We start from the raw sequence: 57671 nt of genomic DNA on the forward strand, positions 1-57671 counted from the left end.
ACTGAATTAGAAAAATTATTTACTCCGAGCTCCGCATTATTTTTAAATGTTGTACAGCTCTATCCACACCCAGAACTTTTGTTAATTCATTCGAAGACCGTGATTAGAAATCGTTTAAAAGCCAATACACGAAAAAATCTATCACTAACGCGTGCAGAAACAAAAGCCATTGCGTTAATAGCAGCCGCGAAAAATAGTTATCCAGCGATTCAGTCTACGTATGTTCGATGTGATCAAGTACGAGACTACGCAGCCCGTATAGCAGATTTACAAGACAAGAAAGATTTACTTGTGAAACAAATGGTTGAATTGTCACAAGGGCGAAAAGAATATCTAATACTCCGTTCTATTCCGGGTATTGGTGATTCAACAGCGGGTAGACTAATTGGAGAATTAGGTGATATTCGTCGTTTTCAAAATGCGAAACAACTAAACGTCTATGTCGGAATTGACATTATGCGATACCAGTCTGGGAACACACAATACCGCGATCGAATTAATAAACGAGGAAACAAGCATTTACGAAAGATTTTATATTTCATGGTGTGTGCCATGTTAATGGCGAAGGGAAAGCCAAATCATTTTGTGGATTATTATTATAAATTAAAAAAGCAACCTCAGAGAAAACCTCATAAGGTCGCGATCATCGCCTGCATCAATAAGTTTCTGAAAGTGACATTTCAGTTACTGACGCGTGGCATTCTTTACGATTATGAGTCCGTACTACCAGCTCAGAAATCGTAATACCTATTCTTAAACTATATCACAACGACCTTTCGAAAAAAATAAAAAGTCGCAAGGTCTTTCCAGCTTGTACTTTTGTCTAGCGTTAGACCAACAACGAGAATAATGTACTATCGTTATTGACTTCCATATATTCAAAACCGTTTGATTGGAAGCGTTCAATGAGTGATGCGTAATCATGCGGACGTTTTAATTCGATGCCAACAAGTGCAGGCCCACTCTCTTTATTGTTCTTCTTCGTATATTCAAAGGTCGTGATGTCATCTTCAGGCCCTAATACTTCTGTTAGAAATTGACGTAATGCCCCTGCTCGTTGAGGGAAGCTGACGATAAAGTAGTAGAGTAATCCTTCATGAATTAACGACTTTTCTTTAATTTCTTGCATACGACTAATATCATTATTTCCGCCACTAATAATGCATACAACTGATTTTCCTTTGATGTCATCTTTATAAAAATCAAGCGCAGCAACCGATAATGCGCCAGCAGGCTCAGCCACAACTGCTAATTTATTATATAGCTCTAAAATATGTGTACATACTTTTCCTTCAGGCACTGCCACGATATCGTCCATAAATTGTTGGCAAATCTGATAGGTGAACTGACCAACACACTGAACAGCCGCACCGTCTACAAACTTATCAATTTTCGGCAAGTGAACAGGGTTCGCCTCTTTAAAAGCAGCCTTCATGCTCGCAGCTCCAGCAGGTTCTACACCGATGACTTTTGTAGTTGGTGAGAGATTCTTAATATAAGTAGACACCCCAGCCATTAAGCCACCGCCACCAATACTCCCGAAAATATAATCAATTGGACGTTCAATATCATTCATAATCTCAACGGCAACGGTGCCTTGTCCAGCGATAATGTCAACATCATCGAATGGGTGAATGAAGATATGGTTCTCTGTTTCTGAAAAAGCTTGTGCGCTTTTCGCAGAGTCGTCAAATGTATCGCCAGATAAAATAACCTCGACAAATTCGCGGCCAAACATTTTCACCTGGTTAATTTTCTGTTTTGGAGTCGTTGTCGGCATGAAAATATGCCCGAAGATGCCTAATTGCGCACAGGCGTAAGCAACACCTTGTGCATGATTCCCTGCACTCGCACAGACCACACCGAATTCGCGTGCTTCTTCTTCGATGGATTTAATCTTATAGTACGCACCGCGTAATTTGAACGAGCGAACATGTTGTAAGTCTTCTCGTTTTAAATAGACGGTAGCTCCATATTTTTCGGATAGATAATCATTTTTTTGTAGTGGTGTGTGTACGACGACATCCTTTAAAAATTGATGGGCGATCAACACATTTTCCACTGTGACGGTTTTTGCTTCTGATACAGTCATATTATTTTTCCTCCTAATGTCTAAAATATATTGTTTCATTGTAACATAAGAAAGTCTAAAATAATCAGTCAATTCAAAAGATTTAGCTTATTTCAAAAATGTAAGCGTTTTTATTTTAAACAAAGAAAAAACAAGAAATGTTACAATAGAAGAAGTGAATAAAAAAGGAGAATGACGAATGAACTTTTTCGAACGTATGAAGCAGCTGACAGGCGTCAGTCTCAATAATGTACAAAAACAAGCAGTGCGCTTTCATGAAGGGCCACTATTATTATTAGCATCACCTGGATCCGGTAAAACGACTACTTTGAATATGAAAATTGGTTATTTAATGCTCGTTAAAAAAGTGCCAGCCAAGCGTATTTTAGCGATTACGTTTAGTAAAGCATCGGCACGTGATATGGAAGAACGCTTTGAGCAATTTTTCGGACGTTTGACGAATGAGCGCGTAGCTTTTTCAACGATTCATAGTTTCGCTTATAAGGTTGTACGCGAATATTTTTATAAACATCAAATAGACTATACATTAATTGAAGGAAATGTGAGTGAAAACTTGCATAAGAAAGTCATCTTGCGGAATCTATTTTCAGAACAGGTCAAACAAGCACCGACTGAAGATGAGATGGATGAATTAGTGACATATATTAGTTTTGTGAAAAATCGTATGGTGGCGACAGATGAGGCACTTAAAAAAGTAAACTGCTCCATCGGTAGCGCCGCGAAAATCTTTCGAGCATATGAAGATTTTAAAAAGCAAAACGCTAAGCATGTCTTACTCGATTTTGATGATATGCTAACGTATTGCCTCGATATTTTACAGCGAGATGAAGAAATTCGCACGAAGTATCAACATTTATATGAATATGTTCTAACAGATGAATCACAAGATAATTCGGTCGTACAACATGAGATTGTAACGATTTTAGCTGCTCCGCAAAATAATTTATGTGTTGTCGCAGATGATGACCAATCCATTTTCATGTGGCGCGGTGCAGATGTAACGAAGCTCTTATCTTTCCAACAGACGTATCCGAACGGGAAAGTTTTAACGATGGCTCAAAATTATCGTTCGACACCTGAAATTGTAGATACAGCGAATACATTCATAAAACGAAATCGCAATCGCTATGATAAGAAGATGTTTACGGAGAACCCAAAAGGTGAACCGATTATAATTCATAATATGCGACGTTATGATTTACAACTCAACTATGTCGTACAGGAAATTCAAAAATCACCAAATCCAAAAGAAGTAGTCGTTCTCTATCGAAATAATGCATCTGCCATTCGTCTCATTGATTTACTTGAGAAAAAAGACATTCCATTTTATATGAAAGATGTCGACGTAAAATTCTTTAAGCATTGGATTGTAGAAGATATTTTAAACTTTATGCGCCTTTCGTATAATGATCGTCGCGCAGATATTTTAGAGAAAATTTATACGAAAATGAATGCGTATATTAAAAAAGCACAGATGCAAGTATTACTAAGAGATGGCGAAGATACTTCTTGTTTTGACCGCTTACAAAAAAATACTCATGCGCCGTATCAAGAACAAGCTTTAAGAAAAGCGAAAAAGAATATTCAGAGGCTGAATACACTCCCGCCAGATGAAGCGATTCAGCTTATTAGACGCGATTTAGGATATGATAAAACGCTGAAAAATCGTGCAGAGCATTTAGGTTTTAATGAAGAAAATCTATTGAGTATCGTTAGTCAGCTAGAGCATATTGCTGAAGGACTGCCAACACTTGAAGCATTCGCAAAACGATTAAAAGAATTAGAAGAAATTATGAAAACATCTCGTTTTAATAAAAATGAAAATGTCGCTACGCTATCAACGATGCATAGCTCAAAAGGACTCGAATTTGATACTGTCTACATGCTAGATTTAGTAGATGGTGTCATTCCGTCGAAAGATGATGTGAAGGCTTATAAAGCAGGCGACGTTGAAAAGATGGAAGAAGCTGTTCGATTATTCTATGTAGGTATGACACGTGCTAGAAAACATTTGGAATTACTTACGTATAATCAGAAAGACGAAGAAACAACACGTCCTTCAGCTTTCTTAGAAGATGTTAAAAAAATTCTTCTTGGTGAAGAAGTAGGCGAATTACAATTGAGTGATGTTGTGGAGAAAAGTGAGAATAAACGTCCAAAAGAAATCATCACGAATAAAAAGTTTCAAAAGAAGGTGGTACGTGAACTACCAAAAGATGCGATTCAACAACAGCAAGATTTACAACGTGGCTTAAAAGTTTTGCATCAAGTCTACGATTTAGGTTATATAAAAAAAGTGACGGACGATGAAATCGAGATTGTATTCGATCATTATGGTTCTAAAAAGTTCATGGTGGACTATTGTTTAACGAATGGCATGCTTCGTTTCGCAGAAGGTGTATCACAAACATAAATAAAAAGCCGAAATGACGCTATATGGCGCAATTTCGGCTTTTTTATTTTTCAGTTCATCGCGTCGTAAATGTTTTTCTAATTCTTGTTCTTTTTTCGATTTGGAACGAATTTGGATGCGAAAGAAGATGCTAACGTTGGTGAGTTCAATTAATGTGGTTGACCAGACAATAGGATCTCCAACCTTTACTTCCAGCGCTACTAAATCCAAAGAGTAATAAGGCAAAACCAGTTGTTGAGAGTAACATACGACCAATATCTAAAAGTGAGGCAATGCGACATTTAATAACGTCTGATTGAGTGTAGAGAAAAAACAGCCGACAATCATCACGAACACAATCAGACGCTTTGTTTTTTCAGGGATTTCTTGTTGTATAGGCGTCTCCTTTTCATCCACTCATCATCTGTACTTATATACCCAAAGTACACATATAAAAAAGAAGTTCAACAAAAAAATGTCAAAGTTCCTTTAAATCAATTAAAATGTTTCTTCAAAATCTTTATTCCAGCGATAATTGTAGAATGATTCATCTGTGAACCAATTACTCTCCTCTGTATCGCCTTCTTCTTGGCGTTTTGCTTCTTCTTGAAGCATCCAGCCTGTTTGCGAATTATGTGCTTTCATCGCGTTCATTTTTTGTTCTTTTACATCACGAATATCATTGACGATATCAGGCTCACCTAATTCATCTAATGTATTATTCGCAAATGCTACACCATATAAACGTGGACGTTGTTTTTCATCCATACGACGCACTGCACGTACAACTGCACGAGCAGTAGCTTCGTGGTCAGGGTGTACCGCATAGTTCGGATAGAACGTAATGATAAGCGATGGATTGACTTCGTTAATTAAAGAAGTCATCATTTGTACCATTTTTTCATCATCTTCAAATTCAACAGTTTTATCACGTAATCCCATCATACGTAAATCTTGAATGCCAATCGCTTCCGCCGCTTTTTTCAATTCTTCACGACGAATCTCTGGTAGACTCTCACGTGTTGCAAAAGGTGGGTTCCCTAAATTACGTCCCATCTCACCTAATGTTAAGCAAGCATACGTAATCGGTACACCTGCATTAGCATATTGAGCTAATGTACCTGAAACACCGAATGCTTCATCATCAGGATGTGGGAATACAACTAAAATATGACGTTCTTCTTGTGCTAACATGTATTCTTCCTCCTTAATAAGTAAACGGTGTTTCACTAATTTCAAGTGCAACCGCTAATTTTCCATCATAGTCATGACCAGCCATTAATAAGCGACCTTTGTCATCTAATTCAAAATGTGTAATCCCCTGTGCATAAATCCAACCGCCGTTTGCAAGTTTTAAACCAACGCGATGCGGTACATCAGGTGTGATTTTTCCAAGTTCATATTGAACGAGTACATTACGAATGAATGCACCTGCATTGAATACTTTTTCATCAAAATGGTTTGCATAAGCGCCATTTGTCGTTTCTAGGTGGATGTAAACGTCTTTATGCGCAAATGAATCAATCAATTGCTGCAGGCGTTCTAAGTTTACTGTTTCCATTATTTTTTCGCTTCCTCTCAAAAAAACATCTACTATTCATTATAATGCTGTTTTTCGAGAAATGCGATTCGTTTGCTTACTTAAATTGAACGACGTAAGCTGATGAAATTTAAAATATAGAAAATGAATGCAGAGAGTAGGAAAACGAGTAAAACAATATAAATCGCTTTAAAACCAAGTCCTTTATACATAATGCTATTCAGTGCATCAGCAGTATAGTAGAGTGGCATCACTTTCCCGACGTTTTGTAACGCGTAAAAAGAGAAATATAAAAAAGCATCGGAACCTTTTAGTTATAGAGAAAAAATTAAAAAGAAAGATGAAATTTCGTATTATTCACCAACCAAAAATAAAAAAGGAAAAACTACGGTCATTATGTGGCATTATCAAGGCGTGATTGATCCGACACTACTTTATCGCACATTTTCAAGAGATTACAAAAGTGATGTGTATATTATGGATTATTTAACAATTCCCGTTTTTAAAGTAGGTAAAAAAAGATTAGGCGTTTATTTAGAGGGCAATAGCGTATCACTTTATTTAGCAGAAAATAAGGAGACGTGGGATGAGTTTGTTGATAGGACATCAAGTTAAAAATCTCAAGCAAAAAGAGGAATGCCATGTTAGCACAATTCCTCTTTGTTTTAAAATCTATTAATTTGATGAAACAGGTGCTAATTCTTTCATTGTAACTGTTGGCGCACCGTAAATATTTTTCGCTGCGTGAAGTACAGGGCCTACGAACTGGTTTAATTTCCAACCATGTTGAATACCTGCTGCAACGAACTCTTTCGCTTCAAGAACAGCTTCTTTTACAGCAAGTCCTTTTGCAAGGTTCGCTGTAACAGAAGCAGCAAATGTACAACCCGCACCGTGATTATAGTTGGTATCTACTTTCGCTGTTTCAAGTAGGTAGTGCGTTGAACCATCATAGAATAAGTCGAATGCTTGTTCATGGTCAATACCGCGACCACCTTTAATCACAACGTTCTTTGCACCAAGCGCATGAATTTTTTCAGCAGCCACTTGCATTTCTTCAATTGATTTTGGCGTTTTCACACCAGCTAATTGACCGGCTTCAAATAAGTTTGGTGTCGTTACTTTTGCTAACGGTAATAAATATTGAATCATTGCGTCTACGTTCCCAGGATTCAATACTTCATCTTCACCTTTACACACCATAACTGGATCGATGACTACATTTTCAACACCTGAAGCTTTAATCGCTTCACCTGAAACTTGAATCACTTCTTCAGTTGATAACATACCTGTTTTTAATGCATCCACACCTGTTGAAAAAGTTGTTTTTAATTGTGCTTGTAACACATCTGTTGGTAAAGTGTACACCCCATGTGACCAATTATTATCTGGATCCATTGTAGCGATGACTGTTACAGCCGCTAAACCATATGTGCCATGTGCTTCAAAAGCTTTTAAATCTGCTTCTAAACCTGCGCCACCTGAAGCGTCCGAACCAGCAATTGTTAATGTTTTGCGTAAAGACATGAAAATCTCTCCCTTTGTATAAATGTCATAGTTTCATTGTAAAATGGGACTGGCTCGAATAAAATAGTCAAAAATGAAGTTTTTTATAAGGTCAGTTTTGTAAAAAGGAGGAAAATACATGAAAAAAAAGCTAAAATGGTCACTTTTCGCTATACTATTACTCGTTATTGTCATTATCGCAACCGTTCTCATCACAAAATATGTATCGAATCATACGAATAAGCAGACTGAAGACGCAGTTGTTGAAAAAATTACAGAATTGAATGAGTTAGCAACAGCAGAAGCTTATTTAAAAGTTATTGTGGAACGTGAAAATAATGCCTTATTCGGTGAAGAAATTGGTTTAGATATCCCCGGAACAAAGCAAAAATTATTAGTAGTCATGCCAGGAACTGTACGTGCAGGTGTTGATTTGAGTAAAATAACAAAAGAAGACGTACAAGTAGATGAGGAGAAAAAGACAATTCAAGTTACGGCGCCAGAACCACAGATTCAGGGGAAAGCAACGTTAGATTTAGAAAAAGTACAGGTTTTCTCAACGAATGGTCTATTTCGAGATGAAGCAACGGTGAAAGATGGTTATAGTCTAGCGAATGATGCGCAAAAATTAATGATCAAAGAAGCAGAAACAGCTGGATTACTGAAACATGCAAAAACAAATGCAGAACAAGCCATTCGTAATCTTTTCTCAGCACTCAATTATAATACAACAGTTGAATTTAAGGAGTAGAGCATATATGAACTTACCAAATGATTGGCAACCTATTATGCAAGCAGAAATGGTGAAACCTTATTTTGCTGATTTAATGCAGTTTGTAGAACAAGCTTATGAAAAAACACAAGTTTTCCCACCAAAAGATGAGATTTGGACAGCTTTTGAAAAAACACCCTTTCACGATGTAAAAGTCGTTATCTTAGGTCAAGATCCGTATCACGATGATGGGCAGGCACACGGATTAAGTTTTTCAGTTAAATCAGGTGTGAAAATTCCACCAAGTTTACGTAATATGTATAAAGAATTAGCAGACGATTTAGATGTTTCAGAGCCAACAACAGGTAATTTGAATTGTTGGGCAGAACAAGGTATTTTATTATTAAATACGGTATTAACAGTAGAAGCTCATAAGGCACATTCGCATAAAAATAAAGGGTGGGAGCAGTTTACAGATGCAGTCATTCAACGATTAAATGAGCGTGCAGAACCGATGATTTTTGTACTTTGGGGCAAACCAGCGCAACAAAAGAAAAAATTCATTGATACAACAAAACATATTGTAATTGAAGGAGCGCATCCAAGTCCATTGAGTGCCTATCGTGGATTTTTTGGTAGTAAGCCATTTTCACAAATTAACCACCAATTAATTGCGTGGGGGCATGATCCAATTCAATTTAATTGTCAAAATGATGAACAACTACAATTTGAGCTTGAAAATGAACACACATGAAAATGAATATGATAAAGTGAAAGAGAAAGGTGGTCATACGGAATGAAACCTAACTGCTTTTCTTGTCGCCATTTCATCGTGACATGGGACCCAGCAAGTCCACGTGGTTGTCGTGCATACGGATTTAAGACACGTGAGCTACCCATCGCAGTCGTTAAAAGATCATCAGGCATGGACTGTCTGAAATTTGAAGAGAAACAGCGAGGAACAAACAGATGATTTCATATGATGCCATTATTAAAGAATTACAAAAGCAAATCGCACAAGCACAACAGGCAGCTTCAACATCAGAAAAAAGAGAAGCCTTTTCGGCAATGCGTGCTTTATGTGATGTCGCATTGCAAACGAACGAACCGTCAGTTCAACCAACTTCCTTTACAGCGCCATCACAACCAACACCGCCTGTTCCAACACAAGCGAATAAATTACACGAACCCGATGCCAATGGGGATTCGCTTTTTGATTTTTAAAAGGAGAGAAACACTGTGAAAAAATTTATTATTACAGGTGCTATTATGGCATTCTTATCAGTCGCACTTGGTGCATTCGGTGCACATGCACTTGAAGATTTCTTAGAAGCAAAAGACTATACAAGTGTATGGGAAAAAGCCGTAACATATCAAATGTCGCATGCACTAGGATTAATTGCGATTGGTATTCTAATGGCTCCAAGTATTTTAGGACCTGTTAAAGAGTTAAATTGGGCAGGTAACTTACTAACAATCGGTATTATTCTATTCTCTGGTAGTTTATATGTACTCGCACTATCAGGAATTAAAGTCATTGGTGCGATTACACCAATTGGTGGTGTAAGCTTCCTAGTAGGTTGGATTTTTGTCATTCTTGCCGCTAAAAAATTCGCAAAATAAATATTTGAAATCTCGCCATCTATTGCATGGCGAGATTTTTTGATGAAAGGGACAAATCCGCGCGCGAAAGGGAATCTTGGCATTTGAAAGGGACAAAACCACGCGCGAAAGGGAAACGGCGCATTTGAAAGGGACAAATCCACGCGCGAAAGGGAATCTTGGCATTTGAAAGGGACAAATCCGCGCGCGAAAGGGAATCCCCGCCGTTGAAAGGGACAAATCCACGCGCGAAAGGGAATCCCCGCCGTCGAAAGGGACAAATCCACGCGCGAAAGGGAATCTTGGCATTTGAAAGGGACAAAACCGCGCGCGAAAGGGAATTGGCGCCGTTGAAAGGGACAAATCCACGCGCGAAAGGGAATCTTGGCATTTGAAAGGGACAAATCCGCGCGCGAAAGGGAATCTTGGCATTTGAAAGGGACAAAACCGTGCGCGAAAGGGAATCGCGCCTGTTGAAAGGGACAAATCCGCGCGCGAAAGGGAATCGCGCCTGTTGAAAGGGACAAAACCGCGCGCGAAAGGGAATCGGCGCCGTTGAAAGGGACAAAACCGCGCGCGAAAGGGAATCGGCGCATTTGAAAGGGACAAAACCGCGCGCGAAAGGGAATCGGCGCCGTTGAAAGGGACAAATCCGCGCGCGAAAGGGAATCGGCGCATTTGAAAGGGACAAATCCGCGCGCGAAAGGGAATCGGCGCCGTTGAAAGGGACAAATCCGCGCGCGAAAGGGAATCGGCGCATTTGAAAGGGACAAAACCGCGCGCGAAAGGGATCGCCGCCATTGAAAGGGACAAATCCGCGCGCGAAAGGGAATCGGCGCATTTGAAAGGGACAAATCCGCGCGCGAAAGGGAATCGGCGCATTTGAAGTGTTAGGCGTGGAAATTTAAGGGTATAATGAACAAAAGAAACTCGTTGAGAGTGAAGAAAGAAGTGATTTTGTGCGATTTGTTTTTGATTTGGAGGGAACCATTTCTTTTCATGATGAAAAAGTGAGTGATTATTTAACGGATATGCTAGCTTTTTTATGTGAAAGAGGGCATGAGCCGATTTTTGTTTCATCTAAATCGATTCGCCATATGCTGACCTTACTCGACAAACAATTTCACAATAGTAAAATGGTTGGTGGCAATGGAGCTATCATTTGCTATCGTGGAAACATTGAGCAAATTGTTGCATTCTCAACATCCATGTTCTCCAAGTTAAAAGAGTTAATTCAATTATTTGATGCGACTTATCTGGTTGAGAGTGATTGGGACTATGCATATACAGGCGGCGCATATCATCGCGTTGTGAACGATGTAGACCCTTATAAATTAGCGGAAAATCATCATTTGGAAGATTTATCAACTGTATGGAAAATTACGATTCTCAGTGCATCAAATCGAAAAGAGATAATTGAAAAACTGCGCAAATTAAATGTGGCAGTACATTTGATTGATGATGGGGAAATGATTGAAATTACACCCCTTGGATTGAGCAAATGGAATGCACTCCGCACATTAGGAATTCAAAAGCGAAATTACATTGCTTTTGGGAAAGATGAAGAAGATGTGAACGTCTTTGATTTTGCGCAATATACAATTTTAATCGGAAATAATCCTGCTCTTGTAGCTTTTGCGGATGAGCAATTAATTGTAGATGATCGAATTGAAATGAAAATTGTCGAATCGTGCAAGCGATTGAGTGAACGATTTAAATTAACGTAAACAAAAAATCGCGCTGCGGCGCGATTTTTTTATGTTGCGAACTAAACTGCTAACATTTTGCGTAGTTTATCTGCATCTAAAATATTACCAACGAAGAATGAGCCGAAGTCAGCGTAACGTGCTGATACTTCATCAAAACGCATCTCGTAAATTAATTTTTTGAATTGTAGTACGTCATCTGCAAATAGTGTAACGCCCCATTCATGATCATCGAAACCGATTGAACCTGAGATGATTTGTTTTACTTTTCCAGCATAGCTACGTCCGATTAAACCATGAGAACGCATCATTTCTTGACGTTCATTCATTTCAAGCATGTACCAGTTTGCGCCTTTTTGACGACGTTTATCCATTGGATAGAAACAAACATGATCCATACGAGGTAGCTCAGGGTATAGACGAGCACGTACATGTGGATTTTGGTATGGATCTTCAGCAGGAGCATCGCTATCTGCATTCTTTTTACCAGCTAGGTAATTTGATAATTCTACAACCGATACATATGAATATGTAGGAACTGTAAAATCAGCAATCGCTAATTTATTGAAATCTGTTTCAATTTCGTTTAGTTCTTCCATTGTTTCACGTAATGTCATAATCATGAAGTCGGCTTTTTGACCAACAATCGAGTAGAAAGCATGTGCGCCTGTTTTTGCGACATCTGCTTCATTTAATTTTTCTAAATATGCGATGAATTCTTCAACTGCTTCTGTGCGCTCTTTCTCAGAAACTAATTTCCAAGAAGCCCAGTCCATTGAACGGAATTCGTGTAATACGTACCAACCATCAAGCGTTTGTGCTGCTTCAATCATGTTAAAACACTCCTTCTAAGGCTTATTCAAACGTATTATACCATTTTTAAACTGAATATTCGTCCTACTTTACTTGCGTTCACGAATTCGACATGCAGAAAAATGAAAAAATAGATTTTTGCGAAAACCACTTTTCACTCCTTTTTCGTCGTTTTTCAATCTATGTTAAACTGTAAGAAAAAAAGATGTAGGAGTTACGTATATGAAAGATTATTTAACGCAACCTGTTTGGCGTTTATGGGATCAATCAACAAGTGGCTTAACACAATCACCACTTGAATCATTTGCGGCGGATGATACGCTCTGTCACCTAGTTGGGCAAGGAATGAGTGCTCCGACGATTCGTACATGGGTACATGATGCTTCCGTTGTTCTCGGTATTCAAGATCATCGACTTCCGTTTGTACAAGCTGGAATGGATTTGTTAGAGGAAAAAGGATATAAACCGATTGTGCGAAATTCTGGTGGACTGGCAGTTGTACTTGATCCAGGTGTTCTTAATATTTCGATTGTGCTATCAGAAGAAAACGAAAAAATCGATATTAATACAGCTTACGAAGTGATGGTGTCGCTTATTCGGGCGTTATTCCCACAAGCAGCCGAACGTATCGAAGCATATGAAATTGTCGGTTCATATTGTCCGGGTACATATGATTTGAGTATTGACGGTAAAAAGTTTGCAGGTATTTCACAACGTCGTTTACGTCAAGGAATTGCGGTGCAAATTTATTTATCAATTGAAGGAAGTGGCTCAGAGCGCGCAAAACTTATTCGTTCATTTTACGAAGTCGCTTTACAACATGAACCAACAAAATTTCAATATCCAGAAGTGAAACCAGAAGTCATGGCTTCCTTATCTGAATTATTAGAGGAAGAATTAACAGTTTCACAAACTGTTCAAAATCTACAGCAACTACTTTATGAAAAGTCGGAACAACTGTTAATGGGTGGCTTACAAGCCGAAGAATTAGAACATTATCAATTCTATTTACAGCGCGTATTTGAGCGTAATCAGAAGATGTTGGCAAGAAATGACGGTTGATTCTTTTGTGAAAAGTCGATACACTTAGCGATAGTGAAATTTTGAAATAAGAAGGGACTGTCGGCACTATGGCAAACGAATTTCGAGTTTGTGACGAATGTCAAGCAGTGAATCTCAAGACATTAATTCCGAAGTTGAAAGCAATCGATCCTGATGCAGAAATCGATATCAAATGCCATTCTTATTGTGGTCCTGGTTTACGAAAAACTTTTACCTTTGTTAATAATCGTCCATGCGCTGCACATACGGAAGATGAGTTAATTCCAAAGGTAATCAAAAAGTTAAAATCACAAAAAAGATTACCAGAAGGTTTTGTAGAACCAGAAGACATGAAAGAATCATAAATTGCGTGTTTAATGCACGAAGGATAGAAAAAGGAGAAATCGCGCTTTATGTGATTTCTCCTTTTCTCTCGAAATAGTTGGTGTTCGTTTTCAAATTCGATACAATAAAGGAAAGAAATGTTGGAGGTGTAAAATGGCATACGCAACACAAAAGTTAGCAGAAGAAAAAGTATTTAAAGACCCTGTTCATCGCTACATACATGTGCAAGACCAAGTGATTTGGGATTTAATCGCAACGAAAGAATTTCAACGCTTACGCCGTATTCGACAACTCGGTACGACGTATTTAGTATTCCACGGGGCAGAACATAGTCGTTTTAGTCATTCTCTCGGTGTTTACGAAATCGTTCGTCGCATGGTCGATGATGTTTTTGCGAACCGTCCGGAATGGAACAAAAGAGAACGTCTTGTAGCTCTTTGTGCAGGTTTACTACACGATTTAGGTCATGGTCCTTTTTCGCATGCTTTTGAACATGTTTTCGATTTAGATCATGAATATTTTACACGTGCCATCATTTTAGGGAATACAGAAGTTAATGAAGTGCTTCGTCGCGTCTCAAAAGACTTTCCAAAGAAAGTATCTGAAGTGATTGAAAAAACCTATCACAATAAACAAGTGGTAAGTCTTATTTCAAGTCAAATTGATGCAGACCGCATGGATTACTTACAGCGCGATGCGTACTTTACAGGTGTGAGTTACGGTCATTTTGATATGGAACGCATTTTACGTGTCATGCGACCTCAACCCGATCAAATTGTGATCAAATCAACAGGTATGCATGCAATTGAAGACTATATTATGAGTCGTTATCAGATGTATTGGCAAGTGTACTTCCATCCAGTATCACGCAGTGCAGAAGTCATTTTGAGAAAGACATTGGAACGTGCAAAAGAATTATATCACGCAGGCTATACATTTAAGCATGACATCGCGCACTTCCATAGCTTTTTTGAAAATGATGTCCAATTAGATGCCTATATTGCGATGGATGAAAGTATTATTTTAGCTTACTTCCAGTTTTGGATGAGTGAAGAAGATGCAATTTTAAGCGACTTAAGTCAACGCTTTTTAAATCGAAAATTATTTAAATTCGTAGAAGTCGATCCATCAAAAGATTGGGAAAAGCTCATTCGCTTGGAAAAGCTATTTGACCAAGCAGGAATTGATCCAAACTATTATTTAGTGATGGACTCGTCATCTGACTTACCTTACGACTTCTATCGTCCGGGTGAAGAAGGAGAACGACTACCGATTTATCTTCAAATGCCAAACAAAGAATTAAGTGAATTATCACGTTCATCGGATATTGTCGATGCAATCTCAGGTAAACGTCGAACAGATCATAAATTATATTATCCAAAAGATTTACTACACGAAGAACATCCATTACATGAACAAATTATTGAAATCATGCACGCTTAGAAAGGAGACTCCTATTGCTACAAGATCACGCGAAAATCGTACAGTTTGTGTCGCTTGCTGGGGAAGTTACGGGGAGAAAGAAGTTACAAAAGATGATTTTTATTGCGAAGAAGATGGATTTCGCATTTCAAGAAAAGTATAACTTCCATATTTATGGACCGTATTCAGAAGAATTAACGGTGCGTATGGAGGAATTATGTAACTTAGGTTTTATGACGGAGAGAAAAGAAGATAAGGGATCTTATGTGCAGTATTGTTATGCACCGACAGAAAAAGGTCGTGAGTTTGCAACGATTGTAGAAACACATGATACACGCCTAGCCGAAATCGTTCAGCAAATGAATGGTAAAAGTTCGCGCTTTTTAGAGTTGGTTGCGACACTACTTTATTTTGATGATTTACAACCAGAAGAACAAATTGAAAAGGTGAATGTGGTCAAAGCAAAGTTGCATTTTACAATAGAAGAATTTGAGGCTGCCTTCCAGTTTATTCAACAACTGCAATCATAAATAATTGATTTTAATAAATTGAATATGCTATATTTTAGATAGATTCTTGAACGAAAGGAATGAGGATGGCCGATGAAGTAATCTTATTTTTTACACGCGAAGTGAAAGAAACTTTGTATAAAAAATAGGATTAGTCTGTCCATATTCCATTTATTTTATAAAAATAACCCGTTTTTTCGGTATGTTTTTTAGACTAATCCTTCCAAAAATTTTTGGAGGGATTTTTTAATAGAAGAATATAAAAGGTCCCTCTGTAGTAGGAGGAATTTAGCATGACTGAATTATGTAAATGTCACAATCTTTCATATGAAGAAATTTTGACGGATATGAATGTATCTGTAAAAGTAGGCGCTCGTATAGGAATTACAGGAATTAATGGAGCAGGAAAGTCTACATTGTTAAAGTTATTAGCCAACCAAATTCAGCCAACAACTGGACACATTGAGTGGTTTCGAAAAGCGTCTACTTTTTTGGTAGAGCAAGAAAAGGAAGATTTCAATCGAGAGATTCCAAGAGGGCTAACAGCTATATGGCAAGTCCCAGAACGTCCCTACGCATTATTAAGTGGTGGTGAAAAATTAAAAATCCGTTTAGCAGAAGCTTTTGCTGAAAAACCACAATTATTACTACTAGATGAACCGACAAATCATTTAGATCAAGAAGCACTCCAATTTTTAAAGAAACAATTAAAAAAATATCGAGGAACAGTTATTTTTGTATCACATAACCGTACTTTTTTAAATGAAGTAGCTACAGAAATTTGGCATATTGAAGACAAAAAAGTAATAGCTTATAAGGGGAATTACGAGGCTTATCGTACACAATATGAAGCGCATCGACTACATCAACAAAGAGAATATGAAAAACAGCAACAAGAAATCGTACGCATCGAACAACAGATGTCGAAGATTACATCATGGAGTGAACAGGCACATGCTGATTCGACGAAACACGAATTCGCTAAAGAATTTTACCGAGTAAAAGCGAAAAGAATGGATGCGCAAGTAAAGTCCAAACAAAAAAGATTAGAAAAAGAATTACGTAAACATCAATTAGACCAACTTAAAAAAGAACATCAAGTTCATTTCGAATTTCAAAGTACACATTCAACAGGTAAACATTTAATCGAATTAAAACATGTTTTTAAAACATTTGATAAGAAGGTTATTTTAGAAGATGTGAACTTAACGATTAATTACGGAGAACGTATTGCGTTGAGTGGTAAAAATGGTGCTGGAAAAACAACATTTTTACAAATGTTACTTGGAAAAGAGCATTATGAAGGTGAAATCTGGCTTTCACCTGCTGCCAAGATAGGCTATCTCACACAACAAGTATTCGATCTTCCTGAGGAAAGTACACCAAGTGAACTATTTGAGCAAACGACATTTGAACAACGTGGTTTAGTTCAAACATTAATGATTCATCTTGGATTTACAAATGAACAATGGAATGAACCAATTGCATTGATGAGCATGGGCGAACGAGTGAAATGCAAATTAATGCAACTCGTTTTAGATGAAAACAATGTACTCATCTTGGATGAACCGACGAACCATCTTGATTTAGAATCGCGTGAACAACTGGAAAAAGTACTAGAGGAGTACGATGGAACGTTAATCGTTGTTTCGCATGATTCGTATTTTGTTGAAAAAATAACAACACGCAAGTTAATCATCGAAAATCAACGGATGGTGACACCAACAGTTGTCATAGAAACACCTGTAGAAAAAGAACGTATGCAGCTGGAAACACGACTACAAGAAGTTCTTGGTAAGTTAAGCTTTCTAACGCCAAAAGATGCACAATATGAAGTGCTAGACGAAGAATTTAATGAAATAACAAAACGATTGCAACAATTGAGGTAAATAAAAAGAGGCTCTAGTAAGAATACTAAAGTCTCTTTCCGATTATTCACACTATTTATCAGATGCGCGTACGCCGCCTGTTGCATAATGTTCTTTCTTCATTTCTTCGATGATGATTGATACGTTCTCTTTTGGTGCATTCACTGTTTCTGAAACAGCTGTTGTTACCTGTTCTACTAGGTTACGTTTTTGCTCGTCTGTACGACCTTCAATCATTTTAATTGTTACGATAGGCATAAATCATTCTCCTTCGGTATAATATAGTGTATATTCGTAATGATAACAGAACGGAGGCAGATAGCGAATGGAAAATGAAAAAAAAGAAACGAAAAAAATGGAATTTACGATTATTAAAAATAATCCAACGGACGGCCATAAAGGATTTGGCATTGGTTCGCTTTCATTAGAGAATGTATCACCACTATTTATTGATGTACAAGAAAAGACAGCAGAAGTGGATATCGGTGGTATGCACGCACGAAGCGCAGTTGAGCGTGGTGTAAAATTTACAACGAATCGTGAAGATTCAGAGGGTGGTAAACCATACTGGCTTGTATGGATAACAATTGACCAAAAACCAGAAGGTGGCTACTATGCAGGTGTAACAGCTTGTGAAATGGTTGTAAACAAAGAAAAACGTCGCGGCTATAAAATTTTAGCTGACCACGTAAATAAAATGGATAAGTCGATGAAACGTCATATTATTGTCGATCATATGGACGAAGAATCCAAACGTGTTTTACATGATTATTTAAAAGGATTTGATGAAGGTATGTGGAGTCGTTCAGAGCCTGCATTACATGAAGCATTACCATTTAAAAACTAATTAAATGAACAATATGTGAATAATCACATATGGCAAAATAACATGGTTGTATATCCATTCGAAAGGAAGTACACTTGATGTAAGGCTTGTTTTTGCAAGCTAAGACATTGAATGAGATTGCAGTGAGCAGGATGAGGCAGATGAACCCAAAACCCAAGCCATTTGCTTCATCATACTTAAGCGATTTCAAATGAATAGGGCTTTCGTGATTATGGAACTAACGGACTCCGTATGAACGAAGCCCTTTTCTTTTATTGAGGAGGATTTTATGGCAGCACCTAAAAAAGGGAAAATTCCGAATCCGATTACAGGAGCCATTTTTTTTATTGTGGTTCTCGTTGTTTTATTTAAAACGCAAGGTGAACTTGAATTATGGCAAGGCATTTTATTAATCATTGTGCTAACGGTTGTATATGTATTACTAACGATGCTATTTCCTAAAAAAGAACAAAAGTAAAACAACCCGTATGATGAGTTAAACATCATACGGGTTGTTTAGTTAAAGATTTTGTTTTTTTAAAGCACTTTGTTTTTCATGACAAACTTGATTCAAGTGAACAACATGCGAGCGGCCGAGTACACTTGCTGCATTCATCGCCTCATCTACTGCATTTGTTAATTCTTTCACTGTTTCGCCATTATCGGGGTAAGAAGCTACACCAATAGATACGGACAGTTGAACACTTTCACCATTTGATATCATAAAAGGCTCATCTCGAATCATAAGCATAAGTTCTGTAGCGTAATGAACACCAACAGCAGGAGCAGCATCGTAACACAGAAGTGAAAATTCTTCTCCACTAATACGTGCAGGAAAGGCAAGATGTGTTTTTGAAAAACTTTTAAGTCGTTCTGCTAGTTCACGTAATAATTCATCCCCTGCTTCATGACCGTAGCGTAAGTTTAGCATTTTAAATTGATCGATATCAATGAGTAATAGTGAAAAAGGTTGTTGAGTTTTAATTGCACGTTCAAGCATATTATCAAACTTACGATTATTCGGTAAATTTGTTGTGTAATCTGTTTCAGATAATTTTTCAATGACACGAATTCGTTCAAATTGGCGTTTGAATAATTTTAAAACAAAGTAAATTAAATAAAAGCCTGTTACATTCATAATTACAAAAATAATTGAAACGAATAATGGATTTTTATAACCTTCTAAGAAAAACAATAAAATCGCTGTGACAATCGTTTGAATCGCTAAATAAAAATGGCTATTTTTATAATTAATTGGTTTTTTAAATGATAAAAAGAAGAAAATAAAACCAAGTACAATCGTTGTTCCACCAGCCATAAAGCTTGTTGGATTTACTTCAAAAAAGAACATACGAAAGAAGCCAACGAGTATAGAAGATAGCAGAATAGCAGCAGGTCCACCCAATAATCCAGAAATTAAAATACTAATATTACGTGTATCAACAAAAATATTTTTTTCAAAATTAATGGCTGTTTGCATTAATACTAATGAAATTCCTGTTGCGACAACGCCGATAATGAAAGGGCGTAAATCTGAAAAGTCTGGTCGTTTCTCGTGATAATATTCCAAGACAAAATACGAGAAAATGATGAAGGTAAACATTACGGAAAGATTGATAATTATATCTAAAGTCATTGTCGTACCCCTATTATATAATAATTAGTATCCATTATAGCATTACTTCGAACCAAAAAATAAAATCGATTTGATAAATATTTGGAAATTCGTATATTCATAATGAAATCAATGATTCATACCTTGAAATCTAGTGAGAAAATAACCTATAATAAAAAGGTTATAGAATAAAAAGCGGAGGTGTGGATGTATGGCACAACCACCAACTGCACCAGTCAAGCTGAAACTGATTACAACGATCATGCATAAAGGTCAAAAACCCGAAAAGATTGAACTGTGGTCAACCGGTACAATCATGCGAAAGCGTGACCAGGTGTATTTACAATACGAAGAAATTCTTGAAGACAAGAAGATGAAAACGACATTACGCTTTGGCGAAAACGATGCCATTATTATGCGCAATGGCGATATAAAGATGCGTTTACCATTTACGTTACACGCATTGCAACGAGGTCACTATGAAGCAGCATTTGGAATAATGCCTATCATGACTTTAACCAAGAAAATGGCATTCGACGAAGCGGAAGATGGCTCAAATAGTGGACGATTTTTTGTACATTATGAGCTATTGGCAGGCGATGAATCTGTCGGTGAGTATGTATTAGAACTTAAGTATACGGAGGGAACAGAATGAACGCAGTAGAACAGGCACAACAAGCGGTCAAAGAGGCTTTTTTAAACGCTATTAAAAAAGCAGAATTAGTAGAAGAACCAGAGGCATTAAATATTCACTTAGAAACCCCTAAAAATAAAGAAAATGGTGACTATGCAACAAACATTGCGATGCAATTAACAAAAATTGCACGTAAAGCACCACGTATAATCGCTGAAGCTATCGTAGAAAACTTAGATCAAGCATCAGCAAACATTGAAAAAGCTGAAATCGCAGGTCCTGGTTTCATCAATATCACATTAGCAAAAGATTACTTAACAAAAGTAGTACCAACTGTTTTAGAGCAAGGTGATGCATATGGTCGCTCAAATGCTGGTAATGCGCAAAAAGTACAAGTAGAGTTCGTATCAGCAAACCCAACAGGCGATTTACACTTAGGTCACGCACGCGGCGCATCAGTTGGTGACTCATTATGTAACGTATTTGATTTTGCAGGTTATGATGTATCACGTGAATACTACATCAACGATGCAGGTAATCAAATTACAAAATTAGCGTCATCTCTTGAAGCACGTTACCGCCAAGCACTAGGTCTTGAAGCAGAGGTGCCTGCAGATGGTTATCATGGTAAAGACATCATTATCATTGCAGAAGAATTATCAAAAGAGTTCGGCCCAGAGATTTTAGAAAAATCACCAGAAGAACGTTATGAATTCTTCCGTACACATGGTTTAAAGCATGAGTTTGGTAAAATACAAAAAGACTTAAAAGATTTCCGCGTTGAATTCGACGTATGGTTCTCGGAAACGTCACTTTATCAAGATGGCAAAGTAGAAGTAGCAATCGATAAATTAAAAGAAAATGGTCACGTATTTGAAGAAGACGGTGCAATTTGGTTCCGTTCAACAACATTCGGTGATGATAAAGACCGCGTTCTTGTAAAATCAGACGGATCTTACACATATTTAACACCAGATATCGCATACCATGAAGATAAATTACAACGTGGTTTCGATCAGTTAATCAATATTTGGGGCGCTGACCACCACGGTTACATTCCACGTATGAAAGCTGCGATTGAGGCACTTGGATATGACCGCGATAAATTAGAAGTAGAAGTCATCCAAATGGTAAATCTACTACGTAATGGTGAAAAAGTAAAAATGTCAAAACGTACAGGTAACGCTGTGACATTACGTGAGTTAGTAGAAGAAGTAGGTTTAGATGCGGTACGTTACAACTTTGCGATGCGTGCTGGCGATACACACTTAGACTTCGATTTAGATTTAGCCATTAAACAATCGAATGAAAACCCTGTGTACTATGCACAATACGCACACGCACGTATCTGCTCAATCTTACGTCAAGCTGAAGAAAAAGGCCTTAAACCTTCTACAGATGGTTTAGATACTTTATCAACTGAAAAAGATATCGAAGTACTGAAAAAAGTGGGTGATTTCCCACAAGTAGTAGCGGATGCAGCAAAAGCACGCGCGCCACACCGTATTACAAACTATATTCAAGAGTTAGCAGCCACATTCCACAGCTTCTACAATGCTGAAAAAGTATTAGATGCTGACCAACCAGAACGCTCAGCAGCACGTCTTGCGTTAATTACAGCTGTTGCACAAACACTGAAAAACGCATTAAAATTAGTAGGCGTAGCAGCACCAGAAAAAATGTAATCTTTTATATGAAGCAAAAAAGAACCGCGATGATGCGGTTCTTTTTTTGTATTTGAAAGGGACAAATCCGCGCGCGAAAGGGAAACATCGCCATTGAAAGGGACAAATCCGCGCGCGAAAGGGAATCGGTGCCATTGAAAGGGACAAATCCGCGCGCGAAAGGGAAACATCGCCTCCGAAAGGGACAAATCCGCGCGCGAAAGGGAAACATCGCCATTGAAAGGGACAAATCCGCGCGCGAAAGGGAATCCCCGCCGTTGAAAGGGACAAATCCGCGCGCGAAAGGGAAACATCATCATTCGAAAATCCGAATATAAAACTTCTTTTTATATAAAAGTGAAAAAGGTCTTTTGTTTTGCATACTTTTTTAGCATATAATTTAAAAGAGCTTTAAAATTATTTGATTTTTCAAGCAATATATTGAGAGAGGAACGACTTATGTTATGACTATTTCTAAAGAACAGATTCAGATTCGTCCCTCCTATGTTGTGTTCGAATCGAATCAACCGTTGAAAATTCTCTCATCTGCTTTACATAATGCAGGTTTTGGATGGTATAACACATGTATGAATCGTGCAGTAGATGCTAATTATATGTGTGAAGATGCACATACAGAAATGAAGGAATACATTGAAAAACAGGGGTTTCAACCAGATCAAACAGTAGCGATGATGACAGCAGTAGCAGCTAGATATGCCATCATTCGAGAATTTGAAGCAGATGCTATTCATGTGGTCATTATGGTGACAGCTGGTGTCGGTAATGCAGTAGATGTGTCAAAATCCTATTTAAGAAAACCTTTTTACGAAGTAGGGACGATTAATATTTGGGCGTTCATTGATGCGACATTAACAGAAGAAGCTTTTGTACAAGCGATGATGACTGCTACAGAAGCAAAGGTAAAAGCACTCGCAGATGAAAAAATTACAGACCGTATATCGAATACCATTGCGACAGGTACATCAACAGATAGCATTCTAATTGGGGCAACACAACAAGGAACAAATCAAAACTATGCAGGGACCGTTACGCCAGTTGGTCGTATTTTAGGAAGAGGCGTATATGAAACGGTTGTAGATGCTTTACACGATTACAAGCGTGCAAAGGGGATGATGGAATGATAATCGTTTTACATATAATTTCGTGTACACTAGCATTCTGGTTGGACCGTCTAGTTGGCGACCCACCTAAACTTCCCCATCCGATTATCTGGATTGGGAATTGGATTTCCTTTGCGACGAAAAAGTGGAATCATGGGAAACAGCGCATCGCAAAAGGCTTCATGCTAACACTCTCCACACTCTTATTAACCGGAAGCATTGTGTTTGCTCTTAGCTATGTAGCGTATCAAATTCATTGGGGTGTCTATCTAATCGTTCAAACGATATTCATGACAATTGCATTAGCGCAAAAGTCATTAAAACAAGCAGCACTTGATGTTTATACGCCACTTCTTTCAGGTGATTTAGTCGAAGCACGTAAAAAGTTATCGTGGATTGTTGGTCGTGATACAGAGCTTTTAGATGAAGCGAATATTACGCGTGGTGTGATTGAAACGGTATCTGAAAATACGAGTGACGGGATTACAGCACCGCTATTTTACGGTTTTCTATTCGGTGCGACAGGAATGTGGATGTATAAAGCAATCAATACACTCGACTCAATGGTAGGCTATCGAAATGAACGATTTGCGCAGTTTGGCTATTGTTCTGCGAAGTTAGATGACATTGTCAATTGGCTACCAAGCCGTATCACAGGATTTCTCATCGTCACTTGTACAAATAATGAAACGAGTTATACATATCGCGAGCGACTACAAGCATGGCTACAAGATGCGAAAAAGCACCCAAGTCCGAATAGTGGTTATTTAGAGGCGGCAACTGCATATCAATTTGGCATTCAACTAGGTGGCCTAAACTACTATGAAGGCGTTGCTTCACATCGTGCAGAGATGGGGTACTCTACGAAACCATTACAAGCGCAAGATATTCAAAAAACGATTCGACAAATGCAGCAAGCGAGTATCTGCTTTTGGCTACTTTGTTCGATTTTAGGAGGTGTCATCTACTATGCTACCCAGTCATGGAGCTAATCCACATAAACTATTTCAACAACTTGGGATCCCACAACCTGAACACATGATTGATTTAAGTGAAAATGTGAATGTAGCGGGGATTCCACAATCTATCCGAAATTCATGGACTGAATATGTCCGAGTTGTGGAGAAGTATCCTGATCCACAGGGAGAACCTTTTTTAAGTGCGATAGCGAACAAGCATCACATATCAAAAGAATGTGTACTTGTAGGTAATGGTGCAGCCGAGCTATTCACTTTTTTAGCGATGTTTTTAGCGAAGCAACGTGTCATTCTCGTTCATCCAACCTTTTCAGAGTATGAAGCTACTTTATCTGTACATAAAGCACAATTGATTCATGTAGAAGTTGAAGATGTATGTACATGGTCTTTACCAATGGAACAAATTCAACAAGAGATGAAGCAGGCGAAGGCAATCTATCTCTGTACACCGAATAATCCAACAGGTGTATTACCACCACAAGAACAGCTTCAGACGATTATGGAATGGGGAGAACAATTCAACTGCTACGTCATTTTAGACGAAGCGTTTATGGATTGGTTAGAACCAGAGCCAACGATGATTCCATGCAGAGAGCAATTTTTGCATACAATCATTGTCCGTTCGATGACGAAAATGTATGGATTAGCAGGTATTCGATTGGGTTATCTGGTTGCGCAGCCACAATTGATTCAAAAATTGGCTTCTTATGCATCACATTGGCATGTGAATGGCTTAGCCACAACGATTGGAACACAGTGTTTGCAAGAGGAAGAATATCGTAAGCAGACAATCACCACTACAATCGAACAGCGTGAAAAATGGCGTCAATACTTAAAAAATCAAGGTTGTGTCGTTGCTAATAGTCAGACGAACTACCTCTGTTTTCAATTACCAAATCCACAGCAAACCAAGCAGTTTTATCGCTACTTTTTAGAAAAGGGCATCGTATTCCGTCATACTGAAAATTATCGCGTACTACAAGGTGAGTGGCTTCGCATGGGTTTGAAAACAGCTGAGGAAATGAAAATCGTAGAACAGGAGATGACGCAGTGGTTTCAACAAACAGCCATTTTATAACAGGTGGTGTTCGAAGTGGTAAAAGTGCATTTGCAGAACAACTTGTTCGACAAACTGCACAACAGACGAATCGAAAGATGTATTATATCGCTTCAGGTGTTGCATTCGATGATGAGATGAAGCAGCGCATTGCATGGCATCAAGCAGACCGAACATCACTAAAATGGACGACTATTGAACAGCCGACGCATTTTGCGACACTCGTAAATCGAATTCCAAAAGATGCAGTTGTATTATGGGATTGTGTCACGACATGGCTGACGAATGAGATGTATGTACAGTTGGATGACGAATCCATGCAGTGGCAACATGTAGAGTGTTTTCAACAGCGAGTAGAAGAAGCGAAAGCATGGTGTCGCCATATGAACGAACAGCACATTCCCTTTTTCATTGTATCGAATGAAGTGCTTGATGAGAGTAAATACGAGAGTGAAGAAGTGGAATTTTATCGAAAGCAAATCGGTCTGTTTCATCAATGGCTTGTGTCATTTTGTGATGTAGCAATTGAGGTGGATTATGGCATTCCTCACTACTGGAAAGGAGGAAAGTAGATGACAGGATTTTTACTCGCAGTTCAGTTCTTTTCAGTCATTCCCGTCAATAAGGAACTTCCGATGACAAAACGTCATGTGACAACGATGTTTAGTATGCTTCCTTTTGTTGGAGCATGTATGGGTGCCATCATGTACGGTGTCTATCAATTGCTGATGCATTATACGAATTGGTCGTCTCTATTAATCGCGTTTTTAGTCATTTTAACGGGTTTGATTTTAACAGGTGGACTACATTTAGATGGTTTTGTCGATACGAGTGATGCATATTTTTCATATCGTGATCGAGAAAAACGTCATGCGATTTTAGACGATCCACGTATCGGTGCATTCGGTGCAATGGCACTCGTGATTTTCTTAGCAGCTAAAGTTCTATTCTTTGCACAACTCGTAGCGACAGATGCTATCTCTATCTATTGGTTTTTATTCATTCCCTTTTTAGCACGCTTAGGAATGGCATGCTACCTCGTTCAAACACCGACAAATAAAGAAACAGGACTTGGCGCCTTTTTTAAGTCACATATTTTAATGAAGCCATTTATTTATACGATTTTTGGTAGTTTACTAGTCGTAGCAATTCTGGTCGGAATATTTACACAGGCATGGTTAATTGTCGCTGTGTTTGTCCTTTTTGTGTTAGGCATGTCACGTCTTTACCGTAGTTGGACAATCAAACATTTTGGCGGTAGTTCAGGTGACTTATACGGTGCTTTCATCGAAGGAATGGAGTTGATGTTATGGATTCTACTTTTACTCTTACATTAGCGCGCCATGCAAAAACACAGGGGAATGTGGAGAGAAAATATGTGGGATGGACGGATGAAGGAATTGTGGAAAAACAACTTCCCATCATCGATTCAACTGTACAAATTGTCTACGGTAGCGATTTAAAGCGCTGTGAACAAACAGTCAAGCAGTATTATCCGCAAGCTACTTTTCAAGGGATTCCTGCTTTTCGCGAAACGAATTTCGGTGATTTTGAAATGAAAACGTATGAAGATTTAAAAGAAGATGAAGTATATCGTGCATGGATTGATGATCCACTTCAAGTCACACCGCCTAACGGAGAGAGCTTTCAGCAATTTCAACAGCGTGTAGAAATGGGCATCTCTGAAATAACTGAAGCAGAGAAATGTGCGATGGTCTTACATGGTGGCACGATTCGTATGCTCCTTATGAAATATGCGCCCGAGCCATCTGGATTTTGGGATTGGGCGATTTCACATGATGAAATCTATGAACTCACCTTCACATCTTTTCAGGACTTTAAGGAGGGAAAGCGATGCATGTCATTATCGGTGGTGCATATAACGGAAAAAGAAAATATATAGCAAAACAATTAGAAGGGCAAGCAGTTGATTGGTGTAATGATTTACAACACAGTAATATAGAAAATGAACATGCTGAAATACTTGTTATTACTGATTTAGAGAAGCAAATTGAACCTTTTCTAAATGAACCTGAAAAAGAAGTAGCGGAAACTTTTTTTAACAAAATTGTAAAAAATGGTTTTAAATACAAATCAATCTATGTCATTATAGAAGACATTGGTAGAGGTGTCGTTCCAATTTTTTCTGAAAAAAGAAAATTACGCGATGTTTTAGGTAGGTTATATCAACTTTTGTTTGCAGAAAGTCAAACAATTACACGAATTTGGTATGGAATTCCACAAAAGATTAAATAGAAAGAAGGATGGCACAATGAATTTATATACACGTACAGGCGATAAAGGTAAAACAAGCTTAATTGGAGGTCGCGTTGATAAAGATGATGCACGCGTAGAAGTTTATGGAACGATTGATGAATTAAATTCATTTATTGGCAAGGCTGTATCAGAATTAGATCCAGCGTTATTTGAAGATGTATTACATGATTTAGAAAATATTCAAAACGAATTATTTGATTGCGGTGGTGATTTAGCAAACGTAATGAAAGAACGTCATTATAAAATGACAGATGAACCAATCGAAGTAATGGAACAACGTATTGATATTTTAATGGATGAGCCACCATTGTTAGAAAAATTCATCTTACCAGGAGGCGCACCAGCAGCCGCTACTTTACACATCGCACGTACGATTACACGCCGTGCAGAACGTCAAATGGTGACATTATTAAAACAATCAGAAGAAGGAGATGTACCTCTTGTTGTACAGCGTTATTTAAATCGTTTATCAGATTACTTATTCGCTGTAGCGCGTGTTGTCAATTCACGTCTAAATGTACCAGATGTTGAATACGCAAGAAGTGCGAAAGTATTTAAGGACGGAGGTCGCGCCAAGAAGGGAGGTGACAAACGTGAAAAAGACTAGGCTTTTAGTTTTAACTGCAATGTTTGTCGCACTTTCCGTAATTGGTTCTTTTATTAAAATTCCTGTACCGCCGGGGACGCCGGCATTGGATTCAGTTCCAGCGTTCATTAGTATTGCATTTATACCAGCACCACTTGCAGCAGCAGCGGGAGCACTTGGACATATGGCAACAGCGCTATCTTCCGGTTTCCCATTAACATTGCCATTTCATATCTTCATTGCCCTTGAGATGGCAGTTGTCGTGGGTGTAGCAGCCATTATTTATCGTAAAGGAATGAAGAAGTTGGCATGGGCATGGATTATTTTATCAAATGGTGTACTATCACCACTCCCATTTTACTTCTTATTATCACCAGCGATGTATTTTGCAGTAGCACCAGGTATTTTAGCCGCGACATTAATTAATGTTGTAGTTGGTTTAATACTACTGCCCCTACTTAAAAAAGCATTCATTCGAACAGGTGTTGAAGTTTCATGAGGAATGCAAGACAGGTTGGGAATTTAGTAATTACAAGTGATAATTCGGGCGCAATCGGCGAAAAAGAATTAGATGTCGTTTATGTGCCAGATGATGTTACGAGTTACTACTCTACACGCGTTACACTACTTGAACAACTAGCCAATCAAGCCATTCCAAAAGAAATCATCTTGTTAAACTTTACGAGTGAAGAAGCATGGGGCAAGTATATTACGGGAATCAATCGCGTTTTTGAAGAAGTGCAAATACCTGTTCCAGCGATTAGTGGTAGTACCGAAACGAACATGCCAACTCTACAGTCTGGATTTGGTATTACGATGCTCGGTGAAAAGCAGCGACCACTTCCAAATCTATCTGAACTCCATTGGTTTACATACGGTCGACCACTTGTTGGCGAACAGCTATTACAAAACGTTCATCAAGTTGCCAATCTCCAAGTTATTGTAGAAGCGCTGAAAAATCAGCACATTACACAAGTGATTCCTCTTGGTTCGAAAGGCTTGCAAAAAGAGCTAGAGCAACTGGAATTAATCGATGTGGTAGATGTAGAAAATGTACCCTACGACTCCACTGCTTCAGCAGGACCTTCAACGATGGTTTTGATTGGCGTAACAGCCGAACAAGTAGCAAATATTTCAAAAATTTTACAACATGACTTACATAGACTGAAATAATATAAGTATAGAAAAGGTATTAGAAGTGAGAATTCTAATGTCTTTTCTTATTTTTATTTTTAAATAAAATGAGCATTTACGAGCATATTTTCTATTAAAAACAGCATAATGCGTGAAAAATGTTGACTGAATAACCATTCATAATCTACAATAGAAGTATATATATCGTTTCAAATATATGAAAAAGGTGGTAACAAAGGGGAAATAATAGGTTATCACAGGGGGGGAAGTACAATGAATGGTCTACTCGTTTTAAACTGGGTACTCTTTTTAGTAGTTGTTCTTTATGCAGTGTACCTATTTAGCTATCTTTTAAAAACAAGATACGATTTCATTAAGCTCGGTAAGAAAACAGAATTTGATCAGAACGTAAAAGCTCGATTACATAAAATCTGGGTGATGGTTTTTGGTCAAAAAAAGTTATTGAAGGATAAGAAAAGCGGTATTATGCACGTCATCTTCTTCTATGGCTTTATCTTAGTACAATTTGGCGCAATTGATTTCATTTGGAAGGGATTAAAACCAGGCTCACATTTGCCGCTTGGACCACTCTATCCATATTTCACATTCTTCCAAGAAATTGTAGCACTTTTAATTTTAGTTGCAGTCGTTTGGGCATTCTATCGTCGTTATGTTGAGAAGCTTGTCCGTTTAAAACGCAACTTCAAATCAGGGTTAGTATTAATCTTCATCGGTGGCCTAATGATTTCTGTATTAGTGGGTAATGGTATGGGGTTAATTTGGAACGGAGAAGACACAACATGGTCAGAGCCAGTCGCATCTGGAGTCGCTACAATCTTTAGTTTCTTCTCACCTGTTGCAGCAGCAGCTGGTTTCTATGCGATGTGGTGGGTTCACTTACTATTCTTACTCATTTTCTTAGTGTATATTCCACAATCAAAACATGCGCATCTAATTGTTGGTCCAGTCAACGTATATCTCAACCGTCTAGGTCCTGTTGGTAAATTAACACCAATTGACTTCAATATGGATGAGGAATCAGAAGATGAAGAAGAGATGCCTACATTCGGTGTAGGAAAAATTGAAGATTTTACACAACTACAATTAGTTGATTTATATGCTTGTGTAGAATGTGGTCGTTGTACAAATATGTGTCCTGCAAGTGGTACAGGAAAAATGCTGTCACCAATGGACTTAATGTTGAAACTACGTGACCACTTAACGAATAAAGGTGCTGTTCAAACATCTCAAAGACCGTGGGTTCCAAGCTTCCTATTCAACCAGTCAAAAGGAAATCAATTGGCGATGGCAGGTGGAGTAGAAGGAGCAGTAGTAGAAGATATTTATAACCCATCATTAATTGGGGATGTCATCACAGAAGAAGAAATTTGGGCATGTACAACATGTCGTAACTGTGAAGATCAATGCCCTGTAATGAATGAACACGTAGAAAAAATTATCGACCTTCGTCGTTATTTAACGATGACAGAAGGTAAGGTCAACCCAGATGCACAACGCGCGATGTCAAATATCGAACGTCAAGGAAATCCATGGGGGCTAAATCGTAAAGAAAAAGAAAACTGGCGCGACCAACGCCCAGAATTACACATTCCAACCGTAAAAGAAGCACAAAAAGCAGGCGAAGAATTCGAATACTTATTATGGGTTGGTTCAATGGGTTCATTCGATAGTCGCTCACAAAAAATTGCACTTTCTTTTGCTCACTTATTAAATGAAGCAAGCATTCCATTTGCGATTCTTGGTAATAAAGAGAAAAACTCAGGTGACACACCGCGTCGTCTAGGGAACGAATTCTTATTCCAAGAGTTGGCAGAAGCGAATATTAAAGAATTTGAAAAAGCAGGCGTGACAAAAATCATTACGATTGATCCGCATGCTTATAATATCTTCAAAAATGAATACAGTGATTTCGGTTGGTCAGGTGAAGTGTATCACCATACAGAGCTATTAGCGAAATTAGTGAAAGAGAAGAAAATTGTTCCACAATATGAAGTGAATGAAAAAATCACCTTCCATGATTCATGTTATTTAGGGCGTTACAACGAAGTGTACGATGCACCACGTGATATTTTAAAAGCCATTCCAGGTGTGACATTACTGGAGATGGAACGTAATCGTGAAGACGCGATGTGCTGTGGCGCAGGTGGCGGTCTCATGTGGATGGAAGAACATGTAGGAAATCGTATCAATGTTGCGAGAACAGAACAAGCATTGGCAGTTGGACCTTCGATGATTTCAGCAGGCTGTCCATATTGCTTAACGATGTTATCGGATGGTACGAAAGCGAAAGAAGTGGAAGAATCAGTTGGCACATATGATGTAGCAGAAATTCTTGAGCGTTCTGTTTTCGGTGAACATACACCACCTCCGACAGAAAAAGAGGATGAAATAGAAGAAACTGTGTAAATCGCACAAAAAAACTTTCCTTAAAAATACATTTATTATATAATAAGGAAAAATAAACCTATTTTATTCTTAGGTTTTACAAGAGAGTGCGGAAATTCCCACTCTCTTTCTTTTGACAAGAACTTGAAAGCGCATACTTACAAAGAGAGAGGTTATGAACATGAATCAATCAGTTATTGTTAGCGGTGCTCGAACAGCTTTTGGCAAGTTTGGAGGCTCTTTAAGTTCATTATCCGCAAGTGATTTAGGCGGCATTGCGATTAAAGGTGCTTTAGAGGAAATTCACTTAGCTCCTGAAGAAATCGATCAAGTCATTATGGGAAATGTATTACAAGCAGGGCAAGGACAAATTCCATCAAGACAAGCAGCAGCAAAAGCAGATATTCCTTGGTCGGTAAAAACAGAAACAATTAACAAAGTATGTGCCTCTGGTTTACGCAGTATTACATTGGCAGACCAGCTCATTCGTTTAGGTGATGAGAACATCATCGTAGCAGGTGGTATGGAATCTATGTCGAATGCACCGTACTATGTACCGAATGCACGCTTTGGCTTACGTATGAATAATGCAACATTAGTAGATGGTATGGTTTATGACGGTCTATCTTGCGCATTTGATCCAGCGCATGTTCATATGGGAACTTACGGAAATAAGACAGCGAAGGAATTAAACATCTCAAGAGAAGAACAAGATCGCTTTGCGGCACGCAGTCAAGAACGTGCAGTGGCTTCAATTGAAAATGGTGTATTTGAACAAGAAATTGTCGACGTCGTTGTACCGCAACGAAAAGGTGAAGACCTTGTCATTCGTGTGGACGAAGCGCCGCGTAAAGGAACTACAGTAGAAGTATTAGCGAATTTAAAACCAGCATTCGGTAAAGACGGAACGGTAACAGCAGGGAATGCACCAGGTATTAATGACGGTGCATGTGCAGTCGTTGTGATGAATGAAGAAGAAGCAAATAAGCGTGGTTTAACACCACTTGCGAAAATTATTGGTCACGCTGAAGTTGGCGTAGAACCAGCAGATTTCCCACAAACACCAGGGTTAGTTATTGAAAAATTACTCGAAAAAACAGGGAAATCCGTAGATGAAATTGATTTATTCGAAATCAATGAAGCTTTTGCAGTTGTAGCTTTAGCGAGTAAGCAAATTGCAGGTTTAGATGAAGAAAAAATTAATGTAAATGGTGGAGCAGTAGCTCTTGGACATCCAATCGGTGCATCAGGTGCTCGAATTGTTCTTACATTAGCACATGAGCTAAAACGTCGTGGCGGTGGCATTGGAATTGCGGCAATTTGTTCAGGTGGCGGTCAAGGCGACGCGATTATGATTGAAGTATAAGGGGGAAGCGAGAGATGGAAATCAACAAAATTATGGTCATTGGTGCAGGGCAGATGGGTGCAGGGATTGCTGAAGTTTGTGCAACAGCAGGGTATGAAGTTCTTCTTTGTGATACATCAGAACAATCGTTACAAGCAGGTATTGCACGCATTGCAAAAAACTTAGAAAAGAACGTATCAAAAGAGCGCATTACTATTGAAGAAAAAGATACAATCTTATCTCGTTTTTCACTTGAAACATCAATGGAACGCGCAAAGGAAATTGATTTAGCCATTGAAGCTGCAACAGAAAATATGGCGATTAAGCAATTCATTTTCAAAGACTTAGATGCGTTAGCACCAGAACATGCGATTCTCGCAACAAACACGTCGTCATTACCAATTACAGAGCTTGCAGCTGTAACTAAGCGACCAGAGCAAGTAATTGGCATGCACTTTATGAATCCTGTTCCAGTGATGAAGTTAGTTGAAATTATTCGTGGACTTGCTACAAAAGATGAAGTGTATGAAACGATTGAAACATTAACGCATGCACTGAAAAAGACACCTGTAGAAGTAAATGACTATCCTGGTTTCGTTGCCAATCGTATTTTAATGCCGATGATTAACGAAGCGATTTACACATTGTATGAAGGAGTTGCTAGTGTAGAGGCCATTGATGACGTGATGAAAATGGGGATGAATCACCCAATGGGGCCATTAACACTTGCTGATTTCATCGGTTTAGATACATGTCTTTATATTATGGAAACATTGTATGAAGGATTTGGAGATAGTAAATACCGCCCATGTCCGCTACTGCGTAAATATGTAGCAGCAGGTTGGTATGGTAAGAAGAGCGGTCGCGGCTTTTATGTGTACGAGTAAGAAACCATCATCATCTAGAGATGTTTGGGGAACCAAATTCAAGCCATGAACAGAACGACTTGAAAAATTATGGAGGGAGAGTTCCATTATGGCGATCCAATTAACAGAAGAACAAGCAATGCTACAAAAAATGGTCCGCAATTTTGCACAAACGGAGGTTGCAGCATTCGTACCGAATATGGAAAAAGATGAATTTCCAACAGCCGTTTTAACGAAGATGGGCGAATTAGGGCTAATGGGGATGACGACACCTGAAAAGTATGGTGGTTCGGATATGGACTTTATCTCTTATATTTTGGCAATTCATGAATTGTCTAAAGTAAGTGGAACAGTAGGCGTTATTTTATCGGTGCATACATCGGTTGCAACGAATCCAATTTTAAAATTTGGTACAGACACACAAATTGAAAAGTACGTTCCAAAATTAGCGAGTGGTGAATATTTAGGCTCGTTTTGTTTAACAGAGCCAGCAGCAGGTTCAGATGCGGCTTCTATTAAAACTTCTGCAAAAAAAGTAGAGGGTGGCTACGAACTAAACGGTTCAAAAGTATTCATTACAAATGGTGGTTATGCAGATATCTATATCGTATTTGCAGTAACAGATTCAACTCAAAAGACAAAAGGAATTACAGCCTTTATTGTGGAGCGCACGATGGAAGGACTTGTAATTGGTAAAAATGAGGCGAAGATGGGATTGCATGGTTCAAGCACGGTACAACTGACATTCGAAAACTTATTTGTCCCAGAAGAAAATATACTAGGTCAATTAGGCGAAGGCTTTACAATCGCGATGGCAAACTTAAATGTTGGACGAATTGGAATCGCGGCACAGGCTTTAGGAATTGCTGAAGCGGCACTTGAAGCAGCTATTGGTTATGCGAAAGAGCGACAACAATTTAATCAGCCGATTATTAAACATCAAGGAATTGCATTCAAATTAGCTGATATGGCGACATCTGTAGAAGCAGCGAAGCAACTAGTTTATAGTGCAGCAGCATTATATGAACGTGGTGAGGACTGTAAAAAAGAAGCCTCGATGGCAAAATTATTTGCTTCGAAAATTGCAGTTGAAGTAGCAACTGAAGCCATCCAAGTTTACGGAGGTTATGGTTATTCAAAAGAATATCCTGTAGAGCGCTATTTCCGCGACGCCAAAGTAACAGAGATTTATGAAGGTACGAGTGAAATTCAACGTTTAGTTATTTCAAAAGAACTTTAAAAGCGGGAGGAAATGAATATGCAATTTAAATTATCAGAAGAACATGAGATGTTAAAGAAAATGGTTCGTGATTTTGCAGAGGAAGTAATCGCACCTTCAGCAGCAGAGCGTGATGAAGAAGCACGATTTGATCGTACGCATTTCGAACAAATGGCTGAACTTGGTTTAACAGGTGTTCCGTGGCCAGAAGAATACGGCGGCGCAGGAATGGATTATTTAGCGTACTGTATCGTTGTAGAAGAATTATCGCGTGTAGATGCTTCAGTGGGTGTCACAATTTCCGCTCATACGTCTTTAGCAGGTTGGCCGCTTTATAAATTCGGTACAGAAGAACAAAAGCAAAAATATTTACGCCCGATGGCAGAAGGTAAGAAGATTGGTGCTTATGGTTTAACAGAACCTTCTTCTGGTTCGGATGCAGGGGGTATGAAAACTGTTGCGAAAGAAGATGGTGACCATTACATCATTAATGGCTCGAAAATTTTCATTACAAATGGTGGTTTAGCTGATATTTATGTTGTATTTGCATTAACGGACCCGAATGACCGTCGTAGTACAACAGCATTCATCGTAGAATCTGACTTTGAAGGATTCTCTGTTGGGAAGAAAGAAGATAAGATGGGGATTCGTTCTTCACCAACAACGGAGATTATTTTTGAAAATTGCCGCGTTCCCAAAGAGAATATCTTAGGTGAGGTTGGTGATGGTTTTAAAATTGCGATGAAGACATTAGACGGTGGTCGTAACGGAATTGCAGCACAGGCAGTTGGTATTGCACAAGGCGCACTAGATGCGGCAGTTGCATATGCAAGTGAGCGTGTTCAATTCGGTAAGCCAATCATTGAAAACCAAGGTGTCGGTTTCACACTAGCTGATATGGCGACAGCAACAGAAGCATCACGTCTTTTAACATATCAAGCAGCGTGGTTAGAAGGACAAGGTCTACCATACGGTAAAGCATCTGCAATGGCGAAACTCATGGCTGGTGATACGGCGATGAAAGTAACAACAGATGCTGTACAAGTATTTGGTGGTTATGGTTATACGAAAGACTATCCAGTAGAACGCTTCATGCGCGATGCGAAAATCACACAAATTTATGAAGGTACACAAGAAATTCAGCGTATGGTTATTTCACGTATGCTACAAAAATAATGAAGCAAACTGTATGATGTTGGGGCATTTATAGTGGGTGGTAGAAATTGAACAAGCATCAATCTCTACTGCCCTTCTTTTATATAAGGGGAGGTCATAGAATGGGAAAAGTGAAAAGTAAAAGTCCAGTTCGTTTTGTAACGGCATCAAGTTTATTTGATGGACATGATGTGTCCGTTAATATTATGCGTCGTATTTTACAAGCACAGGGTGCAGAGGTTATTCACCTTGGTCATAACCGTTCTGTAGAAGAAGTAGTCAATGCAGCGATTCAAGAAGATGCACATGGTGTAGCAGTATCTTCTTACCAAGGTGGACATGTTGAATATTTCAAATATATGTATGATTTATTAAAAGAGAAGGGCGCACCACACATTAAAATTTGGGGCGGCGGTGGAGGTGTTATTCTCCCATCCGAACTAAAAGATTTACATGCATATGGTGTTGCAGGATTATTCTCACCAGAAGATGGTCGACGTCTTGGATTAGATGGTATGGTAGCGAAAATGATTAATGATTCTGACAAGCCATTACCAGAAGATGATGTTATCGATTTAATACCAGAAGTCACAACTGAGAATGTGCCGACACTTGCGAAGTTAATCACGTATGCAGAGAATGGCGCAAATGAAGCCTTTTTAGAAAAGGCGCGACAGGCTTCAAAACATACACCTGTTTTAGGGATTACAGGAACAGGTGGTGCAGGGAAAAGTTCATTAACAGATGAATTAATTCGTCGTTTCCTTTCTGAATTCCCAGATAAAAAAATTGCGATTTTGTCAATTGACCCAACAAAGCAAAAAACGGGTGGTGCGCTACTTGGTGACCGTATTCGTATGAATGCGATTTTCGACCAGCGCATCTATATGCGTTCGCTTGCGACACGTGATTCACGTACAGAACTATCGCATGCTATTCATGATGTACTTGATGTTGTGAAAGTCGCTGGGTTCGATTTAATCATCATTGAAACATCTGGTATTGGACAGGGTGATAATGAGATTACGACAATTTCAGATGTCGCAATGTACATCATGACGAGTGAATTTGGTGCGCCAACACAACTTGAAAAAATTGATATGATTGACTATGCCGACTTAATCGTTATTAATAAATTTGAACGTAAAGGTTCAGAAGATGCACTACGCCAAGTGCAAAAGCAGTATCAGCGTAGTCATATGCGTTTTGATGAGCCAATCGATCACATGCCTGTTTACGGTACAATTGCGAGTCAATTTAACGATAAAGGTACAAACGCATTATTTGCGGCACTTATTCGTACATTTAATGAGAAGATGGATTTAGATTGGCAAACAAGCTATGAAGAATTCGTTAAGACACAAAAACAAAATGTCATTATTCCAAATGACCGTCGTTATTATTTACGAGAGATTTCAGATACGGTGCGTAACTATCATAAAACAGCAGCAGAACAAGTAGATATCGCACGTCGACTATTCACATTACATGGCTCAATTGAAGCAGTGAAAGCAAATGGTGGAGATGAGGCGACAATCCAAGTTTTAGAGCAATTAGCTTTCCAAACAGAAGAACAACTAACAGCTGAATCACGTACGATTTTACGAAACTGGGAGCAGTTAAAAACGGATTATTCAGAGGATGAATATGTAACGAAAGTACGTGACAAAGAAATTCGCACAATTCTACGCACAGAAAGTTTATCCGGTACAAAAATTCCGAAAGTAGCCTTACCAAAGTATAAAGACTACGGTGAGATTTTAAACTTTGTCTATCGTGAAAATGTTCCAGGACAGTTCCCATTCACAGCAGGCGTATTCCCGTTCAAACGTGAAGGTGAAGATCCAAAGCGTCAATTTGCTGGGGAAGGAACACCGGAACGTACGAATCGCCGTTTCCACTATGTTTCAAAAGATGATGATGCCAAACGTTTATCAACAGCTTTCGACTCCGTAACATTATACGGTGAAGATCCAGCAGAACGTCCTGATATTTATGGTAAGGTCGGGGAGTCTGGCGTTAGTATTTGTACATTAGAGGATATGAAAAAACTCTATGATGGATTCGATTTATGCGCACCATCTACATCGGTGTCGATGACGATTAATGGACCAGCACCGATTATTTTAGCAATGTTTATGAATGCAGCAATCGATCAACAAGTGCAAAAGCGTGAAGAAGAGTTAGGCAGAACACTGACAGTCGAAGAATTTACGGAGACGAAAGAACATACGTTGAATGTTGTGCGTGGGACGGTTCAAGCAGATATTCTAAAAGAAGATCAAGGGCAAAATACATGTATCTTTTCTACGGAATTTGCGCTACGTATGATGGGTGACATTCAGCAGTACTTCATCGACCATAAAGTTCGCAACTACTATTCTGTATCGATTTCTGGCTATCATATTGCAGAAGCGGGCGCAAATCCAATTTCACAATTAGCATTCACGCTAGCAAATGGTTTCACATATGTTGAGTACTATTTAAGTCGCGGTATGCATATTGATGATTTTGCACCGAACCTATCGTTCTTCTTTTCCAATGGTTTAGACCCAGAATATACGGTGATTGGTCGTGTTGCACGTCGTATTTGGGCGACAGCAATGCGTAATAAGTACGGTGCAAATGAGCGTAGTCAAAAGTTGAAATATCATGTTCAAACGTCTGGACGAAGCTTACATGCGCAAGAGATTAACTTTAACGATATCCGTACAACACTACAAGCATTAATGGCGCTACAAGATAACTGTAACTCGCTGCATACAAATGCATATGACGAAGCGATTACAACACCAACAGAAGGTTCTGTACGTCGTGCGATGGCGATTCAGATGATTATTACAAAAGAGTATGGCTTAGCGAAGAATGAAAATCCATTACAAGGTTCATTCATCATTGAAGAATTAACGGATTTAGTCGAACAAGCTGTACTAGAAGAATTCGATCGTATTAACGACCGTGGTGGTGTACTTGGTGCGATGGAAACACAGTATCAACGTGGTAAAATTCAAGAAGAATCCATGTTATATGAACATCTAAAACATTCAGGTGAATTACCGATTATCGGTGTGAATACGTACTTGAATCCAAATGAAGAATCGGACGAATCGATTGATTCAATGGAAGTAGCACGTGCAACGAAAGAAGAAAAAGAGTTACAATTAAAAAATCTACGCACTTTCCAAGAAAAACATCGTGATGAAGCAGAAGAGCAACTAAAAAAATTAAAGCATGTTGCGAAAACAAATGGCAATATTTTCGAGCAGTTAATGAAAACAGTTCGTTATGCGAGTCTAGGACAGATTACAAATGCATTATACGAAGTAGGCGGACAATACCGTCGTAATATGTAGTAGAATGACACAACACCTCTTGCGTATTTCGATACAAAAGAGGTGCTTTCTTTTGTATAAGGACAAAATCATTATTTTTTTGTATAATGACAGGTAAAGAGTTTTTTTAAGGAGCGTTAAATTGATGAAGAAATTCGTTCCAAGTATCATTTTAATAGGACTATTGATTGCGACTTATTTCATGTATAATAAGCAACTGGGCGCAATTCCAATCTTATTGCTCTCATTTTATTTATTCTATATTGTTTACACGCGCATAAAAGTCAACAAAACAACTAAATGATTGTGGTACAATGTAGTACACTGCGTTTATAATAGTAACATCATACTTTATGTATTTAGGAAAGGACGTGCACGAATTGAACCTTCGTGAATTAACTGAAGAAGAATTATTAGAAGAATCGCTAGTCAACCTAGCTTATGGCTTATTAACTGAACAAAAGCAACCACTTGCTTTCACAGAAATCATTGCAGAACTTGAAAAATTAAATGCACGTACACCAGAACAAATGGATGCGTATTTAAACCAATTCTACACAGATATGAACATCGATGGACGCTTCATGGTATTAGCTGAAAATCGTTGGGGCTTAAGAGAGTGGTATGCAATTGATCAAGTAGAAGAAGAGATTGCACCAACTGTTAAAACACATAAGAAAAAAGTAAAAGCGGCATTATTAAATGACGATTTATTATTAGATGATGAAGAAATCGAAATCGACTTAGACTTAGTTGAAGAATTCGACGCATATGATGATGACGATGACGACGAAGATGATGACAATTTAGCAGTTCTAGATGTCATTGATGAAGATAAAGATTTAGATGAAGACGAAGAAGAATTAGAAATCGACATCGAAATTGATTTAGATGAAGATGAAGATGATTTAGAAGAAGACGAGGAAGAAGATTTTAAATAATCTCGTTTTAAAAAGTGCGAATTTCTTATAAGGAATTCGCACTTTTTTTCTATATGAATCGATAAAAAAAACAACTTTCCGAAATATCACCTTTAAAAAATTTTTTTATCAGTAAAATACGGTACAAAAGGAATGAAAGCCCTTCCTAAAATAGCACTTTTACGTCATAACGATAAAATTCTTGACTTACAACTGCAAAAGTAATACTCTTTTATTTGGGCTCCCTTAAAAAGGAGATTGACCGTGTAAATACGACGCTCCCCCTGCAAAATTGCAGGATGGGGGCGTTTTTTCATTTTACAAAATGATTGGAATCACATTACTAAGGAGGTAGTCAATTTGACTAAATATATTTTCGTAACAGGTGGCGTCGTATCGTCTTTGGGTAAAGGGATCACAGCAGCATCACTCGGTCGTTTATTAAAAAATCGAGGTTTAGAAGTAACTACACAAAAATTTGATCCTTACATCAACATCGACCCAGGCACAATGAGTCCGTATCAACATGGTGAGGTATTCGTAACGGATGATGGTGCAGAAACAGATTTAGACTTAGGTCACTATGAGCGTTTTATTGATATTAACCTTGGTAAACATTCGACTGTTACGTCAGGTCGTGTCTATGCAACTGTGTTGAAAAAAGAGCGTCGTGGTGATTATGAAGGTGGAACAGTGCAAGTTATTCCACATATCACAAATGAAATTAAAGACCGCATTCAACGTGCAGGGCGCGAAACGAATGCAGATATTGTCATTACAGAGATTGGCGGCACAGTAGGTGATATCGAATCATTACCGTTCCTAGAAGCGATTCGTCAGTTAAAACGTGATTTAGGTAGTGAAAATGTATTGTATTTACACTGTACATTAGTACCGTATATCGCAGCTTCAGGAGAATTAAAAACAAAACCAACACAGCACTCTGTAAAAGAGTTACGTTCATTAGGTATTCAACCAAATATTTTAGTTGTACGTTCAGATCGTTCTGTTCCACAAAGTATGAAAGAAAAAATTGCGCTATTCTGTGATGTACATGCACATGAAGTAGTAGAGTGTGTAGATGCAGAAAGCTTATATGATATTCCACTAGCACTATTAGAACAAAATTTAGATGGCATTGTATTAGACCATTTTGGTATGGAAGCGCCAGCAGCAGATATGATGGAGTGGACAGCTTTAGTTGATCGTGTGAAAAATCTATCTAAAACAACAACAGTGGCATTAGTCGGTAAGTATGTCGAATTACAAGACGCTTATATCTCAGTAGCAGAGGCATTAAAACATGCTGGTTATGCACATGATGCTGACATTAACATTCAGTGGATTAATGCAGAAGATGTAAATGCTGAAAATGTAGCATCTTTATTATCAAAAGTTGATGGTATTCTTGTACCGGGTGGTTTTGGTGATCGCGGCGTAGAAGGTAAGATTGAAGCGATTAAATATGCACGTGAGAACGATGTACCATTCTTAGGTATTTGTTTAGGTATGCAAATGGCAGCTGTTGAATTTGCACGTAATGTTTTAGGGTTAGATGGTGCGCATTCTGCTGAATTAGATGCAGATACAGCACATCCAATTATTGACTTATTACCAGACCAAGAAGATGTAGAAGATTTAGGCGGTACATTACGTCTTGGTTTATATCCATGTAAATTAAAAGAAGGTTCACGAGCAGAAGCAATCTACGGAGAGTCGTTAGTATATGAACGTCATCGTCACCGTTATGAATTTAACAATGCGTATCGTGAAGCGATGGAAGCAGCAGGTCTTGTATTCTCAGGTTTATCACCAGATGGTCGACTAGTAGAAATTTTAGAATTACCTGAGAAGAAATTCTTCGTGGCAGCACAATTCCACCCAGAATTTATCTCACGTCCACAACGTCCACAACCTTTATTCCGCGACTTTATTGGCGCAACAATGAAATAATGATGAAGAAATAGGTGCTAGGATATAAGCGTAAATCTTATATGAGCATAAGAAAAGCCGGAATCGTGTTGTAGCACGGTTCTGGCTTTTCGTTTCGAACTCTAAAAAGACACATACATATTTTGTTCAGGACACTATTTTAGAGGGAGAAATATCTCAATCAAAAAAACATTAAAATTAAAACGTTTAATTTCAAAATAAGGGTATAGAGAAAATAAGATTGTGCATTAAAAGATAATTTAAGTATAAAAATGCTCGTTTAAGTGATAAAATTCTATATTTATGATAAAATCTATTTCTAAAAAAGGGGATATTAGGTATGATGAGTATATTAAAAATGTGAGGTGGAAATTTTGACAAAAAAAGCAATCGCCATCGTCGTTGCGTTAGTCGTCCTAGTTGCAGCTGGTGGTTTTGGCGTATATTACTATTTTACAAATACGCCAAAGAATAAATATTTATTAAGTGAAAAGAAAAGTTATGAAGATGTAAGTAATTATCTTTCTGAGCGATACAAAGATGAAATGGCGTTATCAAATAAAATGCCAAATGAGTCTTACAAATCGAGTATTACATTAGGTGCAGAATTACCGGAAACACTTACAAGTGAATTTGGCATTCCAACAGATTTAATCAAATCATCTAAAATTGAATTAAGTGCAGCACATGATCCAAAAAACAGTGCATCTCAATTGGCGATTAATCCGACAATTGGAGATAGCAAGATGGATGCATTCATTTGGAGTGCAGACGCTAAATATCAATATTTACAAGGACCAATTCTAAAGAACCCGATACAATTCAATAATGATCAATTTATTGAAGGACTTGAAAAATTAACAGGGGAAAAAATGAGTACTGAAGATGGTTTAACGAATGATACATTAAACCTAAACAGCATCATGAGTACACCGATTTCACAAGATGAGCTAAATGACTTAGTAAATCGTTATATGAAATTCACAATCGACCAATTAAATGATGACTTATTCAAAAAAGGTAGCGAAGAGGTCGACGTATTCGGTAAAAAGCAAAAGCTTGATACAATTACATTAGACATGAAAAATACAGATGTGAAGAATTTAACAATTGCAGTTGTGGAAGAAGCATCGAATGATAAAGATTTACAAAAGCTATTAAAGCAATCAGATGCAACAATTAATGTGAAAAAAGAATTACAGACAGTTTTAAAAAGTTTAAAAGAAACAAAAGCAGCAGATTTCCCAGCGATTAAGTCAACAATTTATGTCGATGGTAAAACAATTTTAAAACGTGATATCGTAATTGGTATTGATGAAGAAAAATTACACATTGTCGCTGATACAAAAGTAGACAAAGAAGTACAATTAAAAGTTGTTGGAACAGACAAAGAACAAACAGGTACATTAACAATTGAAGGTTCATCAACAGGTTCAAAAGACTTTAAAGATGACTACACAATTAAATTATCAGACCAAGATACACCGATGTTTGAAATTCAACTGACAAATGATGAAAAAGTTGATGGTAAGAAGCGTACGAATGCGATGGCTCTGAACTTTACAGCGCCAGATGAAGATCCATTCAAAATTACGTACGATCAAGAGATGACAACAGATGTGAAGAATAATAGCCAAGACTCAAAAGGAACAGTTGCTTTTGATGTACAAGGTGAAAATATTAAACTATTTGTAGATACAAAAACAAAATTAAAAGAACCACTTAAACTAGACGTTCCAAACGCGAAAAATGTGAACGACATGACGGAAGATGAAGTAATCAAATTACGTGAAGAAGTAACAAACGTATTTGCTTCGTTATTTATGGGTTTAGGCGGACTATAAAATAGGAGGAGTGTGTAAATGTCAATCATGAACTTAATGGGCATTTACCACTCTTTTTTATTGAAAAAGTGGTATGTGCTTCTCTATGTTTTAGCGCTTATTGGACTCATTTTAGCTGCACTTTTATGGTTCAACACCCATCAACAAAAAGAGACAATCCTACAACTTGGCATTGTCGACCAAGACCAAACAACTGAAACGAATATGATTTTACAAGCAGTCGGTAAAGGAGAAGAGTTCTCAAATCAATTTAAGCTCAAACCTTTTACGAATGAACAAGCAACAAAAGCTTTAGAAAATCATAAGATTGACGGCTATATTGTTTTAAATAAAGGAATGACACAAGCTTTTTATAAAAATGGGGAATTACCAATTCACGTTTATACATATGATGAAACATCCGTTCAAAGTATTGTGATTCAACAATTGGCTGATTCCGTATATAGTCGCTTGATGTTAGCAGAGAGTGGGATTCTAACTTTCGCAGAATTCCAGAAAAAAGCGACAGATGAAGAATTAGTTTCGATGATGATTCGCTTACTCGTGACGGGATTAGACCGTCAAGGTGCATTTGAAGTGGAAGAAGTGAAGACGTATCAATTATCGACGTATGTACTCGTAAGTGCGTACTTCCTATCAATTTTGATTATCTATTGGACGGTTTCAACATTATTGCATATGAATACGTCACAAGCACTACAACAACGTCTACGCCTCTACCCATTCGTTCAAGAACGTTTGATTTTATCGAGAGGGTTATTTGCGACCATCGTGACAGTTCTTTTTTCAATCATTATGACAATCTGCATTGTTCCATTTACGGCATTCGAAGCCTATAATAGCTTGTATTTAATAACGACATTACTTAGTTATATTTTATCAATTTTCTTCTTATTTACGCTATGTGAATGGGTTCGCTGCTCTATTGGAAAATGGCTTATCCTACTCTACCTACTCGTGTTCTCGGGGGCAGTTATTCCAACACTTTATACACAACAGTGGCATATGAAAGAAAATCTATTTGCCCAAGTATTTCAGCGCATATTAGATTTACTTCATGAAAACTACATTACTGATTTTACATCTGTTTTTTATATACAGATTAGCAGTATTGTTCTCATATGGTGTGTCGTGTTAGTTTGGAGGAAATACCGATGAAAAAACAATGGATTTTATATGGTTTAACTTGTATCGCAGTCGTTTGTCTTATTTTCTTATTTGAAAAAAGCCAACAACAAGTATTTAAAATTCCCATACTCATCCAAGATGAAGACCAGTCTAAACAGTCAAAAGAATGGATCAAGTCAATTCAACAATCGGATTACATCGCTGTTCAATCCTTATTAAACGCGGAAGAAGCGACTGAAAAAATTCGTTTGAATGAAGCGAGCGTGGCACTCATCATTCCAAAAGGCTTTTCGACAAATTTAGCTTCGCAAAGTACGAAAGGAACAGTTCGCCTTGTGCAAGCAGATGGTTTAGTCGCGTCCATTGCAACAGAATTAATCAGTCAGGCACTCTATAAACAGCAAATTCCATATATGATTAAAGATGAACTGAAGAACAAAGAACCGATTGAGAAAATTGAACAAGCCTATGAAAAGAACGAACCAAAGAATCAACTGCAAAAAGCGACATCTACTACACGAACGACAACAGGAAGCTTATTCAATACATTCTTTATGTGCGGGCTCATTTCCTTGTTGAGTTTACAAGTGATCTTTTTACGAAGTATGCGACAATTTAATGTATTCAATCGACTGAAATTATATCGCTTCGCTTGGTTGAAATTAATTAGTAGATATAGCGTATATGCACTCCTCTTTGTGTACATGCTTGGAAGTATGAGTGTCTGGATTCTACAAGTACAATCGCCACTCATCGTGAACCTACTCTGGTTAATACCGAGCCAAATCGTACTCGCATGGCTTTTCTTCTTTGTTCGAACGACCAGTCACATGCTTTGGATGACGACGCTCTGGACCATTGTGTATAGTGTCATTTATATTGGAACACAGTTGATGGGAGGGATTATATGATCGCAATTGAACAGGCTACAAAATCATTTGGTGAAAAGACATTATTTCGCGATCTTAATTTAATGTTTGAAGAGCAAAAAGTAACCGTTCTGCTCGGAGAAAATGGTGCTGGTAAGTCAACATTACTGCATATTCTTGCGGGACTTGAACACTTGAATACAGGGCGTATTTTATATCAAAACAGTCCGATCACTTCGAAACAAATACATGAAATCATCGGTTTTGTACCACAAGAAATTGCGCTTTGGGATCATCTGACGGTACAGCAAAACATTCAATTTTTCAAAAAGCAAAAAAAAGGCGCCATCTCTGACGAACAAATTAAGCGTTATTGTGAGCAATTGCATCTAGTCGACTTACATCAACCTATTTCAAAACTCTCGGGCGGTACGAAGCGTAAAGCCAATCTTTTAATTGGTTTATTACACCAACCAACGTTTCTCATTTTAGATGAACCAACTGTAGGAATTGATTTAAAATCACGTTATGAAATTCAATCACTCATTCGACAATTAAAGTCGACTTGTACAATCGTCATGACGACACATCATTTAGACGAAGTAGAAGCAGTAGCCGATCACATTATCACGATAGGAAAAGATCCTTTTTATAAACAAGTCTTGCAAGAAAAAGGTTTGCCATTCATAGAAGCAAATAAAGTATAGTAAATAAAAAGGAGGCTGGATTTACATCCAAGCCTCTTTCTTCATTTAAATTATTCCCCGTCAACCATTTCATCATAGGCAATTTTCATCGCTTCATAAATGAATGAGGCAGCAAGCGTATGGGGTACGACAATACGTTCACCCAAGTCATTCGGTAGTAAACCTTTTCGAATGCCCATTGAGATATACGTATAGGCATAATCCGTCATTGCGCCAGCATCATCTGCTTTTTCGGATGTCACGACACCGAAAGGGATGAACTGTTCATACAGTTTTTTTGCAAAAGCAAGTGCTTCAGGATGATCTGCATGACGTGTAAAAATACATACACGGTCTTGTTCTGTAAGTGTAATGGAATCATTCCATGCATGTAAGTTTGTAAACTTCTCCTCTGCATGTAGTGCATTCATCTCAATCGCCTGTAATTCATCATAACAAACAAAGAATACGCGACCATGTCCGAACGTCGCTTGCGCAAGAAGACGTGCTGTCTCTTCAATTGCTTCTTCTTCCGAACCGCTAATTCTTTGGAATAAACCATTTAACTGCGTTGTTAGCATTTTTAACATTCTTTTTTCACCTCATAAGATATATTATAATATGGTTGAAATAGAATGTAAAAATAGGACTGAATCATAGATTTTGGGGAATATATAAGTAGAGCTGTTAGGAGAAAAAAATGAAGAAAATATTAATTGTAGATGACCAAGCAGGAATTCGCCTTTTATTAAACGAAGTATTCAAAAAAGCTGGCTATGAAACCTATTTAGCCGCAAACGGTTTGGAAGCGATTCGTTTTTTAGAAAATATCATCATGGATTGTATGTTATTAGATATGCGTATTCCTGGAGCCAATGGTATTCAAATCTTAAAACATTTGCAAAAGTTAGGTCAAAAGATGCCCATCATTATGATGACAGCTTATGGTGAGCAAGATTTATTAGATCAAGCAAAAGAACTTGGTGCTACACATTACTTTACAAAGCCATTTGATATTAAAGAATTGCAAAATACCGTCAATAATTTGTTGGAAGATTAGGGTGACAAGGTAGAATTAGGGATTTTTTTTTGATAAAATAATAATACAATGTGCTGACTGATATGGCACGCATCCTGAAGGAGGATTTTATATTATGGCTTTAGTATCGATGACAGAAATGTTAAACAAGGCAAAAGAAGAAAAGTATGCAGTAGGACAATTTAACATCAACAACTTAGAGTGGACACAAGCAATTCTTCAAGCAGCAGAAGAAGAAAAATCACCTGTAATTTTAGGCGTATCTGAAGGCGCCGGTAAATACATGGGCGGTTTTGTAGCAGTTGTGCACATGGTTAAAGGGTTAATGGAATCTTACGGTACAACTGTGCCTGTAGCCATTCATTTAGACCACGGCTCAAGCTTCGAAAAATGTAAAGAAGCTGTAGATGCAGGTTTCACGTCTGTAATGATCGATGCATCGCACCACCCATTTGAAGAAAATATTGAAATTACACATAAAGTAGTGGAATATGCCCATTCAAAAGGTGTTTCTGTAGAAGCAGAATTAGGCACTGTTGGCGGTGACGAAGATGGCGTAATCGGTGGTATCATGTACGCTGATCCTGAAGAATGCCGTAAGATGGTAGAAGCAACAGATATTGACTGTCTTGCGCCAGCACTTGGTTCAGTACATGGACCATACAAAGGTGAGCCAAACTTAGGTTTCAAAGAAATGGAAGAAATTTCTAAATTGACGCATTTGCCATTAGTATTACATGGTGGTACTGGAATTCCAACTAAGGATATCCAACGTTCAATTTCATTAGGAACAGCTAAAATTAACGTGAATACAGAAAACCAAATTGCTGCGACAAAAGCAATACGTGAAATTTTAGAAAACGATAAAGTTGTCTACGACCCACGTAAATTCTTAGGTCCAGCACGCGAAGCAATCAAAACAACAGTGATTGGTAAAATGCGTGAATTTGGTAGTTCACAAAAAGCATAATTCCTATTCAATTTAATATGAAGTATAATGTAGGAGAAGTGTGGATTTTTAAAATTCATGCTTCTCCATTTGTCATATTTTCAGGGGGAAAACATAATGAAATTTTTTATTGATACAGCAAACTTTGATGAAATTAAAGAAGCACATTCATGGGGCATTATTGCAGGTGTAACAACAAATCCATCACTTGTAGCAAAAGAAAAAAATATCTCATTCCACGATCGTTTAAAAGAAATCGCAGAACTAGTTGATGGTTCAGTATCTGGTGAAGTAATCTCACTTGATGCAGAAGGTATGATTAAAGAAGGTCTAGAACTTTCAAAAATTCACCCGAACATCACGGTAAAATTACCGATGACACCAGCTGGTTTAACAGCTTGTTCATCTTTAACAAAAGAAGGCATTAAAACAAATGTAACACTTATTTTCTCTGCGAACCAAGCTCTATTAGCTGCACGCGCAGGTGCAACATATGTATCACCATTTATTGGACGTTTAGATGATATTGGTCAAGATGGTGTAGAATTAATTCGTGAAATCGCAGAAATCTTTGCCATCCACGAAATTTCTTCTCAAATCATCGCAGCATCAATCCGTCACCCACAACATGTAACACAAGCTGCATTAGCAGGCGCACATATTGCGACAACACCATATAACGTGTTAGCACAATTATTTAATCATCCATTAACAAACAAAGGCATTGAAGGCTTTATGAAAGATTGGGCAAATAAAGATCAATAAGCAAGGAGATTTCTAAATGGACGTTTATAAAATTCAAGGTCAAAAACGTCTGCAAGGAACTATTAAAGTGAGCGGCGCTAAAAATAGCGCTGTCGCTTTAATCCCTGCATCGATTTTGGCTAGTTCTCCAGTAACAATTGAAGGCTTACCAGAAATTTTAGATGTGTGGACATTGAAATCTTTACTCGAAGAAATCGGTGGACAGGTCACATTTGAAGATGGCGTGATGTCAATTAATCCTGAGACCATGATTGATATGCCGCTACCAAACGGTAATGTGAAAAAGTTACGCGCTTCATATTATTTAATGGGTGCGATGTTAGGTCGCTTTAAACAAGCAGTCATTGGACTTCCAGGTGGTTGTTACTTAGGACCACGTCCAATTGACCAACATATTAAAGGATTTGAAGCACTTGGCGCAAAAGTGACAAATGAGCATGGCGCTATTTATCTGCGTGCAGATGAATTAAAAGGTGCAAAAATTTATCTAGATGTAAGCAGTGTAGGTGCAACAATTAATATTATGTTGGCCGCTGTGCTTGCAAAAGGACAAACGATTATTGAAAATGCTGCCAAAGAACCAGAGATTATTGACGTGGCTACGCTTTTAACAAGCATGGGTGCAAAAATCAAAGGTGCTGGCACGAATGTGATTCGTATTGATGGTGTTGAAAGTTTAAGTGGTACAAAACACACGATTATTCCAGATCGTATTGAGGCAGGTACATATATGATTATGGCCGCAGCAATTGGTGATGGAATTACAATCGATAATGTTATCCCGCTTCACTTAGAACCCATCACAGCAAAATTACGTGAGATGGGCGTAGAAGTCCAAGAATATGAAGAAAAAATTCATATTCCAAAAGTAGAAAAGTTAAAATCAGTAGATATTAAAACACTTGTTTATCCAGGTTTCCCGACAGACTTACAACAACCATTCTCCGTTTTACAAACACAAGCACATGGTACATCTGTTGTAACAGATACAGTGTACTCTGCGCGTTTTAAACACATTGCAGAATTGAAACGTATGGGAGCTACAGGTCAAGTAGAAGGTCGTTCATCAATTATTAAAGGAGCAACACCTTTGACTGCCGCATCGGTAACAGCGACTGATTTACGTGCAGGTGCTGCGCTTGTTATTGCAGGTTTACTCGCTTCAGGTGAAACAGAAATTCACGATATTTATCATATTGAGAGAGGCTATAGTAATCTCATTGAAAAATTGCGTGGATTAGGTGCTGTTATTGATAAAGTTACACTAACAAGTGCCGTTGTAACAGAAGAAAAATAGTGAACAATTTGTTGAAAACAGCACTATAATTTTCTCACTGTGCTACAATAGATTTGGTTTAAACCATTCCACTATTAAGAAAAAGTGGCAAACGGGAGGAACAGTAAAAGATGAAACGCAGTTTATCAATGGAAGTAGTACGTGTAACAGAAGCAGCGGCAATCGCATCAGCAAGATGGATGGGCCGAGGATTAAAAATCGAAGCAGATGATGCAGCAACAACAGCGATGCGTCAAGTATTCGACTCAATTCCAATGGACGCAGTAGTAGTAATCGGTGAAGGTGAAATGGACGAAGCGCCAATGCTATACATCGGTGAAAAATTAGGTTCAGATCCAAATGGACCACAAGTAGATATCGCAGTAGACCCACTTGAAGGTACGAATATCGTAGCAGCTGGTAGCGGTAATGCGTTAACAGTACTTGCAATTGCAGATAGAGGAAATCTACTTCATGCACCAGATATGTATATGGACAAAATTGCGGTTGGACCAGAAGCAGCTGGAAAAATCGACATTAATGCGTCTGTAACAGATAACTTAAAAGCTGTAGCAGAAGCAAAAGGCAAACATATCGAGGATGTTGTAGCAACGTTGTTAAAGCGTGATCGACACCAAGCAATCGTAGACGAAATCCGTGCAGCGGGAGCTCGTATTAAATTCATTAATGACGGCGACGTAGCAGCAGCTATTAATACAGCATTTGATGAAACAGGTGTAGATATTTTATTCGGTACAGGCGGTGCACCAGAAGGCGTAATCGCAGCAGTAGCATTAAAATGTCTAGGCGGAGAATTCCAAGGTCGTTTAGTTGCATCGAACGATGAAGAAATCGCTCGTTGTGAAAAAATGGGAATTGAAGTAAACACAGTTTTATACATGGATGATTTAGTAAAAGGTGATGACGCAATCTTTGCAGCGACAGGTGTAACAGATGGCGAATTACTAAAAGGTGTTCAGTTCAAAGGTGGACACTGTACAACAGAATCAGTTGTAATGCGTGCAAAATCTGGTACTGTCCGTTTTGTAGAAGGTCGCCATAGTTTAACGAAAAAACCAAACTTATACATGGAAGACTAAACAAAACTTTCTCATTCTACTTATATAATTGCTCGGCAGCGCAAGCTGTCGAGCCCTTTCTTTCTATACATCTCTTTTAAATTCCCATGCATTGCATATAAAATAAATAAAAAAATAATATAAGAGTGGTGTTGAATAAATATGCCGGCATTAACAATTTCACAACTTGAGGATATGAAACTCAAGGATCTTTATGCGCTCGCAAAAGAGTATAAAGTATCTTATTATAGTAAATTAACGAAAAAAGAATTAATCTTTGCTATTTTAAAATCAAGAGCTGAACAGGAAGGATACTTCTTCATGGAAGGGATTTTAGAAATCGTCTCACAAGAAGGTTTCGGATTCTTACGTCCAATTAACTATTCGCCAAGTTCTGAAGATATTTATATCTCTGCATCTCAAATTCGTCGTTTTAGCTTACGTAATGGAGATAAAGTAACGGGTAAAGTGCGTCCACCAAAAGAAAATGAACGTTATTATGGTTTACTACACGTAGAAGCAGTAAATGGTGAGAATCCTGAGACTGCAAAAGAACGTGTTCATTTTCCGGCTTTAACACCACTATATCCTGATCGACAAATCAAACTAGAAACAACACCAACGAAATTATCAACACGAATTATGGATTTAGTTGCACCGGTTGGTTTTGGACAACGTGGGTTGATTGTAGCGCCACCAAAAGCAGGTAAAACGCTATTATTAAAAGAAATAGCGAATGCCATTACAGAAAAGTATCCTGAAGCTGAATTAATTGTTTTATTAATTGATGAACGTCCTGAGGAAGTAACAGATATTGAGCGTTCTGTTCAAGCAGATGTTGTCAGCTCGACATTCGATGAATTACCTGAAAATCATGTGAAGGTAGCAGAATTAGTATTAGAGCGTGCGATGCGCCTTGTGGAACATAAACGTGATGTCATTATTTTAATGGACTCGATTACACGTTTAGCACGTGCTTATAACTTGGTTATTCCGCCAAGTGGACGTACACTTTCAGGTGGTATTGATCCAGCTGCCTTCCATCGTCCAAAACGATTCTTCGGTGCTGCACGTAATATCGAAGAAGGCGGAAGTCTAACAATTTTAGCAACTGCTTTAGTTGATACGGGTTCACGCATGGATGAAGTGATTTATGAAGAGTTCAAAGGTACAGGGAACTTAGAATTGCACTTAGACCGAAATTTAGCAGAGCGTCGTATTTTCCCAGCGATTGATATTCGTCGTTCAGGAACAAGAAAAGAAGAATTACTCATTCCAAAAGAACAATTGAATAAATTGTGGGGAATTCGCAAAACATTTGCGGATGCACCTGACTTTACAGAGAAGTTCTTGAAAAAACTACGTACATGTAAAACAAACGAAGAATTTTTTGAAAAGCTCGATTCAAGTATGAAAAAAGCAACGAATGGTAAAGGGCTTATTTAATTTTACATAATAGAAGCTCAAAACATTTTATTTATGTCATATCAAGAAAAATAAATTGCATTCAAATATGGTCTTTGTTATAATTTGATTCATGATGCAATCATTACGTGTTGCATATGCGACAGATGATTCTGGGTCGTGTAAGGCAACAGTTTGATATTAACTACTCTGTTCCAGATGGTTCAGGGCGAGAGGAGAAACAAACATGAAACAAGGTATTCACCCAGATTACAAAGAAGCAACAGTAACTTGCTCTTGTGGTAACACTTTCAAAACTGGTTCAGTAAAAGAAAACATCGTTGTCGAATTCTGCAACGAATGTCATCCATTCTACACTGGCCGTCAAAAATTCGCGTCTGCTGATGGACGTGTTGATCGTTTCAACAAAAAATACGGTCTTAAATAATTCAACTCGAATTATTAAAATACCTGCTAGGCGCTTCGTCGCTTAGCAGGTATTTTTCGTTTTACATAAGTGTGGATTCCCTTTCGCGCGCGGATTTGTCCCTTTCAGAAGCCGAGATTCCCATTCGCGCGTGGATTAGTCCCTTTCAAAAGACGAGATTCCCATTCGCGCGCGGATTAGTCCCTTTCAGAAGACGAGATTCCCATTCGCGCGCGGATTTGTCCCTTTCAAATGCCAAGATTCCCTTTGGCGCGCGGATTTGTCCCTTTCGGAAGCCGAGATTCCCATTCGCGCGCGGATTAGTCCCTTTCAAAAGCAGGAATTCCCTTTGGCGCGCGGATTAGTCCCTTTCAAAAGACGAGATTCCCTTTGGCGCGCGGAATAGTCCCTTTCGGAAGCCGAGATTCCCATTCGCGCGCGGATTAGTCCCTTTCGGCGGCGGGGATTCCCTTTCGCGCGCGGAATAGTCCCTTTCGGCGGCGGAGATTCCCATTCACGCGCGGATTAGTCCCTTTCGGCGGCGGAGATTCCCATTCACGCGTGTAATAGTCCCTTTCAAAAGACGAGATTCCCTTTGGCGCGCGGATTAGTCCCTTTCAAATGCCAAGATTCCCTTTCGCGCGCGGAATAGTCCCTTTCGGCGGCGCCGATTCCCTTTGGCGCGCGGATTTGTCCCTTTCAAAAGCAGGAATTCCCTTTGGCGCGCGGATTTGTCCCTTTCGGCGGCGGGAATTCCCTTTGGCGCGCGGAATAGTCCCTTTCGGAAGGCGAGATTCCCATTCGCGCGCGGATTTGTCCCTTTCAGAAGGCGAGATTCCCTTTCGCGCGTGGATTTGTCCCTTTCAAATGCCAAGATTCCCTTTCGCGCGCGGATTTGTCCCTTTCAAAAGCAGGAATTCCCTTTGGCGCGCGGATTAGTCCCTTTCGCGCGCGGTTTTGTCCCTTTCAAAAGCAGGAATTCCCTTTGGCGCGCGGAATAGTCCCTTTCGGAAGCAAATCAGTCCCTTTCAACGCTAAACTCCTTTAAAAAAGTGCGAAAATGACCATGTATTTAACCTTGATAAAAAGGGTAGATTCCTGTAGTATAAAGCACGTTGTTTAAAATAAAATCATCGTTTTGCATCACATAAAATTTTGAATTTACATATAAATAATGCCATAATTATAGAATGAAGAAAGGGGTATTTCAATGTATGTAACGCAGCAAAATGGCTGGATTGAAGTAATTTGCGGTAGTATGTTCTCTGGGAAGTCGGAGGAGTTAATTCGTCGTGTACGTCGTGCACAATTTGCGAAACAACGCATTGCAGTATTCAAGCCACAAATTGATAATCGTTATAGTGAAGAAGCCGTTGTATCACATAATGGCACAACCGTTATTGCTTATCCGATTCAAGAACCATCAGAAATGTGGGATTATATCTCAGACGAGTACGATGTTATAGCAATTGATGAAGCCCAATTCTTTGGTCACGATATTATCGAAACGGTACAAAAATTAGCAGATCATGGCTATCGCGTGATTTTAGCTGGACTTGACCAAGATTTTAAAGGCGTTCCATTTGGACCGATGCCATTTTTAATGGCGATTGCGGAACAAGTCACGAAATTACAAGCTGTATGTAGCGAATGTGGCTCACCAGCTAGTCGCACACAGCGTTTAATTAACGGAGAACCTGCAAAAGCAGATGATCCTGTTATTTTAGTAGGTGCATCTGAAGCATACGAGCCAAGATGTCGTCATCATCACTTTGTACCAGAAGGTAAGACATCTGTTGTAGAAAAGTGATGAAAAAAGTCGTTTTTTAGGGTAAAATATATAGGATGATTTTTAAAAGAGTAGCAAGAGTTACTCTTTTTCTTTATACTATTATTGGGACAATAAATAGATAAAACATGATATAGATTAGGAATAAGAAAGGAAAAGGTGAAAATATATGTTTGATCGCCTTCAAGCAGTTGAGGACCGTTATGAACGTTTAAATGAGTTATTAAGTGACCCAGACGTTGTATCGGATAATAAAAAATTAGCACAGTATTCAAAAGAACAATCAGATATTCAAGAAACAGTTGAAGTGTATCGTGAGTATAAATCAATTAAAGAACAAATCGCTGACGCAAAAGAGATGTTAGACGAAAAGCTTGATCCGGATATGAAAGAAATGGTTAAAGAAGAATTAAAAGAACTAGAAGTACAAGTACCAGCCTTAGAAGAACGCTTAAAAGTACTTTTAATTCCAAAAGATCCGAATGACAGTAAAAACGTAATCATGGAGATTCGTGGGGCAGCAGGTGGAGACGAAGCAGCACTATTCGCAAACTCTCTATTCCGCATGTACAGTAAATATGCGGAAACACAAGGCTGGAAAATCGAAGTTATGAACGCGAACCCAACAGAACTTGGTGGGTATAAAGAGATTGTCTTCATGATTAATGGACAAGGCGCTTACTCAAAATTCAAGTATGAAAGTGGCGCACATCGTGTACAACGTGTTCCAGAAACAGAATCACAAGGTCGTGTACACACATCTACATCAACGGTAGTGGTTATGCCAGAAGCAGAAGAAGTAGAATTAGACTTACAAGAAAAAGATATTCGTGTTGACATCTACCACGCATCAGGCGCAGGTGGTCAGCACGTCAACAAAACAGCATCAGCTGTACGTATGACGCATATTCCAACAGGCGTTGTTGTAGCGATGCAAGATGAACGTTCACAATTAAAAAACCGCGAAAAAGCGATGAAAATTTTACGTGCGCGTGTATATGATAAATTACAACAAGAAGCGCAAAGTGAATATGATGCAGAACGTAAATCAGCTGTTGGTACAGGTGACCGTTCGGAGCGTATTCGCACATATAACTATCCACAAAATCGTGTAACAGATCACCGTATTGGTTTAACAATTCAAAAATTAGACCAAATCATCGAAGGTAAGCTCGATGAAGTATTCGACGCGTTAATTATGGAAGAACAAGCGAAAAAATTGGACCAACTAAATGAACCAAGAATGTAAGCAAGTTTTCGAGGCCCTTCAATGGGCTTCTTCTTTTTTAGAGGAAAAAAATCGTGAGGCGAATGCAGCCCGCTTACTACTTCAGCATGTTTTAGCTGTTGATTATACAGGTCTCATGTTGAATATGCGCGAGCCTTTAACGGAAGAACAGCAACAACAATTTGAGAAGCTAATCCAAGCTCATATTGATGGTAAACCAGTTCAATATTTAATTGGAACAGAACAATTTTACGGTCGTACATTCCAAGTGAATGAAGCTGTATTAATTCCAAGACCAGAAACAGAAGAGTTAGTAGAGCAAGCACTAGAGCGAATGACAGCGAAGTTCGGTGATGCACCATTATCACTTGTGGATATTGGAACAGGAAGTGGTGCAATCGCAGTCACATTAAAAAAAGAGCGCCCGAGTTTGCAAGTAACAGCTATTGATCTAAGTGAAGATGCACTTCAGACTGCGAAACAAAATGCACAACTGTTAGAAGCCGATGTCACGTTTTTACAAGGTGATTTAACAGCACCTGTTCAACATCAAAAGTTCGATATTGTACTATCA

The 57671-nt window shown here is 38.3% G+C and carries 61 protein-coding genes (1 of these 61 running past the window's edge); 51 read left to right on the forward strand and 10 right to left on the reverse strand.

All coding sequences use genetic code 11. The annotated features are described in order from the left end of the window. Positions 1-744, forward strand: a 744-nt coding sequence (locus MHB75_RS14500; protein ID WP_340998706.1) for a transposase, incomplete at its 5' end; no start/stop codon positions are given. Positions 745-829: 85 nt separating this feature from the next. Here MHB75_RS14500 and ilvA read toward each other — a convergent pair. Then, complete coding sequence (gene ilvA / locus MHB75_RS14505) at positions 830-2092, reverse strand: threonine ammonia-lyase IlvA (protein WP_340998709.1); 1263 nt, start codon at positions 2090-2092, stop codon at positions 830-832. Between the two features lie 178 nt (positions 2093-2270). Here ilvA and MHB75_RS14510 point away from each other — a divergent pair, with 178 nt between their 5' ends. Then, on the forward strand, positions 2271-4505 hold the full coding sequence (locus MHB75_RS14510; protein ID WP_340998712.1) for an ATP-dependent helicase: 2235 nt from the start codon (positions 2271-2273) through the stop codon (positions 4503-4505). On the opposite strand, the gene MHB75_RS14515 is transcribed toward MHB75_RS14510, so the two are convergent. From MHB75_RS14515 to MHB75_RS14530, 4 genes are all read right to left on the reverse strand, one after another. After that, entirely contained in the window at positions 4494-4715 is a 222-nt protein-coding gene (locus tag MHB75_RS14515) for a hypothetical protein (RefSeq protein WP_340998715.1), read from the reverse strand. The genes MHB75_RS14510 and MHB75_RS14515 overlap by 12 nt on opposite strands. Before the next feature lie 267 nt (positions 4716-4982). Further along, complete coding sequence (bshB2, locus tag MHB75_RS14520) at positions 4983-5678, reverse strand: bacillithiol biosynthesis deacetylase BshB2 (RefSeq protein WP_340998718.1); 696 nt, start codon at positions 5676-5678, stop codon at positions 4983-4985. A 13-nt stretch (positions 5679-5691) separates the two neighbouring features. Beyond that, positions 5692-6045 (reverse strand): YojF family protein, encoded by a 354-nt coding sequence (locus MHB75_RS14525; RefSeq protein WP_068456069.1) that lies wholly within the window; start codon positions 6043-6045, stop codon positions 5692-5694. 80 nt (positions 6046-6125) lie between these two features. Continuing rightward, on the reverse strand, positions 6126-6275 hold the full coding sequence (locus MHB75_RS14530) for a hypothetical protein (protein WP_340998723.1): 150 nt from the start codon (positions 6273-6275) through the stop codon (positions 6126-6128). A gap of 163 nt (positions 6276-6438) precedes the next feature. Here MHB75_RS14530 and MHB75_RS14535 point away from each other — a divergent pair, with 163 nt between their 5' ends. Further along, positions 6439-6639, forward strand: a complete 201-nt coding sequence (locus tag MHB75_RS14535) for a hypothetical protein (RefSeq protein WP_340998726.1) — start codon at positions 6439-6441, stop codon at positions 6637-6639. Between the two features lie 60 nt (positions 6640-6699). On the opposite strand, the gene thiD is transcribed toward MHB75_RS14535, so the two are convergent. Continuing rightward, a complete protein-coding gene (thiD, locus tag MHB75_RS14540; protein ID WP_340998728.1) occupies positions 6700-7551 on the reverse strand; it encodes a bifunctional hydroxymethylpyrimidine kinase/phosphomethylpyrimidine kinase in 852 nt (283 codons plus the stop codon). 118 nt (positions 7552-7669) lie between these two features. On the opposite strand from thiD, the gene MHB75_RS14545 reads away from it, so the two are divergent. The 6 genes from MHB75_RS14545 (at position 7670) to MHB75_RS14570 (ending at position 11571) form a co-directional block, all read left to right on the forward strand. Beyond that, a complete protein-coding gene (locus MHB75_RS14545) occupies positions 7670-8281 on the forward strand; it encodes a DUF4230 domain-containing protein (protein ID WP_068456059.1) in 612 nt (203 codons plus the stop codon). 7 nt (positions 8282-8288) lie between these two features. Continuing rightward, positions 8289-8996 carry a uracil-DNA glycosylase gene (locus MHB75_RS14550; protein WP_340998733.1) on the forward strand — a complete coding sequence of 236 codons (708 nt, stop codon included), beginning with the start codon at positions 8289-8291 and terminating at the stop codon, positions 8994-8996. A 42-nt stretch (positions 8997-9038) separates the two neighbouring features. Further along, positions 9039-9215, forward strand: coding sequence for a uracil-DNA glycosylase (locus tag MHB75_RS14555; RefSeq protein WP_087680852.1), 177 nt, complete (start codon positions 9039-9041; stop codon positions 9213-9215). Then, the gene (locus MHB75_RS14560) at positions 9212-9466 is read left to right on the forward strand and encodes a DUF5327 family protein (protein ID WP_141274787.1); all 255 of its coding nucleotides are present in this window, start codon (positions 9212-9214) and stop codon (positions 9464-9466) included. Before MHB75_RS14555 ends, MHB75_RS14560 begins: the two co-directional genes overlap by 4 nt. Before the next feature lie 15 nt (positions 9467-9481). After that, the gene (locus MHB75_RS14565) at positions 9482-9865 is read left to right on the forward strand and encodes a DUF423 domain-containing protein (RefSeq protein ID WP_340998738.1); all 384 of its coding nucleotides are present in this window, start codon (positions 9482-9484) and stop codon (positions 9863-9865) included. A gap of 956 nt (positions 9866-10821) precedes the next feature. Beyond that, complete coding sequence (locus tag MHB75_RS14570) at positions 10822-11571, forward strand: HAD hydrolase family protein (protein ID WP_340998740.1); 750 nt, start codon at positions 10822-10824, stop codon at positions 11569-11571. A 41-nt stretch (positions 11572-11612) separates the two neighbouring features. Here MHB75_RS14570 and hemQ read toward each other — a convergent pair whose 3' ends face one another. Next, complete coding sequence (gene hemQ, locus MHB75_RS14575) at positions 11613-12383, reverse strand: hydrogen peroxide-dependent heme synthase (RefSeq protein ID WP_068456045.1); 771 nt, start codon at positions 12381-12383, stop codon at positions 11613-11615. A gap of 202 nt (positions 12384-12585) precedes the next feature. Here hemQ and MHB75_RS14580 point away from each other — a divergent pair, with 202 nt between their 5' ends. The 5 genes from MHB75_RS14580 (at position 12586) to abc-f (ending at position 17569) form a co-directional block, all read left to right on the forward strand. Then, positions 12586-13425, forward strand: coding sequence for a lipoate--protein ligase family protein (locus MHB75_RS14580; protein ID WP_068456042.1), 840 nt, complete (start codon positions 12586-12588; stop codon positions 13423-13425). 68 nt (positions 13426-13493) lie between these two features. After that, positions 13494-13769 carry a DUF1450 domain-containing protein gene (locus MHB75_RS14585; protein WP_068456039.1) on the forward strand — a complete coding sequence of 92 codons (276 nt, stop codon included), beginning with the start codon at positions 13494-13496 and terminating at the stop codon, positions 13767-13769. Between the two features lie 133 nt (positions 13770-13902). Beyond that, the gene (locus MHB75_RS14590; protein WP_087680848.1) at positions 13903-15192 is read left to right on the forward strand and encodes an HD domain-containing protein; all 1290 of its coding nucleotides are present in this window, start codon (positions 13903-13905) and stop codon (positions 15190-15192) included. Between the two features lie 14 nt (positions 15193-15206). Continuing rightward, a complete protein-coding gene (locus MHB75_RS14595; RefSeq protein ID WP_340998753.1) occupies positions 15207-15701 on the forward strand; it encodes a YwgA family protein in 495 nt (164 codons plus the stop codon). 272 nt (positions 15702-15973) lie between these two features. Beyond that, positions 15974-17569 carry a ribosomal protection-like ABC-F family protein gene (gene abc-f, locus MHB75_RS14600; protein WP_340998755.1) on the forward strand — a complete coding sequence of 532 codons (1596 nt, stop codon included), beginning with the start codon at positions 15974-15976 and terminating at the stop codon, positions 17567-17569. A gap of 51 nt (positions 17570-17620) precedes the next feature. On the opposite strand, the gene MHB75_RS14605 is transcribed toward abc-f, so the two are convergent. After that, positions 17621-17806: a 2-hydroxymuconate tautomerase gene (locus tag MHB75_RS14605; protein ID WP_068456025.1), complete on the reverse strand. Its 186-nt coding sequence runs from the start codon at positions 17804-17806 to the stop codon at positions 17621-17623. Positions 17807-17873: 67 nt separating this feature from the next. Between MHB75_RS14605 and MHB75_RS14610 the strand changes: the two genes are divergently transcribed. Beyond that, positions 17874-18395 (forward strand): YwhD family protein, encoded by a 522-nt coding sequence (locus MHB75_RS14610; protein ID WP_340998758.1) that lies wholly within the window; start codon positions 17874-17876, stop codon positions 18393-18395. A 268-nt stretch (positions 18396-18663) separates the two neighbouring features. Next, positions 18664-18852 carry a hypothetical protein gene (locus MHB75_RS14615; RefSeq protein WP_340998761.1) on the forward strand — a complete coding sequence of 63 codons (189 nt, stop codon included), beginning with the start codon at positions 18664-18666 and terminating at the stop codon, positions 18850-18852. 42 nt (positions 18853-18894) lie between these two features. On the opposite strand, the gene MHB75_RS14620 is transcribed toward MHB75_RS14615, so the two are convergent. After that, a complete protein-coding gene (locus MHB75_RS14620) occupies positions 18895-19944 on the reverse strand; it encodes a diguanylate cyclase (RefSeq protein ID WP_340998763.1) in 1050 nt (349 codons plus the stop codon). Between the two features lie 256 nt (positions 19945-20200). Between MHB75_RS14620 and MHB75_RS14625 the strand changes: the two genes are divergently transcribed. The 25 genes from MHB75_RS14625 (at position 20201) to MHB75_RS14745 (ending at position 47162) form a co-directional block, all read left to right on the forward strand. Next, on the forward strand, positions 20201-20644 hold the full coding sequence (locus tag MHB75_RS14625; RefSeq protein ID WP_340998765.1) for a DUF1934 domain-containing protein: 444 nt from the start codon (positions 20201-20203) through the stop codon (positions 20642-20644). Then, positions 20641-22308, forward strand: coding sequence for an arginine--tRNA ligase (argS, locus tag MHB75_RS14630; protein WP_340998767.1), 1668 nt, complete (start codon positions 20641-20643; stop codon positions 22306-22308). The genes MHB75_RS14625 and argS overlap by 4 nt, the downstream gene beginning before the upstream one ends. 443 nt (positions 22309-22751) lie before the next feature. Next, the gene (locus MHB75_RS14635) at positions 22752-23429 is read left to right on the forward strand and encodes an adenosylcobinamide amidohydrolase (protein ID WP_141274985.1); all 678 of its coding nucleotides are present in this window, start codon (positions 22752-22754) and stop codon (positions 23427-23429) included. Then, positions 23426-24400: an adenosylcobinamide-phosphate synthase CbiB gene (cbiB, locus tag MHB75_RS14640; protein ID WP_445667028.1), complete on the forward strand. Its 975-nt coding sequence runs from the start codon at positions 23426-23428 to the stop codon at positions 24398-24400. The genes MHB75_RS14635 and cbiB overlap by 4 nt, the downstream gene beginning before the upstream one ends. Continuing rightward, positions 24378-25463 carry a pyridoxal phosphate-dependent aminotransferase gene (locus MHB75_RS14645; protein WP_340998768.1) on the forward strand — a complete coding sequence of 362 codons (1086 nt, stop codon included), beginning with the start codon at positions 24378-24380 and terminating at the stop codon, positions 25461-25463. The genes cbiB and MHB75_RS14645 overlap by 23 nt, the downstream gene beginning before the upstream one ends. Continuing rightward, positions 25436-26014: a bifunctional adenosylcobinamide kinase/adenosylcobinamide-phosphate guanylyltransferase gene (locus MHB75_RS14650; RefSeq protein ID WP_340998770.1), complete on the forward strand. Its 579-nt coding sequence runs from the start codon at positions 25436-25438 to the stop codon at positions 26012-26014. Before MHB75_RS14645 ends, MHB75_RS14650 begins: the two co-directional genes overlap by 28 nt. Next, positions 26015-26779, forward strand: coding sequence for an adenosylcobinamide-GDP ribazoletransferase (cobS, locus tag MHB75_RS14655; RefSeq protein WP_340998772.1), 765 nt, complete (start codon positions 26015-26017; stop codon positions 26777-26779). It abuts the gene before it with no gap. Beyond that, complete coding sequence (locus MHB75_RS14660) at positions 26752-27345, forward strand: histidine phosphatase family protein (RefSeq protein ID WP_340998775.1); 594 nt, start codon at positions 26752-26754, stop codon at positions 27343-27345. The genes cobS and MHB75_RS14660 overlap by 28 nt, the downstream gene beginning before the upstream one ends. Next, positions 27297-27698 carry a hypothetical protein gene (locus MHB75_RS14665; RefSeq protein WP_340998777.1) on the forward strand — a complete coding sequence of 134 codons (402 nt, stop codon included), beginning with the start codon at positions 27297-27299 and terminating at the stop codon, positions 27696-27698. The genes MHB75_RS14660 and MHB75_RS14665 overlap by 49 nt, the downstream gene beginning before the upstream one ends. A 16-nt stretch (positions 27699-27714) precedes the next feature. Continuing rightward, entirely contained in the window at positions 27715-28326 is a 612-nt protein-coding gene (locus MHB75_RS14670; RefSeq protein ID WP_141274978.1) for a cob(I)yrinic acid a,c-diamide adenosyltransferase, read from the forward strand. Next, on the forward strand, positions 28313-28804 hold the full coding sequence (locus MHB75_RS14675; protein ID WP_340998782.1) for an ECF transporter S component: 492 nt from the start codon (positions 28313-28315) through the stop codon (positions 28802-28804). Before MHB75_RS14670 ends, MHB75_RS14675 begins: the two co-directional genes overlap by 14 nt. Continuing rightward, complete coding sequence (locus MHB75_RS14680; RefSeq protein ID WP_340998785.1) at positions 28801-29478, forward strand: hypothetical protein; 678 nt, start codon at positions 28801-28803, stop codon at positions 29476-29478. Before MHB75_RS14675 ends, MHB75_RS14680 begins: the two co-directional genes overlap by 4 nt. 234 nt (positions 29479-29712) lie before the next feature. Further along, entirely contained in the window at positions 29713-31866 is a 2154-nt protein-coding gene (locus tag MHB75_RS14685) for a heterodisulfide reductase-related iron-sulfur binding cluster (RefSeq protein WP_340998788.1), read from the forward strand. A 160-nt stretch (positions 31867-32026) separates the two neighbouring features. Beyond that, the gene (locus tag MHB75_RS14690) at positions 32027-33211 is read left to right on the forward strand and encodes an acetyl-CoA C-acetyltransferase (RefSeq protein ID WP_340998790.1); all 1185 of its coding nucleotides are present in this window, start codon (positions 32027-32029) and stop codon (positions 33209-33211) included. A gap of 14 nt (positions 33212-33225) precedes the next feature. Beyond that, positions 33226-34077 carry a 3-hydroxybutyryl-CoA dehydrogenase gene (locus MHB75_RS14695; RefSeq protein WP_340998792.1) on the forward strand — a complete coding sequence of 284 codons (852 nt, stop codon included), beginning with the start codon at positions 33226-33228 and terminating at the stop codon, positions 34075-34077. Positions 34078-34165: 88 nt separating this feature from the next. After that, entirely contained in the window at positions 34166-35296 is a 1131-nt protein-coding gene (locus MHB75_RS14700) for an acyl-CoA dehydrogenase family protein (RefSeq protein WP_340998794.1), read from the forward strand. 18 nt (positions 35297-35314) lie between these two features. Beyond that, entirely contained in the window at positions 35315-36451 is a 1137-nt protein-coding gene (locus tag MHB75_RS14705; protein WP_340998797.1) for an acyl-CoA dehydrogenase, read from the forward strand. A gap of 101 nt (positions 36452-36552) precedes the next feature. Further along, positions 36553-39783, forward strand: coding sequence for a fused isobutyryl-CoA mutase/GTPase IcmF (gene icmF, locus MHB75_RS14710; RefSeq protein ID WP_340998800.1), 3231 nt, complete (start codon positions 36553-36555; stop codon positions 39781-39783). Positions 39784-39907: 124 nt separating this feature from the next. Then, positions 39908-40066, forward strand: a complete 159-nt coding sequence (locus MHB75_RS14715; RefSeq protein WP_340998802.1) for a hypothetical protein — start codon at positions 39908-39910, stop codon at positions 40064-40066. Between the two features lie 49 nt (positions 40067-40115). Continuing rightward, positions 40116-40703 carry a DNA-directed RNA polymerase subunit delta gene (rpoE, locus tag MHB75_RS14720; protein ID WP_340998804.1) on the forward strand — a complete coding sequence of 196 codons (588 nt, stop codon included), beginning with the start codon at positions 40116-40118 and terminating at the stop codon, positions 40701-40703. Positions 40704-41042: 339 nt separating this feature from the next. Continuing rightward, positions 41043-42635, forward strand: coding sequence for a CTP synthase (locus MHB75_RS14725; RefSeq protein WP_340998807.1), 1593 nt, complete (start codon positions 41043-41045; stop codon positions 42633-42635). A gap of 353 nt (positions 42636-42988) precedes the next feature. After that, on the forward strand, positions 42989-44458 hold the full coding sequence (locus MHB75_RS14730; RefSeq protein WP_340998811.1) for a DUF6583 family protein: 1470 nt from the start codon (positions 42989-42991) through the stop codon (positions 44456-44458). 18 nt (positions 44459-44476) lie between these two features. After that, complete coding sequence (locus tag MHB75_RS14735) at positions 44477-45616, forward strand: ABC transporter permease (protein WP_340998813.1); 1140 nt, start codon at positions 44477-44479, stop codon at positions 45614-45616. Continuing rightward, the gene (locus tag MHB75_RS14740) at positions 45613-46497 is read left to right on the forward strand and encodes an ABC transporter permease (RefSeq protein WP_340998816.1); all 885 of its coding nucleotides are present in this window, start codon (positions 45613-45615) and stop codon (positions 46495-46497) included. The genes MHB75_RS14735 and MHB75_RS14740 overlap by 4 nt, the downstream gene beginning before the upstream one ends. Then, a complete protein-coding gene (locus tag MHB75_RS14745; RefSeq protein WP_340998820.1) occupies positions 46494-47162 on the forward strand; it encodes an ABC transporter ATP-binding protein in 669 nt (222 codons plus the stop codon). Before MHB75_RS14740 ends, MHB75_RS14745 begins: the two co-directional genes overlap by 4 nt. Before the next feature lie 50 nt (positions 47163-47212). Here MHB75_RS14745 and MHB75_RS14750 read toward each other — a convergent pair whose 3' ends face one another. Then, on the reverse strand, positions 47213-47731 hold the full coding sequence (locus MHB75_RS14750; RefSeq protein WP_340998822.1) for a DUF2529 family protein: 519 nt from the start codon (positions 47729-47731) through the stop codon (positions 47213-47215). A gap of 110 nt (positions 47732-47841) precedes the next feature. On the opposite strand from MHB75_RS14750, the gene MHB75_RS14755 reads away from it, so the two are divergent. From MHB75_RS14755 to prmC, 10 genes are all read left to right on the forward strand, one after another. After that, positions 47842-48201: a response regulator gene (locus MHB75_RS14755; RefSeq protein ID WP_068455947.1), complete on the forward strand. Its 360-nt coding sequence runs from the start codon at positions 47842-47844 to the stop codon at positions 48199-48201. A 94-nt stretch (positions 48202-48295) separates the two neighbouring features. Then, positions 48296-49150, forward strand: coding sequence for a class II fructose-bisphosphate aldolase (locus tag MHB75_RS14760; protein ID WP_068455944.1), 855 nt, complete (start codon positions 48296-48298; stop codon positions 49148-49150). A gap of 96 nt (positions 49151-49246) precedes the next feature. After that, entirely contained in the window at positions 49247-49894 is a 648-nt protein-coding gene (fsa, locus tag MHB75_RS14765; RefSeq protein ID WP_340998829.1) for a fructose-6-phosphate aldolase, read from the forward strand. A 16-nt stretch (positions 49895-49910) separates the two neighbouring features. Then, positions 49911-51191 carry a UDP-N-acetylglucosamine 1-carboxyvinyltransferase gene (locus tag MHB75_RS14770; RefSeq protein ID WP_340998833.1) on the forward strand — a complete coding sequence of 427 codons (1281 nt, stop codon included), beginning with the start codon at positions 49911-49913 and terminating at the stop codon, positions 51189-51191. Positions 51192-51301: 110 nt separating this feature from the next. Further along, positions 51302-52270: a class II fructose-bisphosphatase gene (glpX, locus tag MHB75_RS14775; RefSeq protein ID WP_068455935.1), complete on the forward strand. Its 969-nt coding sequence runs from the start codon at positions 51302-51304 to the stop codon at positions 52268-52270. Between the two features lie 141 nt (positions 52271-52411). Beyond that, positions 52412-53695 (forward strand): transcription termination factor Rho, encoded by a 1284-nt coding sequence (rho, locus tag MHB75_RS14780; RefSeq protein WP_068455932.1) that lies wholly within the window; start codon positions 52412-52414, stop codon positions 53693-53695. Positions 53696-53900: 205 nt separating this feature from the next. Next, the gene (gene rpmE, locus MHB75_RS14785; RefSeq protein WP_068455929.1) at positions 53901-54101 is read left to right on the forward strand and encodes a 50S ribosomal protein L31; all 201 of its coding nucleotides are present in this window, start codon (positions 53901-53903) and stop codon (positions 54099-54101) included. Between the two features lie 1189 nt (positions 54102-55290). Beyond that, entirely contained in the window at positions 55291-55890 is a 600-nt protein-coding gene (locus MHB75_RS14790) for a thymidine kinase (RefSeq protein WP_068455919.1), read from the forward strand. A 148-nt stretch (positions 55891-56038) separates the two neighbouring features. Continuing rightward, complete coding sequence (gene prfA / locus MHB75_RS14795; RefSeq protein ID WP_141274987.1) at positions 56039-57118, forward strand: peptide chain release factor 1; 1080 nt, start codon at positions 56039-56041, stop codon at positions 57116-57118. Further along, positions 57102-57671, forward strand: partial view of a peptide chain release factor N(5)-glutamine methyltransferase gene (prmC, locus tag MHB75_RS14800; RefSeq protein WP_141274988.1) — the 5' portion only. 291 nt of this gene lie beyond the right edge of the window; only the first 570 of its 861 coding nucleotides appear in the window; it begins with the start codon at positions 57102-57104; its stop codon lies off the right edge, out of view. The genes prfA and prmC overlap by 17 nt, the downstream gene beginning before the upstream one ends.

Origin of the sequence: Kurthia sp. FSL E2-0154, assembly GCF_038003625.1 — a bacterium.
GTDB classification, from domain to species: Bacteria; Bacillota; Bacilli; order Bacillales_A; family Planococcaceae; genus Kurthia; species Kurthia gibsonii.

Bases quoted from the DNA above. Each gene is read 5' to 3' on its own strand.
- ilvA (WP_340998709.1), bottom strand. From the start codon at position 2,092: ATGACTGTATCAGAAGCAAAAACCGTCACAGTGGAAAATGTGTTGATC.
- MHB75_RS14510 (WP_340998712.1), top strand. From the start codon at position 2,271: ATGAACTTTTTCGAACGTATGAAGCAGCTGACAGGCGTCAGTCTCAAT.
- bshB2 (WP_340998718.1), bottom strand. From the start codon at position 5,678: ATGTTAGCACAAGAAGAACGTCATATTTTAGTTGTATTCCCACATCCT.
- MHB75_RS14525 (WP_068456069.1), bottom strand. From the start codon at position 6,045: ATGGAAACAGTAAACTTAGAACGCCTGCAGCAATTGATTGATTCATTT.
- MHB75_RS14530 (WP_340998723.1), bottom strand. From the start codon at position 6,275: ATGCCACTCTACTATACTGCTGATGCACTGAATAGCATTATGTATAAA.
- thiD (WP_340998728.1), bottom strand. From the start codon at position 7,551: ATGTCTTTACGCAAAACATTAACAATTGCTGGTTCGGACGCTTCAGGT.
- MHB75_RS14545 (WP_068456059.1), top strand. From the start codon at position 7,670: ATGAAAAAAAAGCTAAAATGGTCACTTTTCGCTATACTATTACTCGTT.
- MHB75_RS14550 (WP_340998733.1), top strand. From the start codon at position 8,289: ATGAACTTACCAAATGATTGGCAACCTATTATGCAAGCAGAAATGGTG.
- MHB75_RS14555 (WP_087680852.1), top strand. From the start codon at position 9,039: ATGAAACCTAACTGCTTTTCTTGTCGCCATTTCATCGTGACATGGGAC.
- MHB75_RS14560 (WP_141274787.1), top strand. From the start codon at position 9,212: ATGATTTCATATGATGCCATTATTAAAGAATTACAAAAGCAAATCGCA.
- hemQ (WP_068456045.1), bottom strand. From the start codon at position 12,383: ATGATTGAAGCAGCACAAACGCTTGATGGTTGGTACGTATTACACGAA.
- MHB75_RS14580 (WP_068456042.1), top strand. From the start codon at position 12,586: ATGAAAGATTATTTAACGCAACCTGTTTGGCGTTTATGGGATCAATCA.
- MHB75_RS14585 (WP_068456039.1), top strand. From the start codon at position 13,494: ATGGCAAACGAATTTCGAGTTTGTGACGAATGTCAAGCAGTGAATCTC.
- MHB75_RS14590 (WP_087680848.1), top strand. From the start codon at position 13,903: ATGGCATACGCAACACAAAAGTTAGCAGAAGAAAAAGTATTTAAAGAC.
- abc-f (WP_340998755.1), top strand. From the start codon at position 15,974: ATGACTGAATTATGTAAATGTCACAATCTTTCATATGAAGAAATTTTG.
- MHB75_RS14605 (WP_068456025.1), bottom strand. From the start codon at position 17,806: ATGCCTATCGTAACAATTAAAATGATTGAAGGTCGTACAGACGAGCAA.
- MHB75_RS14610 (WP_340998758.1), top strand. From the start codon at position 17,874: ATGGAAAATGAAAAAAAAGAAACGAAAAAAATGGAATTTACGATTATT.
- MHB75_RS14615 (WP_340998761.1), top strand. From the start codon at position 18,664: ATGGCAGCACCTAAAAAAGGGAAAATTCCGAATCCGATTACAGGAGCC.
- MHB75_RS14625 (WP_340998765.1), top strand. From the start codon at position 20,201: ATGGCACAACCACCAACTGCACCAGTCAAGCTGAAACTGATTACAACG.
- argS (WP_340998767.1), top strand. From the start codon at position 20,641: ATGAACGCAGTAGAACAGGCACAACAAGCGGTCAAAGAGGCTTTTTTA.
- MHB75_RS14635 (WP_141274985.1), top strand. From the start codon at position 22,752: ATGACTATTTCTAAAGAACAGATTCAGATTCGTCCCTCCTATGTTGTG.
- cbiB (WP_445667028.1), top strand. From the start codon at position 23,426: ATGATAATCGTTTTACATATAATTTCGTGTACACTAGCATTCTGGTTG.
- MHB75_RS14645 (WP_340998768.1), top strand. From the start codon at position 24,378: ATGCTACCCAGTCATGGAGCTAATCCACATAAACTATTTCAACAACTT.
- cobS (WP_340998772.1), top strand. From the start codon at position 26,015: ATGACAGGATTTTTACTCGCAGTTCAGTTCTTTTCAGTCATTCCCGTC.
- MHB75_RS14660 (WP_340998775.1), top strand. From the start codon at position 26,752: ATGGATTCTACTTTTACTCTTACATTAGCGCGCCATGCAAAAACACAG.
- MHB75_RS14665 (WP_340998777.1), top strand. From the start codon at position 27,297: ATGCATGTCATTATCGGTGGTGCATATAACGGAAAAAGAAAATATATA.
- MHB75_RS14670 (WP_141274978.1), top strand. From the start codon at position 27,715: ATGAATTTATATACACGTACAGGCGATAAAGGTAAAACAAGCTTAATT.
- MHB75_RS14680 (WP_340998785.1), top strand. From the start codon at position 28,801: ATGAGGAATGCAAGACAGGTTGGGAATTTAGTAATTACAAGTGATAAT.
- MHB75_RS14685 (WP_340998788.1), top strand. From the start codon at position 29,713: ATGAATGGTCTACTCGTTTTAAACTGGGTACTCTTTTTAGTAGTTGTT.
- MHB75_RS14690 (WP_340998790.1), top strand. From the start codon at position 32,027: ATGAATCAATCAGTTATTGTTAGCGGTGCTCGAACAGCTTTTGGCAAG.
- MHB75_RS14695 (WP_340998792.1), top strand. From the start codon at position 33,226: ATGGAAATCAACAAAATTATGGTCATTGGTGCAGGGCAGATGGGTGCA.
- MHB75_RS14700 (WP_340998794.1), top strand. From the start codon at position 34,166: ATGGCGATCCAATTAACAGAAGAACAAGCAATGCTACAAAAAATGGTC.
- MHB75_RS14705 (WP_340998797.1), top strand. From the start codon at position 35,315: ATGCAATTTAAATTATCAGAAGAACATGAGATGTTAAAGAAAATGGTT.
- icmF (WP_340998800.1), top strand. From the start codon at position 36,553: ATGGGAAAAGTGAAAAGTAAAAGTCCAGTTCGTTTTGTAACGGCATCA.
- MHB75_RS14715 (WP_340998802.1), top strand. From the start codon at position 39,908: ATGAAGAAATTCGTTCCAAGTATCATTTTAATAGGACTATTGATTGCG.
- rpoE (WP_340998804.1), top strand. From the start codon at position 40,116: ATGTATTTAGGAAAGGACGTGCACGAATTGAACCTTCGTGAATTAACT.
- MHB75_RS14735 (WP_340998813.1), top strand. From the start codon at position 44,477: ATGTCAATCATGAACTTAATGGGCATTTACCACTCTTTTTTATTGAAA.
- MHB75_RS14740 (WP_340998816.1), top strand. From the start codon at position 45,613: ATGAAAAAACAATGGATTTTATATGGTTTAACTTGTATCGCAGTCGTT.
- MHB75_RS14745 (WP_340998820.1), top strand. From the start codon at position 46,494: ATGATCGCAATTGAACAGGCTACAAAATCATTTGGTGAAAAGACATTA.
- MHB75_RS14750 (WP_340998822.1), bottom strand. From the start codon at position 47,731: ATGTTAAAAATGCTAACAACGCAGTTAAATGGTTTATTCCAAAGAATT.
- MHB75_RS14755 (WP_068455947.1), top strand. From the start codon at position 47,842: ATGAAGAAAATATTAATTGTAGATGACCAAGCAGGAATTCGCCTTTTA.
- MHB75_RS14760 (WP_068455944.1), top strand. From the start codon at position 48,296: ATGGCTTTAGTATCGATGACAGAAATGTTAAACAAGGCAAAAGAAGAA.
- fsa (WP_340998829.1), top strand. From the start codon at position 49,247: ATGAAATTTTTTATTGATACAGCAAACTTTGATGAAATTAAAGAAGCA.
- MHB75_RS14770 (WP_340998833.1), top strand. From the start codon at position 49,911: ATGGACGTTTATAAAATTCAAGGTCAAAAACGTCTGCAAGGAACTATT.
- glpX (WP_068455935.1), top strand. From the start codon at position 51,302: ATGAAACGCAGTTTATCAATGGAAGTAGTACGTGTAACAGAAGCAGCG.
- rho (WP_068455932.1), top strand. From the start codon at position 52,412: ATGCCGGCATTAACAATTTCACAACTTGAGGATATGAAACTCAAGGAT.
- rpmE (WP_068455929.1), top strand. From the start codon at position 53,901: ATGAAACAAGGTATTCACCCAGATTACAAAGAAGCAACAGTAACTTGC.
- MHB75_RS14790 (WP_068455919.1), top strand. From the start codon at position 55,291: ATGTATGTAACGCAGCAAAATGGCTGGATTGAAGTAATTTGCGGTAGT.
- prfA (WP_141274987.1), top strand. From the start codon at position 56,039: ATGTTTGATCGCCTTCAAGCAGTTGAGGACCGTTATGAACGTTTAAAT.